The sequence below is a fragment of the Sphingomonas sp. genome, from assembly GCF_019746665.1.
GTDB lineage: Bacteria > Pseudomonadota > Alphaproteobacteria > Sphingomonadales > Sphingomonadaceae > Sphingomonas.
Genome location: NZ_JAIERS010000010.1, coordinates 1 through 50,954, shown reverse-complemented (window position 1 = coordinate 50,954; position 50,954 = coordinate 1). Strand labels below are relative to the sequence as shown.

Genomic DNA, 50,954 nt, shown 5'->3' with positions numbered 1-50,954 from the left:
ACGGGGAGGATTTTGTCACATCCCCCATGCGACCTGGGGGTCGTTCGCGCGCTTCAGATTGCGGTAGCGCGCCACCGCCCATAGCGGGAAATATTTCGGATAGCCGTGGTAGCGGAGATAAAACACGCGCGGGAAGCCGCCGCCGGTATAGTGCTCCTGGCCCCACAGCCCGTCTTCGTCCTGGTTGGCGATCAGCCACGCCACCCCGCGCTCGACGGCGGCTGACTCGACCCGCCCCGCCGCCATCAGCGCGAGCAAGGCCCAGCCGGTTTGCGAGGCGGTGGAGGGGGCGGGCTCATAACCCGCATAATCAAGCTTGTAGCTGTCGCAATCCTCGCCCCATCCGCCATCGGGGTTCTGGATTTCCTCCAGCCAGTCCGCCGCGCGGGCGATGCTCGGATGGTCGCCACCCAACCCCGCCGCGTTGAGCGCGCACAGCACCGACCAGGTGCCGTAGATGTAATTCACCCCCCAGCGGCCGAACCAGCTGCCGTCCGCCATCTGCTCCTTGGCGAGATACTGGATCGCCGCCTGCATCCGCGGGCTTTGCAGCGGTTCGCCGCGCTGGGCTAGCATCGAGACGCAGCGCGCCGTCACATCGGCGGTCGGCGGATCGAGCAAGGCGCCGTGATCGGCGAAGGGAATGTTGTTCAGATAATCATAGGTGTTGTCGGCATCGAACGCGCCCCAGCCGCCATTTTTCGATTGCAGCCCCACGGTCCATTCGATGCCGCGATCGATCGCCTGATCATATCCGCCGGCGAGCGCCAGCTTATCCTTGGCCCGGTCCATCGCCATCACCACAACGGCGGTATCGTCGAGATCGGGATAATGATCGTTGCGATATTGGAAGGCCCAGCCGCCGGGGCGCACCCCCGGCTTTTCCTCGGCCCAATCGCCCGCCACATCGAGCACCTGCAGCGGCTTCAGCCATTCGAGGCCGGCCTTGGCGCGCGCCTCATTCTCCTCGCCGCCCGCCTCCAGCATCGCGTGCGCGGCGAGCGCGGTATCCCACACGGGGGAGACGCAGGGCTGGCAATAGGCCTCATCGTCCTTCACCACGAGCAGCTTTTCGACCGACTTGCGCGCGATCGCGCGGTGCGGGTGATCCTCGGGATAGCCCAGGCAATCGAACATCATCACGCTGTTCGCCATCGCGGGATAAATTGCGCCCAGGCCGTCCTCGCCGTTCAGCCGCTCGACGACGAAATCGATGCATTTCTGGATCGCGCGCTCGCGGCTGCGCTTGGGCCACACCGGCTCGGCGGCCTTCAGCACCTTGTCAATCGCGCCGAAGAACAGCTGCCAGTGGCGCTTGGCGCCCGCGACATTGCTTTTGAGCGGTGCGTCCTTGACGGTGTAAAGCTCGTCCACCCGCACCCCGCGCGGGTTCTTCGCGATGGGCTTCTTCACCCCGAGCACCAGCAGCGGCACGATCACCGTGCGCGCCCAATAGCTCATCTTGGAGAGGTGGACCGGGAACCAGCGCGGCAGCAGGATCAGCTCGGCGGGCATCGTCGGCACCACGTCCCAGCCGCCGGCGCCGTAGAGCGCGAGCTGGATGCGCGTGAAAACATTTACCGCCGCCGCCCCGCCCGCCCGGTGGATCGCCGCGCGCGCGCGCGCCATGTGCGGCGCGTCCGGATCATCGCCGATCATCTTCAGCGCGAAATAGGCCTTCACGCTCGCCGAAATGTCAAAGGCGCCGGCGTGGAACAGGCCCCAGCCGTCATGCTCGGCGGATTGGATGCGGCGCAGATAACGCCCGATCTTGGCCTCCAGCGCCAGGTCATCGGGCTCGCCCAGATAATGGCGCAGCAGGATATATTCGGCCGGGATGGTGCAATCGGCTTCGAGTTCAAACACCCAGTGCCCATCGTCGCGCTGCAGTTCGCGTAAGGCGGTCGCGGCGCGTTCGGTCGCGCGGTCGGCCTGGGAAACAAGGTCATGAGTCAAAATATCGGCGGACATGGCCGCGCTCCTTAGCCGATTGCGGCGTTCTGTGCCAATCGCGCGGCGGTAACGCCGGAACGAAGCGCGCCTTCGATCGTTGCCGGCAGCTTCGTCTGAGTCCAGTCGCCCGCCAGGAACAGATTGCGCCATTTTGTGGCGGCAGCGGGGCGGCGGGCATTTTGTTCGGGCGTCGCGGCGAAGGTCGCCCGCTTTTCCTTGACGATCTGCCAGCGCGGCATCGCGGCGGTGATGCCAAGCGCGGCGCGAATATCGCCCCAGATGCGCGTGGCGAGCGCTTCGCGGTCCTGATCGATCACATCGTCGGCGCCGCTGATCGTGATCGAGATGCGATCGTCATGGCAGACGATCCACTGCGCGGTCGCGCCGATCAGCGCGGTGATCGGCGGTGCACCCGGGGGCGGGGCCATCAGATAATGGGCGTTCAGGATCGAGCAGAACTCGGTCGGCACCGTCAGCCCTGGCACCAGATCGGCGGCGACCCAGGGCGGAACCGCGAGCACCACCGCGGCATCGCCTACCGGCTCTACCCGCTCGCCGAAGTCGAGGCCGGTCACGCGGTCCCCCTCGAACCTTAGCCCGCGCAGCCGGGCGCTGAATCGCGGTTCGGCGCCGTGGGCGCCCAGAAAAGCGAGCGCGGGTTCGACGAACACCGCGTCGAGCGTCGGCACCGCGACCATCGTTCGGCACGCCCGCCCGCCGCGCGCGAAGGATTCGATCAGGAAGCGTCCCGCGAGCCAGGCAGAGCCCTTGGCCGGCGGGCAGTTGAGCACCGCGAGCATCATCGGGTCGACCACCCGGTCCCAGAACAGTCCGGCGGGCGTGATCATGTCGCCGATCGTCGTCGTCCCTGGCCGCGTCGCGGCGAGGCGGAGCAACGAGAGATGGTCACTGAGCTTCGTGCCCGGCGCACGGCGGTCCTTGTCGAACATCCAGAAGGGCAAGCGCCCGTCATTGACCTTGAGCGTCCAGCGCGTGCCGCAACGCATGTCGATCATCGCGAAATCGGCGTGATCGGGGCCTTCGATCCGGTCGGCCGTGCCGATCAGCCCGAGGAAATGATTGACCGCCTGATTGCCGGAGAAAACAAAGTGATTGCCGTTGTCGATCACACGATCGAGCGCCTTGTCGTGATAGCTGCGGCAGCGTCCACCCGCGCGTGGCGCGCTGTCGCTGAGCGACACCGCCCAGCCGTGCCGCGCGAGTTCGGTCGCGGCGGAAAGCCCCGCCATTCCCGCCCCGACGACAAAGGCTTTGCGACCGCTGCTCAACGCACCGCCATCAGGCGCAGCACGGTGAAGATCAGCGCCACCTTGTTGACCTTGATCCGCTTGCGCGGTGGCTGCCAGCCCTGCGCCTCCATCCGGCTGAGGATCTTCTCATAGACCGCGCCCATTAGCCGGGGGGCGATCAGGTGCCCCTTGGGGCGAGCTTGAAGGATCGCATGGGCGGCGGCGAAATGCTCATGCGCCTTCACCGCCAAAGCGCGCGCGGCGTGATCGACGCGCGGGTCACGCGCGAGTTCGGCCGGGGTAGTGGGATCAACCCCCGCCGCCGCGAGATGCTCTCGCGCGAGATAGACGCGGCCGATCGCCGCATCCTCGTCGATGTCGCGCAGGATGTTGGTGAATTGCAGTGCGCGGCCGAGATGGTGGGCGAGATCGAGCCCGTGCTGCGGCTCCATCCCGAAGATTTTCACCGAAAGCCGCCCGACAGCGCTCGCCACGCAGTCGCAATAATAATCGAGCGTCTGGAAATCGGGCCAGCGAATGTCGCGCTCGACATCCATCAGCATCCCGTTGATCACGGCGTGAAAATCGGTGCGGTTGAGCTGGAAGTGCTGGACGGCATCGGCCACCAGCGCCGCCCGCCCGGCATCGCCGCCGGCATAAAGCGAATCGATATCGGCGCGCCACGCCTCCAGCTCGGCGCGGCGGCCTTCGGCGTCGCCCTGCTGGTCGTCGGCGATATCGTCCACCGCGCGGCAAAAGGCGTAGACGGCGTACATCGCCTCGCGCTCGGCCTTGGGCAGCACGCGCATTCCGGCGTAGAAGCTGCTGCCCGAAACCTGCGCCTGGAGCGCGCCGGGGGTGGTCTTGGGGTTCATCGCAGCGCCCGGGCGAGTGCGGCGCGGCCGGCGATCCACGCCATCTGCGCCTTCGAATGATGCACCTTCTCCCTCAGCGGATCAGCGGTGCGCAGCCGCGCCGTTAGCCGCTCGGCAAGTGCCTGAATCGCGGCGACTTCCATCGCCAATCTTGTGTCACGAATGTCACGGGCGAAGCGCGCCGATTGTTGGAGCAGCCCCTGGGTCAACCGCGCGCATTCCGCGATCGCCACCTTCAGTCCAGGGGTAGCCCGTTCGCCGCCCAGATCCTCTACCCGGGCGCCGGCGCGGGCGAGGAGGTCGAGGGGGATGTAGACGCGGTCGAGCTTCCGGTAATCCTTGCCGCAATCCTGGAGGTGGTTGATCACCTGAAGGGCCGCGCACAAGGCATCGTTCGCGGCCCAGGTCGCGCGATCTTCGCCATGAACATCAAGTACATAGCGCCCAACGGGCATCGCCGAGACGCGGCAATAGTCGATCAGATCGGCCCAGGTCGCGCAGCGGTTGACGGTGCAATCGCGCTCGAACGCGGTGAGCAGATCGAGGCCGTGCTGCGGCGAAAGCCGGTATTCGGCGAGCACTTCGCGCAACGCCAGCCCCTCCGGGGCAGCGTCAGACCCGCCTGAGAGCGTCGCGCGCATCGCCCCGAGCAACGCCAGCCGCTCCGGGGCAGTCGCGTGCTCGTTATCGGCGACATCGTCGGCGGCGCGGGCGAAGCGGTAGAAGGCCATGATCGGCGCGCGGTGCCGCGGCTTCAGCAGCCAAGAGGCGACCGGGAAATTTTCGTCCTTGTGCCCCTTGCCCGAGGCGAGCGTGGCGGCGCTCAGCGTCTGGCTGGTCATGCGCGTGCCCCGAGCGCGGCCTGCGCGCGCCCTTTCCACATCCCGCCGCGCCCGCGCCAGAACGCGAGCGCCGAGGCGAAGGTCGCGCCGGCATAGAAGGCCGCGATCGCCGGCAGCGCCAGCCCCCACAATGGCGAGCGGCGATAGAAATGCAGCATCGGTTGAAAGGCGATCGCCATCAGCCCCCAGGCCCCCAGTCCAAGCCCGCGCGCATAGCCTTCCCCGAACAGCGCGAGCAAGGGCGGGGCGAGATAGAGGAGCGCCAGCCCCAGCAGCGTCCCCGCCAGCAGCAGCGCCGAATAGCCGAGCTGCGCATAGGCCGAACGCGCGATCATCGCGCCGACCGAGCCCCATGTGTCGTAGCGGCGGATCGAGACCGAACGGTTGGTGAGGCCCAGCCAGACCCGGCCCTGCTTCGCCATCAGCGCCCCGAACGCGCAATCGTCGATCAGCGCGGTGCGTACCGCGGCGATGCCGCCCGCCGCCTCCAGCGCCTCGCGCCGCGCGAGCATACAGCCGCCCGCCGCCGCGCCCACCCGGCCCCGGTTCACCGCGCCGAACGGATAGAGCATCGCGAAGAACCACACGAACGCCGGGATCAGCGCGCGTTCGGTCAGGCTCTCGCAGCGCAGCCGCGCCATCAGCGAGACGAGCACCCGGTCGTCACGCACCGCCCGCGTCACCAGCGAGCGGAGCGTATCGGGGGCATGGGCGATGTCGGCGTCGGTCAGCCACAGAAAGTCGGGCGTGCCCGCCGCCGCGATTCCCTGATTCACCGCCCACAGCTTGCCCGTCCAGCCGGCGGCGAGCGGAGCACCGTTCAGCACCGTCAGCCGGTCCGATCCGGCGGCGGCCGCGCGGGCGATCTCGCCGGTGCCGTCGCTGCTATTGTCGTCGACCAGGATGATGCGGAAGTCGCCGGGATATTTCTGCGCGATGAGGCTGCCGATCGACTCGCCGATCACCTCCGCCTCGTCGCGCGCGGGGACGACGGCGGTGACGCTTGGCCAGCGGATCGGTTCGCTCGGAATATCGAAATGGTCGCGCTCGCGGGTCCACCAGAAGCGGTCGCGCAGGAACACGATCACGATCCAGGCGGTGAGCGCCGCCGCGCCGATGCCGAACGCGATCATGCGATCTTCCCCGCCGCGCGAAACCAGGCGATCGCGTCCCCCAGCGCCTCGATCGAGGGCCGCGCGCGATAGCCCAGCTCGCGCGCCGCCTTGGCGGACGAGAAGAACATGTTGTGCGCCGCCATCTTGAGCGAATCGACGGTCAGGAAGGGATCGGGCTTGCCGCTCAACCGGCACCACGCCTCGTTGGCGTAGGCCAGCGGGAACAGAGGCGCGCGCGGGATGCGCACGGTCGGCGGCTTGCGCCCCACCAAGCCGGCGATGGCGCCCAGCATGTCGCCCAGCCGCACATCCTCGCCCCCCAGGATATAACGCTCGCCGATCCGCCCCTTTTCCAGCGCGAGCAGGTGCCCGGCGGCGACATCGTCGACATGGGCGAGGTTGAGCCCGCTGTCGACATAGGCCGGCATCTTGCCGTTCGCCGCCTCGATCACGATGCGCCCGGTGGGGGTGGGCTTCACGTCGCGCGGGCCGATCGGGGTGGAGGGGTTGACGATCACCACCGGCAGACCGTCCGCCGCCATCGCTTCCACCAGCCGTTCGGCGACCACCTTGGAACGCTTATAGGCGCCGACCGCCTGTTCGGGCGTCGCGGCGCGCGCTTCGTCGGCGACGCCGCCGTCGAGCGGCTTCAGCGTCGCGACGCTGGAGGTATAGACGATCCGCTCCACCCCCGCGTCGCGCGCGGCGCGCATCACATGCTCGGTCGAGGCGCGGTTGTTGCGGACGATCTCCTCCGGGTCGGGTGCCCAGATCCGGTAATCGGCGGCGACGTGGAACAGGTAGCGCACCCCGCGCATCGCCCGCGCGACCGACTCGGCGTCGCGCAGATCGCCCTCGGCGAGTTCGGCGTCGAGCCCCGCCAGATTGGTCCGGTCGCTGCTCGGCCGCACCAGCAGCCGCAGCCTGGCGCCCCGGGCGGCGAGCGCGCGCGCGACCGCCGCGCCCACGAACCCGCTCGCCCCGGTCACCAAAATCGGTTCATGGCCCAGCTCCATGGCGCCGCTCTAGCCGCGCCACCGGGGCAGGGGAAGATGCGGGAAGGCCCGAACAGGTTGCACCGCGTCGCGCCGGCATCGCCATTTTGCCCTATGGTTGCCACAGTCGGCGTGACAGGAAATCTTGCGGATTGGCGCCGGGCAAAAGCTGCGCTAACGCTCCGCGCTAATTTTCGGTTCAAGGATGTTGCCGCTGATGATGCGCTCGCTTTTCCTCCAGGCGCCCTCGTTCGATGGCTATGATGGCGGCGCTGGCTCGCGCTATCAGGCCAAGCGCGAGATCCGCTCCTTCTGGTATCCTACCTGGCTCGCCCAGCCGGCGGCGCTGATTCCCGACAGCAAGCTGATCGACGCGCCGCCGCACGATCTGACCTTCGACGACATCAAGCATCACGCGGTCGAGCGCGATCTGATCGTGCTCCACACCTCCACCCCCGGCTTCCGTTCGGACGTGAAGGTGGCGGAGATGCTGAAGGCGCTGAACCCCAAGCTGAAGATCGGCTTCATCGGCGCGACCGTGGCGGTAGACGCCGCCTGGGCGATGGAAAACGCCCCCAGCGTCGATTTCGTCGCGCGCAACGAATTCGATTTCACCATCCTCGACGTGGCGAAGGACATTCCCTTCGCCGACATCAAGGGCATCAGCTATCGCAACAGCGAAGGCGTCGTGATCCATAACGAGGATCGCGACACGCTGATGGACATGGATCAGCTGCCCTTCGTCACGCCGGTGTACAAGCGTGACCTGGAGATGGAGAAATACTTCATCGGCTATCTGAAGCACCCCTATGTCAGCTTCTACACCGGCCGGGGCTGCAAGAGCCGCTGCACCTTCTGCCTGTGGCCGCAGACGGTGGGCGGGCACAACTACCGCGTCCGCTCGGTCGGCCATGTGATCGACGAGGTGAAATACGTCCTGAAGGCGTTCCCGCAGATGAAGGAACTCTTCTTCGACGACGATACCCTGACCGACAATATCCCGCGCGTCGAAGCGCTGGCGCGGGAGCTGGGCAAGCTGGGCGTCACCTGGTCGTGCAACGCCAAGGCGAACGTGCCGCGCGAAACGCTGAAGGTGATGCGCGACAATGGCTGCCGCCTGCTGCTGGTGGGCTATGAAAGCGGCAACCAGCAGATCCTGCACAACATCAAGAAGGGCCTGCGGATCGAAGTCGCCAAGAAGTTCAGCAAGGATTGCCGCGAGCTGGGGATCACCATCCACGGCACCTTCATCCTGGGCCTGCCGGGCGAAACGCACGAGACGATCCAGGAGACGATCGCCTACGCCAAGGAAGTGAACCCGCACACCATCCAGGTGTCGCTGGCGGCGCCCTATCCGGGCACGTTCCTCTACAAGCAGGCGATCGAGAATGGCTGGTTCGACGGCACCGACCATCTGGTGACCGAGGGCGGCACCCAGATCGCGCAGCTCAGCTATCCGCACCTGCCGGCGGAGCAGATTTTCGAATCGGTCGCGGATTTCTACAAGAAGTTCTACTTCCGCCCCTCGAAGATCGGCTCGATCGTCGGCGAGATGGTGACGAGCCCGACGATGATGAAGCGCCGCCTGCGCGAAGGTGTCGAGTTCTTCGACTTCCTGCGCAACCGCCATCAGGACAAGGCGGCGTAGGGACGCGAGCCGCTGCTCCTCCCCTGGAAGGGGAGGTGGCAGCGCGAAGCGCTGACGGAGGGGTGTCCCCGGCAATTAGAGGGGGATACCCGTCCACCACGCTACGCGTGGTCCCCCTCCCCTTGCAGGGGAGGAGTTTGGCGCTCCCGGCTTTTGCGCGTTTCTCGCCGTCTCCCAAGCCGGCTCCCACTAGAAGCACCCCATGCTCCGCTATCTCGCCCTGATCCTCACCATCGCCGGCCTCGCGCTCGCGCTGTGGCTGATCGGCGCCAATGGCTGGGCGGAGGTGCTGCACGCGGTGGGCGTCGCCGGGGTCGGCGGGCTGGCGGCGTTGGTCGCCTGGCAGTTCCTGGTGTTCGGCCTGCTCGGCTTTTGCTGGTGGCTGGTGACGCCGGGCGTGCCGCGCCGCGCGATCGCTTCGCTGATCTGGGCGCGCACGGTGCGCGATGCGTCGAGCGAAGTGCTGCCTTTCTCGCAAGTCGGCGGCATCGTGATCGGCGCGCGCGCGGCGGTGACGGCGGGGGTGCCGCCCGCGCCGCTCTATGCCGGGATGATCGCCGATCAGACGACCGAGCTCGCCGGGCAGTTGCTGTTCACGCTGTTCGGGGTCGTGGTGCTGCTGACGCGGCTGGAGGGGCATGGCGCGGTGCTGCCGCCGGTGCTCGCCGGCGCGGCGGCGATGGCGGGGCTGATGGCCGCCTTCGCCTTCGCCCAGCGGCCGATGCTGCGCATCGCCAAGGGGCTCGCCGGGCATGTGCTGCCGGCCTCGCTCGCGACGTTCGACCAGGTGCAGGACCAGCTCGTCGCGGTCTATCGCCGGCGCGAGCGCGTGGTGAGCGCGTTCCTGCTCCACTTCATCGGCTGGATCGGATCGGGGATGGCGGGGTGGATCGCGCTCCACGCGATGGGCCGCCCGCTGCCGCTGATCGACGTGCTGACGATCGAGGCGCTGATCTTCGCGCTGCGCACCGTCGCTTTCCTGGTGCCGGGTGGAATCGGGGTGCAGGAGGCGGCCTATGCGCTGCTCGGCCCGATCTTCGGGCTCGCGGCGGGGCCGGCGCTGGCGCTGTCGATCGTCAAGCGCGCGCGCGACGTGAGCTTCGGCGTGCCGGTGGTGGTGCTGTGGCAGCTGTTCGAGGCGCGCGCGCTGCGCCGCCGCGCCGTGCCGGGCGGGGGCGCCTGATCACGCGCGCGGATGCGCGTGGCGGTAGATGTCAAGCAGCTGCGCGGCATCGACCTGGGTGTAGATCTGTGTCGAGCTGAGGCTTGCATGGCCGAGCAGCTCCTGCAGCGCGCGCAGATCGGCGCCGCGCCCGAGCAGATGCGTCGCGAAGCTGTGGCGCAGCGCATGCGGCGTGGTGCGCTCGCCGAGCCCGAGCGTGCGCCGCGCCTGCCGCACCGCGCGCCGCACCACGCCGGGATTGAGCGCGCCGCCCTTCGCGCCCCGGAACAGCGGCGCGTCGGGCTTGAGCGGATAGGGCAGCCGCCAGGCATAATCCTCGATCGCCGCGCGCACCTGGGGCAGCAGCGGCACGATCCGCGTCTTGGCGCGCTTGCCGGTGACAGCGAGCGTCTCTCCCAAGGGCAGCGCCGCGCCGGGGAGCGCCAGTGCCTCGCCGATGCGCAGGCCCGCGCCATAGAGGAGCAGCAGCAGCGCGAGGTCGCGCGCGGCGATCCAGGGTTCGGCGGCATCCTCGGCGACCGTGTCGGCGAGCGCCACCGCCTCGTGCGGCGCGATCGGGCGCGGCACGCTCTTCTTGACGGCTGGCCCCTTGAGCGGCGGGCAGGGCGCGCCGGCGAACTTCAGGAACGCGCGGATCGCGGCCAGCTCACGCGCGGCGGAAGCATTGCCGAGCCCCTCCGCGCGCCGGGCGGCCAGGAAAGCGCGCAGATCGGCGGCGGAGAGCTGGCCGAACGCCGCCGCGTCGATCGCGCGACCCCAATGGTCCTGGAGGAAAGCGACCAACCGCTCGGCGCTCGCCAGATAGGCGCGCACCGTGTGCGGCGAGCGGCGCTTGTCGCGCGCCAGATGCGCGGCGAAGGCGGGGGGGAGGGGGTGCATCGTTATCGGCCATCCGCTTGGAGAAGCGCGAATATCGAACGCAAAAACTGGTCGGCGCCCTTCGAGGTGAAGTAGTGCGCCGCGCAGGTTCGATTCAACCTACCTTTCAGCTCCGACGGGGTAAGCCTGTTCAGCGCGTCGGCAAGATAGGCGCAAAGCTTCGCTCGCTCCTCGACGGATAAAAAATCCAGCACGTACCGAGCCAGATCATCAACGTCATTCGCGCAACATCCGATGTCTTGGTGCAGATTTTTCCCGATCAGCTCCAGTGCCATGGTGGTAACGTCGTAGCGCGTGGGGGTCGCAGCGTCCAATCGAACGTGGAACCTTGAGAGGCCAGCTCCGCACGCGCTACCGGGATAACAGGTAAGCGAACCGTGCACGCAGGTTCGGCCTATCCTGGCCCCTAATCGCTTAGTCCGGCTAGTACCGCGTCCGCGAAGCCATTCGGGTCTTCCAGCATCAGCAAATGGCCGCAGCCCGGTAGATCGCAATCGCGCGCCGCCGCCGCCATTACCCAGTTGGGCACGTGCCATTCGGCGCGGCTGCGCTCGCCCGCGATCAGGTTTAAGCGCAGGCCGCTGTCGAGCAGGTGGCGCACATCGGCCAGATACTCCGGCTGCCCGGTCGCGGCGACGACCGCCTGCGCCTGATTGCGCAGCGTCGCGGCGGGCTGACGCGCCAGCCAATCCGTCGCGATTTCGAGTGTCGCGGGCGTCGGTTCGACCCCAGCGCCGGCGAGCCATCCGGTGACATCGGCGCGAAACCCGGCCAGCGTTGCCCCAACCTCGGCCAGCGGTTGGCGGGCGATCTGCTGCGACCAGAAGGCGTCGCCCAGCGTGAAATTGCCCTCGACGCTGGTGAGCGACGCTGTCCGGCCTGGATAACGACGCGCGAACAGCACCGCGACCGCGCCGCCCACCGAATGACCGACAAGATGGACGGGCTCCGCTATCCCCGCCCGATCGAGCCACCCGGCGAGATGATCGGCCTGATCCGCGAGTGTCCAGTCGACCGGGGCAGCCGCATGGGCCGTGCCATAACCGAGCAGATCGGGTGCCAGCACCTCGGCCTCACCAAAGGCGCGCAAGATCGCGGGCGCGGAGAGCGAGCCGATCAGGCCGTGAATGAGCAGGATCGGCGGCATCAAGCGAATCTCCGAAAGCAGTCAGCGGTGCTGGCGCGCGGCGATTGGTTCAGCGGCACGCGCGCCGGAGGTCGGGCTTGTTACCCGATGCTCTGCCCGGTCTTCGCCCAGTCCGCGAGAAACCCCTCGATCCCCTTATCGGTCAGCGGGTGCTTCACCAGCTGGCGGATCACCGCCGGCGGCGCGGTCATCACGTCGGCGCCGATCCGGGCGCTTTCCAGAATGTGCACCGGATGGCGCACGCTCGCGACCAGGATTTCGGTGTCGAAGGCGTAATTGTCATAGATCAGGCGGATGTCGCGGATCAGCTCCATCCCGTCGAAGCCCACATCGTCGTGCCGGCCGACGAAGGGCGAGATGAAGGTCGCCCCCGCCTTGGCCGCGAGCAGCGCCTGGTTCGCCGAGAAGCACAGCGTCACGTTCACCATCGTGCCGTCATCGGTCAGCGCTTTGCAGGTCTTGAGCCCCTCGATGGTGAGCGGCACCTTGATCGTGACGTTGTCGGCGATCCTGCGCAGGATTTCGGCCTCGCGCATCATTTCGGCATGATCGAGCGCGACCACTTCGGCCGACACCGGCCCATCGGTGATGCCGCAGATTTCCTCGACCACTTCCAGGAATTGCCGGCCCGATTTGGCGATGAGCGAGGGGTTGGTCGTCACCCCGTCGACCAGCCCCGAGGCGGCGAGATCGCGGATTTCGGACGTATCGGCGGTATCGACGAAGAATTTCATGGGAGGCCCCTCGCAAAGCGGTGTCGCGCGCCGCCTAACCCAAAGCGCGGCGCGGCGAAAGCTTGCCTTTGCCGCGGCGCGCGTCGATCTAGCGCGCATGGCCCGGGCGCGTGTGATCCTGATGAACAATGCGCTGGGGCCGCTCGATTACCGGGTGCCGCAGGGGATGGCGGTGGTGCCCGGCAGCATTGTCACCGCACCGCTCGGACCGCGCCAGCTGCTCGGCGTGGTGTGGGAAGAGGACCGCCTGCCCGCCGAGCCGGTGGGCGACAACCGGCTCCGCAATCTGCTCGCCGTCGCCGACGCGCCGCCGATCGGGGCGCCCCTGCGGCGGCTGATCGAATGGACGGCCGATTATTATCTCGCCCCGCTCGCGGCGGTGCTGCGGATGGCGATGCCCTCTTCCTCCGCGCTCGAGGGCGGACGCACCTTGCTCGAATATCGCGCGACGGGGGAGGTGCCCGATCGGCTCACCCCGCAACGCGCGCAGGCATTGGAGCGGATCGCCAGCCGGCAGGGGCTGGTGCGCGAGCTGGCTCTGGCGGCGGGGGTGAGCGACGCGGTGATCCGGGGGCTGGTGAAGGCGGGCGCGGTCGAGGCGGTGGAAGTGGCGCTCGACGCGCCGTTCGACGCGCCCGACCCCGATCACGCGGCGCCCACCCTATCCCCCGCACAAGCCGAGGCGGCGGACCGGCTGATCGGGGCGGTGACGGCCGCCGAGTTCGCGCCGATCCTGCTCGATGGCGTCACCGGATCGGGCAAGACCGAGGTGTATTTCGAGGCCATCGCGGCGGCGATCCGCGCGGGCAAGCAAAGCCTCGTCCTGCTCCCCGAGATCGCGCTTACCGAGCCGTTCCTGAAGCGCTTCGCCCAGCGCTTCGGCGTGGCGCCGGTCGCCTGGCATTCGGACCTGCGCCAATCGCAGCGCCGCCGTGCCTGGCGCGCGATCGCGAGCGGCGAGGCGCTGGTGACGGTGGGCGCGCGATCGGCCTTGTTCCTGCCCTATGCCCGGCTCGGGCTGATCGTGGTCGACGAAGCGCATGAGACGAGCTTCAAGCAGGAAGAAGGCGTCCATTACCACGCGCGCGACGTAGCGGTGATGCGCGGCAAGTTCGAAGGCTGCGCGGTGGTGCTGGCCTCGGCGACGCCCGCGATCGAGACGCGGCATCAGGTGGCGCTCGGCCGCTATGCCGAGGTGACGCTCCCCGGCCGCTACGGCCCCGCACAACTGCCGAGCATCGAGGCGATCGACCTGATCGCCGAGCCGCCCGAGCGCGGGCGCTGGCTCTCGCCCAAACTCGTCGCCGCGATCGACGAGACGCTGGCGCGGCACGAGCAGGTGCTGCTGTTCCTCAACCGGCGCGGCTATGCGCCGCTGACGCTCTGCCGCACCTGCGGGCACCGTTTCCAGTGCCCCAATTGCACCGCCTGGATGGTCGAGCACCGGCTCGTCGCGCGGCTCGCCTGCCATCATTGCGGCCATATCGAGCGCGTGCCGGAAGTGTGCCCCGAATGCGCCAACCCCGATACGCTCGTCGCGTGCGGCCCGGGGGTCGAGCGCATCGCTGATGAAGCGGCGTTGCTCTGGCCGGAGGCGAAGCGCGCGATCGTCACCTCCGACACGATCTGGTCCCCCGCCAAGGCCGCCGAGTTCGTCCACCGGATGGAGGCGCGCGATATTGATCTGGTGATCGGCACCCAGCTGGTGACGAAGGGCTATCACTTCCCCGAGCTGACTTTGGTCGGCGTGGTCGATGCCGATTTGACGCTGAAGGGGGGTGATCTGCGCGCGGCGGAGCGCACTTTCCAGCAGATCGCCCAGGTCGCGGGGCGCGCGGGGCGCGGGGCGAAGCCGGGGCGGGTTTTCCTGCAAAGCTATGATCCGCGCGCGCCGGTGCTGCAGGCGCTGGTGGCGGGCGACCGCGAGGCTTTTTATGCCGCGGAGACCGAGGCGCGGCGCGAGGCGGGGGCGCCGCCGTTCGGGCGCTTCGCGGCGATCATCGTGTCGAGCGAGGACAAGGTCGCCGCCGAGCTCAGCGCCAAGCTGATCCGCGAGCGCGCCCCCGCGCCCGAGGGGATGGAAGTGTTCGGCCCCGCCCCCGCCCCGCTCGCGATGCTGCGCGGGCGGCACCGCTTCCGCCTGCTCGTCCATGCGCGGCGCGCGCTGGATGTGCAGGGCGTGATCCGGGAATGGCTCGGCGGCCTCGCCTGGCCCGCCAAAGTGCGCGTGACGGTGGATGTGGACCCTTATAATTTCTTGTGAGTCCATGGCAAACCAAGTGCCGATCGCGTATGATGTGAAACGATCATGTCGTTCACGCCCTGAATAAGGGAGGCGTTTCGATGACGATGCGAAGCCGAGCGCCGGCTATGCATGGCTGCTTTATTGCATTGTTCATGCTATCAGCTTGCGCGTCTTTCGATGCACGGCCCCAGCCCACTATTTCCGAAAAACCCGTGCTCAAGCAGGCCAAGGACTATGACTATCTGAAGGCGCAGGGCGATGTTTCCGCCGCGATTAGAAGTGGTATCCCCACGGCAACGCAGCTGGCCCAGGCCAAGCTCGCGCGCGATAAATTCATCGGGTTGCAGATTCAGGCGATTGATTACCGCTACCAGCAGTTCTTGCGGCATTTGTCGCGACAATTTCGGGGTAGCGGGCTCGCGCTCGATATTCTTGGTTTCGGTCTGAGCGGTGCCGCCTCGGTCGCCGGCGCGGGGGCGGCGCGTGGCCTGGCGGCGAGCGCGACCGCCGTTACCGGCAGCCGCGCCGCGATCAGCCGGGACGTGTTTTATGAGCGCACGCTGTCCGCCTTGATCGACGAGATGAACGCCGCACGCGATCAGGCCAAGGTCGCGCTGCTCACCGGCATGAAGCAGCCCATCAGCGACTATCCGCTGGAAATCGCGCTGATCGACCTGCGCGCTTATGAAGGTGCCCCCAGCCTCGACACCGCGCTCCAGAAGCTCAGCCGATCGGCCTCGGACGATGCGCGCCAGGCCGCGTTCAACGTCGCCGCGACTCGCGCCTGTGTCCCCGCGCCCGACAGCTTCGTGCTGCGCGGGCAGCTCGCCAGCCATTTGCGCGGGCTGACCGGCGCCGCCAACCTGCCCAAGTTGCAGGCGATCGCGGCGCAGGCGGGGGTGCCGGTGAAGGATGCGGCGGGTGTGGCGCTCAGCGAGGACGAGGTGCGCGACGCCTTGCTGGAGCAGATCACCAAATCCTTGTGCAGCAAGGCGGATCTTCAAGCGGCGATAACCGCCTGGGGCATCCCCGCGCCTGCCGCGCCCGCCGTGCCGCCCGCCGCTCCCGTGCCCTGAACAGACGGAAGGAACAGCCATGAGCATCAAGGCGATCTCAGCGGACAAATCCTCATCGTTGGACGACTTGTCCCTGATCATCTGGGGAAACGAGATCGTCTGGGGACAGTGCAGCAGGATAGGCAATGATGGCGAGGCGACCGTGATCCTGCTCGATCGCGAGCATATCCCGATCGCGACCGACGACGTGTTGCACGCGCGTGTCGTCGCCGGCGTCGCGACCCCGCCGGGCGCGCTTGCCTTGCTGTGTTCGGGCAAGGCGTTCGTCGGCGGGGTCGTTACCGAGGTGAGCGTCTATCGCGTCTGATCCGATGGCGGGGCGGCGGCGGGCACGCTAAGAGGGCGCGATGATCGCGCGCCTGCTCCTCGCTCTGCTGCTCCTGCTCGGCCTCGCCGCTCCGGCGCGGGCGGATGATATTTCGACCGCGGGCCGGGGCGTGGTGCGCGTCGTCACCATCGCCTCCACCGATGGCGAGATTGTCGGCTTCGGCCATGGCAGCGGCTTCGCGATCGCGCCCAACCGCATCGTCACCAACGCGCATGTCGTGGAGCTAGCCGCGCGCTATCCCGACAATGTGGTGATCGGGGTGGTGCCGAGCGAGGGCGACAAGAGCTTTCGCGGGCGGCTGATCGCCTATGATCCCAAGCGCGACCTGGCGCTGATCGAATTCAGCGGCGCGACGCTGCCGCCGCTCACGCTTTATCCCGGGCCGGTGAACGATGGTGAGACGGTGGTTGCGCTCGGCTATCCGGGCAATGTCGATCTCGCGACCGCGCAGAGCGCCGTCGATTTCATCAAGCCGCTGAGCCCGGTGCGCAGCCAGGGCGGCTATGCCGGGCGCCGGCGGCTGACGAGCGTCGAGGTGCTGCTTCACACCGCCGGCATCGCGCGCGGCAATTCGGGCGGGCCGCTGCTCGATCAATGCGGGCGAGTGATCGGGGTCAATTCGGCGATCACCCGCGCCGAGGAGGGCGATTCGACCTTCGGCTTCGCGATCGCCGACACCGAATTCGCCGCCTTCCTGCGCGAGGCGGGGCAGGCTTACGCTTCCACGGGCGCCGATTGCGTGAGCGTCGAGGATCGGCTGAAGCAGGACGAGGCCGCCGCCGCCGCGCGCGCGGAACAGCTCGCCGACGCGGATGCCAAGGCGGCGAGCGCGGCCGCCGCCAAGCGCGACGCGGCGATCGAAACGATGCGCGAGCGCCAGCTGTGGCTGCGCGAGAACTTTATCGGCGCGGCGACGCTGCTGCTGGTGCTCGGCGCGACCCTCGCTGGATGGGGCGCGCTGCGGGGGTCACAGGGGCGGCCGGCGCGGAGCTGGGTGATCGGCGGCGGCGTGCTCGCGATCGCGGCGCTGCTCACCTTCTTCCTGCGGCCGACGGGCACCGTCACCTTGCCAAGCATCGCGGCGGCGACCGTCGCGGGACAGCGGACGATGGCGGGCAAGCTCCTTTGCCGCCCGGTGCCGGCGCGCAGCCGCATCAACCTCACCGTACCGCGCGACATGCCGCTCGACTGGCGCGGCGATGGCTGTGTCAACGGCCGCACCCAATATGTCGAGAATGGCCGCCAATGGGAGCGGCTGCTGGTGCCGCAGGGCGAGCAGACCGTGTCGCTGCTCGATTATCGGCCCGAACTCGGCATCTATACCGAGAATCGCTACTATCTCGGCGCCCGCGAAATGGCGCGCGCGCGCAAGCTGCGCGAGGCGATGACGCTGAAGGCCTGCACCCGCGACCCCGCGCAATTGAGCGAGTTCGCCCAGGCGCAGGACGCGATCCGGGCGATCCTGCCGGCGCGCCCCGATGAGTGGGTGAGCTATGATTGCACACCGGCGGGGTGAGGGGGTTTCCAGGCTGGCAGGCGTCCGGCCATACCCACCCCAACCCCTCCCTAGGAGGGAGGGGCTTTAGGCTGGCTTTGGCGGTAGCATCGCCCCTCCCTACAAGGGAGGGGTTGGGGTGGGTGGAACTCAGGCGCAGCGGCCGCCGGGCCGGCCATGCCGCGCGCCCAATTGCCCCCACGCCGCGCGCATGGCACAGCCGCGCGCGATGGAGGCCGTTCCCGATATCGAACTGCAGGGGCTGTGGCGGCATTTGCCGGCGCGGGCGCGCCCCTTCGCCGCGCTCGCCCGCTTCGATCGGCCGATCGGCTGGTGGCTGCTGTTCTGGCCCGGCGCATGGAGCGTCGCGCTCGCCGGCGCGGCCGTCGCGCGCTGGGATTTGATCCTGTGGCTGCTGCTCGGCGCGGTGGCGATGCGCGGGGCGGGATGCGTCTATAACGACATCGTCGATCGCGACCTCGACGCGCAGGTCGCGCGCACCGCCAAGCGGCCGCTCGCCTCGGGCGCGGTGTCGCTCAAGGCTGCCTGGGCGTGGCTGGTGCTGCTGTGCCTGGTGGGGCTGGTGGTGCTGTTCCAGCTCCACCTCCCCGCGCAATTGGTGTCGCTCGCGAGCCTGGCGCTGGTCGCCGCCTATCCGTTCATGAAGCGCATCACCTGGTGGCCGCAGGCCTGGCTCGGCATGGTCTTCTCCTGGGCGGCGCTGGTCGGCTGGGTCGAGGCGAGCGGCGGGTTCGTCTGGCCGGGCCTGGCGCTCTATGCCGGCAGCGTGGCCTGGGTGGTCGGCTATGACACCATCTATGCCCTGCAAGACCGTGATGACGACGCGCTGATCGGCGTGCGTTCCTCCGCGCGGGCGCTGGGGGCGCGGGTGCGGCCGGGGGTGGCGGGCTTTTACCTGCTCGCGATCGGCCTGTGGGCGCTGGCGGTGTGGGGCGCGCGACCCGATCCGCTGGCGCTGCTCGCGCTGCTGCCGGTCGCGGGGCATCTCGCCTGGCAAGTGGCGACGCTCGATCCCGATGACGGCGCCGGCGCGCTCGCCCGCTTCCGCGCCAATCGCGGCGCGGGGGCGCTGATGTTCCTCGGCTGTCTGGTGGTGGGCAGCGCCTGAGGGTTCACAAGCCCGGAATCGCCCCCTAAGTCGGGCGGGATGCTAACCGTCGAACAAGCCCGCGACCGGGCCGCCGCGATTGTCGAGGCCGCGCGCCGGGCCGGGGCCGATGCCGCCGATGCCCTGGTCGCCGCCGATCAATCGCTCGATGTCTCGGTGCGGCTCGGCGCGCTCGAGGATGTCGGGCGCAGCGAAAGCGCCGAGCTGTCGCTGCGCGTGTTCTGCGGCAAGCGCGGCGCGAGTGTCTCGACCGCCGATTTCGCGCCGCAAACGCTGCAAGACTTGGTCGAGCGCGCGATCGCGATGGCCCGCGCCGCGCCCGAGGATGACTGGGCGGGGCTCGCGCCCGCCGAGCGGCTGCTCCACGGACTGCCGCCGCAGCTCGATCTCGACGATCCCACCGAGCCCGAGCCCGCCGAACTCAAGGCCCGCGCGCTCGCGGCCGAAGATGCCGCGCGCGCCGTCGCCGGGGTCACCAACAGCGAAGGCGCGGGGGCGAGCGCGCATCGCGGCATCGTCGCGCTCGCCACCAGCCACGGCTTCGCCGGGGGCTATGCGAGCACCACCCACAGCCTCTCCGCCTCGGTGCTGGCGGGCGATCAGGGCGCGATGGAGCGCGATTACGCTTATTCCACCGCCCGCCACGCCCGGCTGGTCGAGGCGCCCGAAGTGGTGGGTCGGCAGGCGGGCGAGCGCGCGGTGGCGCGGGTCGGCGCGGGTCGGGTCGAGAGCGGCGCGCTGCCGATCGTGTTCGATCCGCGCGTCGGCGGTTCGCTGCTCGGCCATTTGCTCGGTGCGATCTCGGGCCAGGCGATCGCGCGCAAGACGAGCTTCCTGCTCGACGCGCTCGGCACCCAGATTTTCGCGGCCGGGGTGACGATCCATGACGATCCGCATCGCCCCCACGGCCTGCGCTCGCGCCCGTTCGATGGCGAGGGGCTGGCGGTGAGCCCGGGCGACATCGTGCGCGACGGGGTGCTCGCCACCTGGCTGCTCGACAGTGCCTCGGCCCGGCAGCTGGGGCTGGAGCCGACCGGCCATGCCGCGCGCGGCGGCGCCGGCGTGGGGGTCGCGCCGAGCAACCTCTACATGGCCGCGGGCCACCTGCCGCGCGAAACGCTGATCGGCGAGATCGAGCGCGGCATCTATGTCACCGAACTGATCGGCATGGGGGTGAACGGCGTCACCGGCGATTATTCGCGCGGCGCCGCCGGCTTCCTGATCGAGCGCGGCGAGATCACCCGGCCGGTGAGCGAGTTCACCATCGCCGGCAATCTGAAGGACATGTTCCGCGCGCTCACTCCCGCGAGCGACCTTGCGTTCCGCTATGGCATCAACGTGCCGACGCTGCGGATCGACGGGCTGACGGTGGCGAGTGGCTGAGCTGGTCGACGCGGTCCGCGCGATCGCGGCGGAGGCCGGCGCGCTGGCGCTGCGCCGCGCGGGCGAGGGTTTCAAAAGGTGGGACAAGACACCGGGCAACCCGGTGAGCGAGGTCGATCTGGAGCTCGACGCGCTGCTGCGCGCGCGGCTCTCGGCGCTGCTTCCCGACGCCGGCTGGCTTTCCGAGGAGACCGCCGACAATGCCGATCGCCTGGCGTGCGAGCGCGTCTGGGTGGTCGATCCGATCGACGGCACGCGCGATTTCGTGCGCGGGCGCAGCGGCTGGGCGGTGTCGATCGGGCTCGCCGAGCGCGGCCAGGTGGTGCTGGGCGTGCTCGATGCGCCGGCGATCGGGCATCGCTGGTGGGCGGCGGCGGGGGCGGGCGCGTGGCGCGGCGATACCCGGCTGCGCTGCGCCACCCGGACCGACTTCAGCGGCGCGCGCGTCCCGACCGACAGCCTGCCGCGCGAGGACAGCGATCTGGTCGCGGTTCCGAAGCCGAATTCGATTGCGCTGCGTATCGCCATGGTGGCGGGCGGCGAGGCCGATCTGGTCGCGACCCTGCGCTGGGGCTATGAATGGGACGTTGCCGCCGCCGCGCTGATCGCAACCGAGGCAGGCGCGGCGGTGAGCGACGCGTTCGGGGTGCCGCTGGCCTTCAACACCGCGCGCGCGCAGGCGTTCGGCGTGCTGGCCTCGGCCCCGGGTATCCATAGCGCCGCGGTCGAACGGCTTGCCGATCGCGCCCGGTTGTTGGGTGTGACGCCTTGACCCGCAAGCAGCCAAATGGTGACGGTGATACGATGACACTCGATCTTTCCTGGGAGGATGTGCTCGAGGTTGGGCAGGGCGGGCCTGGCTGCGGGTTGCTTCACATCAACGGCCGCCAGCCGAAGGGTGCGTTCCGCTATCTGCCGCCAGCGATCGAGCATGAGGGGCACGTCTATGCCTCCACTTTCGTGCCCGGCGGGTTCGAGCTGTGCGTGATCGACCCCGTCACCCTGGTCCGCCGCCCGATCTCGCGCCGGCTGCCCTATGCGCGACTGGTGCGGGTGGAGGAGGGCGGGCTGGTCTATGTCGACGCCCTTGTCCAGGGGCAGGAATGCCGGTGGGAACTGGCGCCGCCCAAGCGCGGCGGGCTGCTCGGGCGGTTGCTCAAGCGTTAGCAGAGCGAGCGCGCCGCGTCGCTCTTGGCGGCTGAACCAGCCAGCAGCACGATCACCGACTCCAGCGTCGCGAGCAATTCCTCGCGGCCCGCGCCGGCGCGGGCGTGGAGCGCGGCCGCGTAAATGGCGTCGCGCATGATCGCCCCCATCAGCGCGGGCGACAGGGGCGCCGCGAAGCCTTCGGCCACCGCCCGGGCGAAGCGCGCCTCGAACAGCGCGCCGCTCGCCAGCATGTCGTTGCGCAGTTCGGTCTGCACGGCGCGCTCGGTCGCCGCTTCGACGACCGCGGTGCCGACGAGCAGGCAGCCGCGTCCGCGAAATTCCCCGGCCAGGAAGTTCGACACCGCGCCCGCCGCCGCCTGGCGCAGCGCGGTCGCGAGATCGGGATGCGCCAGCCGCTCCGCCATCGCGGCGCGGCCTTCGGCCTCATACTGGCGCAGCACCGCCAGATAGAGTTCCAGCTTGTTGCCAAAGCCCGCATAGAGCGTGGGCTTGCTGATCGACATCACATCGCACAGCTCGTCGATCGACGAGGCAGAGAAGCCCTTCTCCCAGAAAAGCCTCCGCGCGGCGAGCAGCGCCGTTTCCCGATCATATTGGCGCGGCCGACCCCGCTGCCGTTTTTGTAGCGACAACTACATATTCCTCTTGTGCCCGGTGAATTTTATTCGTATCGGTACAAAATAGCAAGTCAAGATCGAGTCGGCGCTTCAAGCGCACGGGAGATACGATATGTGCCGCAGCGACCTGGTGCCACGCGAAGCCGGTGTTGAACTGGCCAGCCGGCTCGACTCGGTGATCCGTTTCTACGTTGACCCGCAAGAGCGCGACCGGGCGACCCTTGAGCTGATTGGGCCGCTGACCAATTTCATCTCGCCCGCCGGCCAGCTTGAAACCTGCGAAGACGTGCAGTTGCGGATCGAGTTTCTATGCTGCGTCTTCGACGAAATGCGCGACATGGGCTGTTTTCAGCCCTGAGCACGAAGTCCCCCAGGCGGCCAGCGGCGGGCGTGGCACTCCGGCCACGCCCGCCCGGTCCCGCGCCGCAAGCAGGACTTAGGCCTAGGCGCGTCGGGATTGCGACATGGACCACATCAGCCGATCGAAGCCCCGGTCGCCCAGCACCACGCGCGCGATCTTCAGCGGCTTCGCGCCCATGCCGAGCAGGTAGCGCGTGCGCGGGCGCCGGGCGAGCGCGGCGCGTTCGATCGCCTGGGCGATGCGATCAGGCTCGGTCAGGTAGCGGGACTGGTCGGCGGCGCGGAGCAGCCCGGCATGGCGCCGGGCATAGGGCGCGTAAGGCCCCGCGCCCGAAGTCGCGATCAGGCTGTCACACGCGATCCCGCCCCATTCGGTCCGCACCCCGCCCGGCGCGATGACGACGACCTGGATGCCGAACGGTTTCAGCTCCAGCCGCAGGCAATCGCTCAACCCCTCCAGCGCGAATTTGGTCGCGTGATACCAGGCGCCGAACGGCTCGTGGGTGCTGCCGCCGATCGAGCTGATGTTGATGATCCGCCCGCTCCGCTGGGCGCGCATCAGCGGCAGGACGTGCTGGGTGAGCGCGGCGAGGCCGAACAGATTGACCTCGAACTGGCGCCGCGCCTCGTCGATCGGCACCTCCTCCAGCGCGCCATAGGCGCCATAGCCGGCATTGTTGACCAGCACGTCCAGCCGTCCCGCCTCGTCCGCGATGCGCGCCGCCGCCGTGGCGATCGAATCGGCCCGCGTCAGATCGAGCGGCAATGGCAGGATGTGCGGGCTCGCGATTGCGGCGAGCCGATCCTGGCGGCGGGCGGCGGCGTACACCGTGAAGCCACGCGCGGCGAGGCGACGACAGGCGGCGGCGCCAATTCCCGAAGAAGCGCCGGTAACCAAAGCGATTTTCGACATCACAAGCTCCTCAAATGGAGCTCGCGCTGATAAGAGTGGACCATGGTCCAAGGTCAAGCCCTAATGATCTCCGCCTTCGCTCGGGCAGCGGGCATGAGCAACGACACGGTGCGCTTCTATGTGCGCCGGGGGCTGCTTCACCCCGCGCACGGCAGCAAGGGCGGCGCCAACCCCTATCAGCTGTTCGGGCCGGATCAGCTGGCGCGCGCGCGGATGATCCGCACGGCGCAGGCGCTCGGCTTTTCGCTGCGCGAAGTCGCCGCGCTGATCGCGGAATATGAAGGCGGCATGTCTCCCGAGCGGACGCGCGAGGTGACCGCGTCGCAGCTCGACCGGCTCGATCGCCAGGCGGAAGCGCTCGACCGGATGCGCCGTCATCTGCGCGCGAAGCTCGCCTGGCTCGACGCGGGCGCCACGGGATCGCCGCCGACGCTCGACGATAGCGCCACCCCGCTCACCGAATTCGGCCCGGCGCTCACCAGCGCCACCTCGACCATGTCGCCGATCGCGTGATCGCCCTCGACGATCACCGATTGCAGCCATGGTGACTTGCCGAGCTTCTGCCCGGGCTTCTTGCCCTCGCGCTCGATCAGCACCGCGCAGCGCCGCCCCACGCTCGCCGCGTTGAACGCCGCCTGATCGCGGTTGAGCGCCGCCTGCAGACGCTGGAGGCGATCGTCCATGATCTCGGGCGCGATCTGCTCGGCCATCTCGGCGGCAGGAGTGCCGGGGCGCGGCGAATATTTGAAACTGAACGCCTGAGCGTAGCCCGCGGCGTCGACCAGCGCCAAGGTCTCGGCGAACTCCGCCTCGGTCTCGCCGGGGAAGCCGACGATGAAATCGCCCGACAGCGCGATATCGGGGCGCGCGGCGCGGATGCGATCGAGCAGGCGCAGATAGCCGCCGGCCGTGTGGCTGCGGTTCATGGCCTTCAGCACCCGGTCGCTTCCCGCCTGCACCGGCAGATGGAGGAAGGGCATCAGCTTTTCGACATCGCGGTGCGCGGCGATCAGCCCCTCGCTCATGTCGTTGGGGTGGCTGGTCGTGTAGCGGATGCGCGCGAGGCCGGGCAGCTTGTCGAGCGCGGCGATCAGATCATGCAGGCCGCGCCCGTCATCTTCCCAGGCGTTCACATTCTGGCCGAGCAGGGTGATCTCGCGCGCGCCCGCGTCGATCAGTGCCTTGGCCTCGTCGATGATCGCGGCGAAGGGCCGGCTCACCTCGGCGCCGCGGGTATAGGGCACGACGCAATAGGTGCAGAATTTGTCGCAGCCTTCCTGCACCGTCAGGAACGCCGAGGGCGGCACGCGGCGGCGCTTGGGAAGCGCGCCGAATTTGCTCTCGGCCGGCATGTCGGTATCGACCGCCGCGTTCCCTTGCGCCGCCCGCGCGACGAGTTCGGGCAGGCGGTGATAGGCCTGCGGGCCGACCACCACGTCCACCTTCGCCCGCGCGACGATCTCCGCGCCCTCGGCCTGCGCGACGCAGCCGGCGATCGCGATCAGCGGGTCTTGCCCATGTTTGCGCAGCCGGCCGATGTCCGAATAGACCTTCTCGGTCGCTTTCTCGCGAATGTGGCAGGTGTTCAGGATCACCAGATCGGCGGCGTAAGCGTCGTCGGTGGCGCTGAGGCCCTGTTCGGTCATCAGCTCGGCCATGCGGTCGCCATCATAGACGTTCATTTGGCAGCCGAAGCTTTTTACGTGGAAAGTGCGGGGGGTCATCCGCGCGCCTATACGCGCAATGCCGCGGCAGGAAAATGGCGGCGCCCGAGCCCGTCGCCGCGAAAAATTTCTGTCGGCTTTGTCGTTTCGCGCGCGGCTCGCCCGTCTATCCTGTGGAACGCCGCACGGGGCGCGCGATCCAGACGGGAGATCGACGATGAAATACATGCTCGCCATTTTCGAGGACGAAGCCAATTATCCGGGCGGCGAGGACGGCGAGGCGTGGCGCGCGGTGCTCGGCAAGCACATGGCGTTCGGCGGCGCGCTCGCCCAGGCAGGGGTCGAGTTCAGCGGCGCGGGGCTCCACCTCAGCCATAGCGCGACCACCGTGCGCACCGCCGCCGATGGCTCCCAGGCGGTGCATGACGGGCCTTATGCCGAAACCAAGGAGCTGCTGGGCGGCTTCTATGTGATCGAGGTCGCGAGCCTGGATGAGGCCATCGCCTGGGCCAAGCAGGTGCCGCACGGCGCGCATGGCGCGGTCGAGGTGCGGCCGGTGCTGGGGATGCCGGGCTGAGCCCGCTCGAACAGGCGTTCCGGCAGGCCGGCGGGCGCGTGCTATCCGCGCTCGCCGCCCGGCTGCGCGACCTGAGCCTGGCCGAGGAATGTTTCGGCCATGCTTGCCTCGCCGCCGCCGCCAGTTGGGGCGCCGATCCGCCGCGCGACCCGGCCGCCTGGCTCTATGCGGTCGCGCTGCGCCGCGCCTGGGACATGGCCCGCCATGCCAAGGTGCGCGACGCGGCGCCGGCCGACGCCCCCGCGCCGGTCGCCACGCCCGAGGAGATCGCGATGGCCGCCGCCGAGCCGATACCCGATGAACGGCTGCGGCTGATCTTCACCTGCTGCCACCCGGCGATCGAGCCCCCCGCGCGGGTGGCGCTGACCTTGCGCACCGTCTGCGGCCTGCCGCCCGACGCGATCGCGCGCGCCTATCTGCTGCCCGAGGCCACGCTCGCCCAGCGGCTGACGCGGGCGCGGCGCAAGATCAGGGATGCGGGCATCGGCTATGAGGTGCCGGGGCCAGCATATTGGCCGGATCGGCTGGCGAGCGTGCTCGCGACGCTCGAAATCGCCTATGCCGAGGCGCATGGCGACGCGGCGCTCGACGGACCGAGCGCGGCGATCGGGCTGGAGATGGTCGCGCTGTCGGGCGTGCTCGCCGAGATGATTCCGGGGGAAGCCGAAGTGCTGGCGCTCGCGGCGATGCTGCGGCTGGCGGAGGCGCGGCGCGGGGCGCGGGTGGATGCGGCGGGGATGATGGTGCCGCTCGATCGGCAAGACCCCGCGCGGTGGGACCGCGCGATGATCGCGGCGGGCGAAACATTGCTCCACCGCGCCGCCCGGCTACCGGGGGCGACGGGGCCGTATCAGCTGCTCGCCGCGATCCATGCGGCGCATGCGGGGCGCCGCCCGGGCGAGCCGCCGCCCTGGGCTGTCATCGTCGCGCTGTACGACGCCCTGCTGCGGGTGCGGCCAGGGCCGGTGGTGGCGGTGAACCGCGCGGTGGCGCTGGCGGGCGCGCGAGGCCCGGCGGCGGGGCTCGCCGCGCTCGACGATCTTCGCGGCGCGCGCGGGGTGGAAGGGTGGCTGCCCTGGCACGCCGCCCGCGCGGAACTGCTCGCGCGGGCGGGGGACATGGATGCCGCCGCCCAAGCCTATCGCGCCGCCCTCGCGCTCAGCCCGCCAAGCGCCGAGCGCCTGTTCCTGCAGGCGCGTTTGGCGGGGCTGGGGTAGGGTTGAAACGACCGCGCCGGGGTTTGGGCTTGTCCTCCGATGGTGCCCGCAAAAAGGGGGCATAGCGCACCCGTCGCCGGAGAGGGACGAAAGGCGGTCAGGCGTCGCGCCGGGAAGCAGCCAAAACCCCCGCCGGTGCCTCCGGCACCGGCGTGCCCGCGCCGAGCGCGTCGTGCCCGATGAAGGGCCGTACCGGCCCGCCCAGACGCTTCGCCAGCGCCTCCTCGATCCGCCGCCGGCTTTCCGCCGCGATCGCCTTGCGCCCCGGAAAATCGCGCGGGTGGAATGGTTCGAGAAACTCGACCTCGACCCGGAAACTGCCCGGCCGCGACAGCAGGCGTACGGCGTTGTCCTTGCCGTTCTCGGTGCCGATCCAGCCGATCTCGCGCCCCCAGCGCCCGTACCAGAGCAGCACCGGCTGCACCATCACCCCCGGCGGCGGCGGCTCGAGCACTTTGAGCATCGGCGTCTTGAAGGGGAGCAGCGAATAGCCGTCGGTGGTCGTCCCTTCGGGAAACACCGTTACCGACCAATTCTCGGCGAGCGCGTCGCGCAGGCGATTGATCTGGTCGGCCACGCCCAGCCGATCCTCGCGCGCGACGAACACGGTTCGGTTCTGCTTGGCCATCCAGCCGACGACGGGCGCGGTGCCGATCTCCGCCTTGGCGACGAAGGCGGTGCCGCTCGCGCCGGCGATCGCCATGATGTCGATCCAGCTGACATGGTTACTGATGAAGAACACGTCGCGCTTCAGCGGTGTGCCGCGCACCCGCACCCGCGCCCCGCAGATGCGCGCGCCGATACCAAGGTAAAGGCGCGGGAAAGGCGAGCCATAGCCGAACAGCTTCACCAGCAAATGGAAGGGCAGCACCACCAGCAACAGCAGCGCGAGGCCGGCCGCGCGCAGCCACAGCCGCGCCCAGCCGATCGCGCTCACCGCCGGGGGATCGCCCGCGGCGGCACGGTCACGCGGTGAGACCGCTTCAGGACTTGCGATCAAGCGAAACCCCGTAGAGTTCCATGCGGTGGTCGACGAGCCGGAAGCCCAGCCGCTCGGCGATCTGCTTCTGCAGCAGTTCCAGTTCGGGATCGACGAATTCGATCACCCGGCCGCTTTCGACATCGATCAGATGATCGTGATGCGCCTCGGGCGCGGGTTCATAGCGCGCGCGACCATCGCCGAAATCGTGGCGATCGAGAATCCCCGCCTCCTCGAACAGGCGCACTGTGCGATAGACGGTCGCGATCGAAATGCCCGGGTCGATCGCCGAGGCGCGTTCATAGACGCGCTCGACATCGGGATGATCGTCCGCGTCGGAGAGCACGCGCGCAATGATCCGGCGCTGTTCGGTGATGCGCAGCCCCTTTTGGGCACAAAGCGCTTCCAGATCGATCTTGCGCGGCACCGGCGTTCTTTCTGTATTGGCCTATCATCATCGGAGATAGCCCGATGCGCCCGACGCGAAAAGGGCCGGCCGATCGCAATGATCGGCCGGCCCCCAGTTTATGCGATCGGGCAGGGTTCAGCGCGAGCGGCGACGCTTGGTGCCCAGGCCGATCTTCTTCGCCAGGCTGCGGCGCTGTTCGGCATAATTCGGCGCGACCATCGGGTAATCGGCAGGCAGATTCCACTTGGCGCGATATTGCTCCGGGGTCATCTGATAATGCGTCATCAGATGGCGCTTGAGCATCTTCAGCTTTTTGCCGTCTTCAAGGCAAACGATATAGTCGGGCTTCACCGAAGCACGGATCGAAACCGCCGGTTCCTGCTTCACCTCGGGCTCGGGCGCGGGACCGCCAAGACCCTGCAGCGCGTTGTGAACATTCGCGATCAGCACCGGCAGATCGGACACGGCGACGCTGTTGTTGCTCACATGCGCAGCGACAATATCCGCGGTCAAGGTGATGAGCGTTTCCTGCAACTCGTTCGAGGTTTCCATCGTTATCCTTTCTGTCCCTGAAGCCTTGGCCCACATAGGGGCACTGACAGCGCTATCTGTTTTTGGCGCGCGCAATGCAAGCAATAATTTTGGTAAACGGCAAAGGTTTCAGTCGACGTCGCGCGCCAAGGTAAAGGCGTCGAACAATTGACCGCCCGGTCCGCGGTAATAGCCACGACGTTGACCTACCTTGTGAAATCCCAATCGTACGTAAAAACCGATGGCATCGTTGTTGGAGCGCACCTCTAGATACAGGCGCTTGGCGCCCCTGGAGCGCGCTTCCTCCATCGCCGAGCGCAATAAGGCACCGCCTACACCCAGTCGCCGCACCTCGGGCAAAGTCGCGAGCAGCAGAAGTTCGGCTTCGTCACCGATTACTCGGGCAAGCGCGAAGCCAGCGGCTGAGCCGTTCAGCCGCGCGATCGTCAGCCAAACGCCCGGCAAGCTTAGCATTCCCAAACATTGGGGCCGCGTCCACGCCTCCCCAAAACGGGGATCAAAGGCGCGCTTCATCAGCTGATCGACCAGGCCCAGCTCGGCGGTGCCCCCGCCGCTGAGCTCGATCACTTGCGTGCTCACCGCGCCGCCGGCTTGGCGTCCGGCGGCCGGCCATAGACCGGGCGCGCGGGAAGTTGCGCATAGGCGGCTGGCAGCAACCCGATATCGGCGGCGACGGGGAGCATCATCGCGGCCGCCGTCTCGGCGCGTTCGGGGTGAAGCAAGCGCACGCCGCTGCCGATCAACGCCATGTCTCCCGCCGCCGCGCGCGCGTCTTCGGGCAGCCGCGAGGCGAGCGGCGCGAGCGCGGCGAAGGGCGAGGCGGCGAAGGCTTGCATGAACACCTCTCCATGCCCCCCTTCCAGCACCACGGCAACCGTGGCGAGCGCGGGCGCGTCGGCGAACGCACGCGCGGCGATCAGCGCCAGCGCGCTATAGCCCGCTACCGTCGCGCCCCAGCCGAGCCCCAGCGCGCGGGCGGCGGCAAGCCCGACCCGAATGCCGGTGAAGCTACCGGGGCCGCAATCGACCAGAATGCGAGCGGCGCGGCCACCATCCGGCAGCGCGGCGATCATCGGCAGTAATTGTTCGGCATGGCCGCGCCCGACCCGGCGATGCTCCGCCGCGATCACCCGCCCATCCGCGATCAGCGCCACCGAGCAGGCCGCCGTGGCGGTGTCGATGACGAGCGTGCGCTCGCTCAGTTCTTCGCTCCGGGCAAGGTCACCGCCGGGCCGAGCGCGGAATTGGCGGCGGGCGCGGGCGCCTCGGCCTTGTAGGGCGGCGGATTGTCGGCGGCGATATAGGCGTGAAGGATGCGGCTCGGGTTCGCCGGCGGCTCGCCGCGCTGGATGGCGTCGACATATTGCATCCCGTCGACGACCCGGCCGAACACCGTGTATTTGAAGTCGAGCTTCAGTGTTGGTTCGAAGACGATGAAGAACTGGCTGTTGGCACTGTCTTCGGCCTTCTTCTTGTCCTCTGGGCTGGCGTCCGGCGCGGCGCCCTGGCGCGCGGCAGACACGGCGCCGCGGGTGTGCGGCAGATAGTTGAACTCGGACGGCAGGTCCGGCAGGTCGGAGCCGCCGGTGCCGTCGCCCTTGGGATCGCCGGTCTGCGCCATGAAGCCGTCGATCACGCGGTGGAAGGTAAGGCCATCATAGAAATGCTGGCGGGTGAGCGTCTTGATCCGATCGACCGCCTTGGGCGCGACATCGGGGCGCAGCCAGATCGTCACCCGCCCGCCGGTCGACAGATCGAGATAGAGCAGGTTTTCCTTGTCGTTCTGGTCGGCGGGCGCGGGGCGCAGCGAGGGAACGATCTGCGCGGTGGCGGGCGCCACCATGGCAACGCTGGTGGCAAGGGCGAACGCCCCGAAAATCAAACGCATTGCAACCCCATGGCAATCTGGCTTCGGCTTGGCGCCCATAAAGCAGTTTATTTGCGGCGCCAATTGGGCGCGGGCGCCGATCAGCTGCCCTTGCGGCCGAGTTGATTGACCCGTGCGACGACCTCCGCGTTGACCGCCGGCGAGACGAACTTGCGAATGTCGCCCCCGTAGAAGGCGATTTCCTTAACCCAGCGGCTGGCGATCGGCTGCAGCGCGACATCGGCCATCAGGAAGATGGTTTCGATGCGGTTGTTGAGCTGCTGGTTCATGCCCGTCATCTGAAACTCATATTCGAAATCGGTCACCGCGCGCAGGCCGCGCACGATCACGCTCGCGCCCTCGCGCTCGGCGAAGTCCATCAGCAGCGAGTCGAAACTGACGACGTGGATCTCGCCTTCCAGTCCCGCGACCTCGCGCTGAACCATCGCCATCCGCTCGGCGAGGGTGAACATCGGCGTCTTGCTGGGGTTGGTGGTGACGCCGATCACCAGCCGATCGACCAGCTTGGCGCCGCGCCGGATGATGTCGAGATGGCCGAGCGTCAGCGGATCGAACGTGCCCGGATAGACGCCGGTGCGGTTATGCATGGCTTGCCGCCTTCATTGTTGCGGCGTCGGTGGTGGAAGCGGTGGGGCGCCGCTGTCAAGCGCGGCCGAGTCGGGCGTCGAGCAAGGCGATCAACGCCGGCAGATCGGGCAGGGGATCGAGTTCAGCGGCGGCGACCAGCAGCGCGGGGCCAGCGCCCCGGTCGATCAGGATCGCGGGCAAGGCGAGATCGCCGATCGCTGGATAGGCACGCGCGAAATCCTCGCGGTGATAGAAGGCTTTGCTCTGCGGCAGGGATGCCAGAAATGCTTTCCACGCACGCTTCATCGCGACCGGCCCGTACGTGAGCGCGCACAGCGAGCAGGGGTAGCTCGCCGGCGCGACCATCTTGTGCACCGCATCGAGCAACGCGTGACCCAGCCCTTCATGGGCGTTGTAAACGAACAGCAGGCGGTCGGCGCTCACGCGCCGGCGAGTTCCATGATCACCGCCCATTCGGCGTCGGTGACGGGCGAGACCGAGAGCCGCGACTGCTTGATCATGCGCATTTCCGCCAGGCGCGGCTCGGCCTTCATCGTCGCGAGCGGCACCGGCTTGGGGAGGGGGGCCACGCATTCGAACTCGACCGAAACCCATTTCGGATCGGTGGGATCGGGCTGGAAGGCGCGGGTCACGCGAGCGATGCCCACCGCTTCCTTGCCCTCGTTGGAATGATAGAAGATCGCCTCGTCGCCCGGCGCCATCGCGCGCAGGTGTATGGCGGCGGTCGCGTTCTTAACCCCGGTCCATTCGGTGCGCCCTTCGGCGACGAATTCGTCCCAGCTATAGGCGGAGGGTTCGGAGCGGATCAGCCAATATGCCATGGCGCTGCTCTAGCCCCAGCTGGCACGGCGCCGCAACCACGCGGCGCGTTGCGCTTGACCTTGCCAAGCTAAACCCCAGATGAACGGTATATTCCCACCGCGTTCAGCCGGCGCGCGGTAGCACAATCTCATGCCGTGAAGGCGAATCGGCACATGCTGGAGTTGGGCCAAATGAAGAGCTGGATGAAGAAGGGCTTGGTCGCGCTGACCCTGGGGGCGACGCTGGCGACGGCGGCGACCCCCGCTGACGCGCAGCGCTGGTATGGTGGGCGCGGCCGCACCGTGATCGTGCGCGATCGCGGCATCGGCGCGGGCGGGGCGCTCGCGGTCGGCATCGCCGGACTGGCGGTGGGCGCGGCGCTCGCCTCCAACCGGGACCGCTACTATTACGGGCCGTCGCGCGGCTATGGTTATTACGGCCCCCGCTACAACTATTACGATCGTGGCTATTATGATCGGGGCTATTATGGCCCGCGTGCTTATTACGGGCCACGGGGTTACTATGACGGTTATGCCCCGCATTGCTGGATCGAGCGTCGCTACGATCCCTATTCGGGCTATCCGCTCCGCGTCGAGGTTTGCCGTTGAGGCCGTAGGGCCGGCGTAGGGCGTTGCGCCCGCGCCGGCTTTGCGCCAAGAGCCCGGCATGACCGAAACCGTTCCCGACCGGATCAGCTGCGATCCGCGCAGCCCCTTTTTCGATCAAGCCGCGCTCGAACGTGGCGTCGGCATCCGCTTCAAGGGCGCCCAGCGGCGCGATGTCGAGGAATATTGCCTGTCGGAAGGGTGGATTCGCGTCGCGCTCGGTAAGAAGACCGACCGTCATGGCCGCCCCTTGACGATCAAGCTCTCCGGCCCGGTTGAGGCCTGGTTCGAGCGGCCGGCGGCAGGCGCGGGCGAGGAAGCCGCCGAGGCATAGAATCGCGCGGATGCCGGCCGATAAAGTGCCGGTTGAGGCTTCCCCCGCTTCGGCTGCTCTGCCACATTCGTCGCCACCGGGCGCCACCGCCCGGCGACCGCAGGAGCCGCATGAGCCGCAAGCCCACGCCCAAAGCCCCGAGTGAGCGCAGCCGCGCCGAACTCAGCTTCGATCGCCCGCAATTGATGGCCGAGCTGTTCGGCCAGTTCGACCAAAACCTGTTGCTGATCGAGAACCGCCTTGGGGTGTACATCACCGCGCGCGGCAATCGGGTGGGGCTCGAAGGCTCGGCCGAGGCGGTGGCGGCCGCGCGGGATGTGCTCTCGGGCCTCTACCGCCGGATCATGCGCGGCGAGGCGGTCGATGCCGGGCTGATCGACGCGGAGATCGCGATGGCCGCCGAACCCACGCTCGACGGGATCATCTCGGCAGAGGCGGAAAGCCCGCCGACGGTGATGATCCGCACCCGCAAGAAGACGATCGTCCCGCGCACGCCAGCGCAGGCGCATTATATGCGCGAGCTGACGCGCCACGACATCATCTTCGCGCTCGGCCCCGCTGGCACGGGCAAGACCTATATCGCGGTGGCGCAGGCGGTGGCGCAGCTGATCACTGGCAGCGTGCAGCGCCTGATCCTCTCCCGCCCGGCGGTCGAGGCGGGCGAGCGACTGGGCTTCCTGCCCGGCGACATGAAGGAGAAGGTCGATCCCTATCTGCGCCCGCTCTACGACGCGCTGAACGACTGTCTGCCCGCCGAGCAGGTCGAGCGGCGGATCGCGTCGGGCGAGATCGAGATCGCGCCGATCGCTTTCATGCGCGGGCGCACGCTGGCCGATGCCTTCGTGATCCTTGACGAGGCGCAGAACACCACGCCCGCGCAGATGAAGATGTTCTTGACGCGCTTCGGCCAGAACAGCCGGATGGTGGTGTGCGGCGACCCGAACCAGACCGACCTGCCGGGCGGCACCCGCGCCTCGGGCCTGAACGACGCGGTCGAGCGGCTGGAGGGGATCGAGGGGCTGAGCGTCTGCCGCTTCACCGCCGGCGACGTGGTCCGCCATCCGATTGTCGGACGGATCGTGGATGCTTATGAGGGCGGCGAATAGCTGCTATGGTGCGGAGATGATGGTGGTCGGCGGGGCGGCATTGGACGTGTCGATCCGTGGTGGGTCTTGCCAAAGCGAACGCTCCGGTCATTCCTCACAGCGGAAGTTCAGCGTTTGTTTCGATGATGCTTGCCAGCGCGGAAATGTCGCCCAGATGCTCTATACGGGCAGTGACTTCGCTCATACGGATCTTAAGTGACCCTCGCCATAGATGTCCTGCCAGAAGCGCCCTGGCCAGAAGCTCAGCCTTGGGAAGCGCTTGCTGCGCGCGCGGCGCGAGCGGCGTTCGCGGCGTCGCAGCAAGCCACGCGGCTAGACGCGCCGACATTCCCAGTCGAACTCTCCATCCGCCTCACCAGCGATGCGGAGGTGCGGGCGCTCAACCGCGACTATCGGGGAAAGGACAAGCCGACCAACGTGCTCTCCTTCCCGATGCTCGACGTCGACGAGCTTGCCCAACTTGATGAAATGCAAGGTGAAATCCTGCTCGGCGACATCGTCCTCGCGCATGAAACCTGCGCGCGCGAAGCGGCCGAGCGCGGCATTTCGCTCGCGGATCATGCGACGCATCTGATCGTTCACGGCACGCTCCATCTGCTGGGCCATGATCATCTCGAGGATGAGGAAGCCGAAGCCATGGAGCGGATCGAGCGTGATGTGCTACAAGGGCTTGGCTTGCATAACCCTTATGAGGACTGACACCCGCTAATGCCCGACGGCCAAAGTACCGACGCCGCCTCTCCCGACGGCGGCTTGTGGCGCAGTTTCCGCGCCTGGATCTTCGGCGAACCGCATGACGATTCGCTGCGCGCGCAGATCGAGGAAGTGATCGACGCGCATGAGGACGATCCCGCGCCCGATGCCAAGGGCGATCTTTCGCCGCTGGAACGCCAGATGGTGCGCAACCTGCTCCATTTCGGCGAGCGCGACGCGGGCGACATCGGCGTGCCGCGCGCCGATATCATCGCGGTGGAGGAGGGCACCAGCTTCGCCGAGCTGGTGAAGCTGTTCGCGGAAGCCGGGCACAGCCGGCTGCCGGTGTACCGCGAAAAGCTCGATACGATCATCGGCATGGTTCATATCAAGGACGTGTTCGCGATCCTGGCGACCGGCGCCGAGCATCCGGCGAGCATCGCCGGGCTGATCCGCGAGCCGCTGTTCGTGCCGATGTCGCGCGGGGCGCTCGATCTGCTGGCGGACATGCGGCAGAAGCGCGTGCATCTGGCGATCGTGCTCGACGAGTATTTCGGCACCGAGGGCCTCGTCACCATCGAGGATCTGATCGAGGAAATCGTCGGCCATATCGAGGACGAGCATGACGAGGCGCCCCAGGCGCTGCTCGTACCGATCGACGATGGTGGGTGGGAGGCCGACGCCCGCGCCGAACTGGAGGAAGTCGCCGCCGTGGTCGATCCGCGGCTGGGCGTCGCCGAGGAGGATATCGACACGATCGGTGGTCTCGCGGCCTTGCTCGCGGGCCAAGTGCCGGCGGCGGGCGCGGTACTCGGTCATCCGAGTGGCTGGCGGATCGAGATCGTCGCGGCCGATGGCAAGCGCGTGCAACGCCTGCGCCTGCACCCGCCCTTGCCGGCTTTGGTCGACGCGGGCGGCAAGTAGGCTTCTTGTAAATTCTTGGCAACTTCCCATTTCTTGCGGGTGCGCCAAGGTTGGGCGTGCTTTTTTTACCTTGAGCAGTTGCGGTTGTGGTATCGGATCATGTCATCCGTGCCGCCAGCTTGGCTGACTTTATGGCCGCCGGTGTCCCTCCCTTTCGCCGGCGGCCACCCGCTTCTCGGCAACGCTTAGCCGAATTGCCTAGCCGAATTTGTCGGCCCGCCGCTGCCCGACCAGCAGCCCCGCCTCCAGCCGCGCGCATAGCGCCGCATAATAGTCGCGCAGGAAGCCCTCGTCGTCGCCGTCATCGGGGAGCGCCGCCTTGGCGCGGATGGTCGCCGCGACCACGGTGATGGCGTCGCGCCGCCCGGCCCGGAGCACTTCCTCCAGCGTCTGCAGCTCATATTCGCCGTAAAGCGCGAGCGCGCTCTCGGAAAAGCGCCGCGCCGGCTGCTGCACCGCCAGATCGGTGGCGAGCGCGCGCCGCTCCGCTTCCACCACCCAGGTGCCCGCGAGCAGATCGCCGACGCGCAGCCGGTCGCGATTGAACAGCGGGAAGAACAAGAAGATGCCGCTCCACAGCAGGGCGGCGATCGCGAAGCCGGCATCGCCGTTGCTATCGAAACTCTGCCCGACCGCGAAGGACAGTGGCAGGAACAGCTCGATCTCGCGCATCGCGTTGCGCGCGATCACCGCGCCGCCGGTAAGCCGCGCCCCGTCGCGCGCGACGACGCGCAGGCCGAGCGCGCGCTTGCCGGGGGTGGCGCCACGCCCGCCCATTTCGAACAGCACGAACCAGCCGTTGCGCAGCACGAACGATACGACCAGCCACAAAATCTCGAAGATCGCGCCGATCTGCGCCCGTGCCCCATCCAGGATGAACGCGATCAGCAGGGTGAACAGGATCAGCGTCGCGAGGATCAGCGCGGCGTCGATCATGAAGGCGCCGGCGCGCGCGCTCGCGCTCGCCAGCCGCAGTTGCAGGTCGACACCCTCGGGGGTGACGAAGCTGCGCCGGGGATCGGGCGCGGCGCGTTTAGGCGGCGCCATCGCGGCCCCCGCGTGGCCAATAGAAATAGCCCAGCCACAGCACCAGCATGGCCAGCCCGATCAGCGCGCGGGCGCCGTCGCCCTGCACGCTTTGCCGCCCGATGCCCTCCAGCACCCCAGCGACCGCGAGCATCACCACCGTGCCGCCCATCACCGTCGCGGCGAGCCGTCCCTGGGTCACCGCCGCCTCCAGCCGACCCTGCCGCCCGGGAAAAGCGAGCGCGGTGCCGATGCGCAAGCCCGCGGCGGAGCTTAGCAGGATCGCGAAAATCTCGGTCGTGCCGTGGATCGACAGCCACGCGGCGAGATTGGGGCCGAGCCCCGCCGGTACGAACACCGCGAACAGCGCCCCCATCATCAGCCCGTTGAAGATCAGCAGCATCACCGTCGGCACCCCGAACGCGAAGCCGAGCGCGAAGCACAGGATCGAAACCTGGGCGTTGTGCGTGAAAAGGAAAGTGGCGAAGGTGGCGAGCAGGCCTTCGCGATCGCCCTTTGGCACATCGTAGAGCGTCTCGCGCAGCGTCGCGGCGCTCGCGCCGGGGACGCGCCCGCCCGCCATCTGCGGATCGATGATCGCGCCGTACAGGCTCGGGTCCTGGCGGATCAGCACATAGCCGAGCACCGCGCTCACCGCGAACAGCACGAACGCGATCAGAGTTTCGCGCCACACGCTCTGCACTGCTCGGGGCCAGGCGCGCGCGAAAAAGTCGCGCAGCTGGGCGGTGAACGACACCGGCACGCCGTAGAGCTGGAAATAGGCGCGGCGCGACAATTGCTCCAGATAAGCGACTAGCGCGCGATCGAGCGAGGTTTCGCGCGCGACCGACAGCGACGACAGCGTCGCGCGGTAAAGCTGGGGCAGCGCGAGCAGATCTTCCGCCGAGAGCGCGGTCACCTTGCCGCGCTCGAGCTGGGCGAGCAGCGCGTCGAGCCGCTCCCAATCGGCCTGATGCGCCGCGCGGAAACGGGTCGCGTTGACGAGAACCGGGCCGGCGCCCGCCGCGTGCGTGCTCATAGCAGATTCCGTCGCTTCAGATCGGCATAGCCGGCAACCAGCCGCTCGCCCACCCGATCATGCTCGCTTTCGATCACGCGCACCCCCAGACGCTGCAACCGGGTGATGACGAGCTGGCGATCGCGCAATAGCGCGCCGGCGGTCACCGCCCGGGTCACATCCTCGGCGGTTTCGGGAGCGCGCGCGGCGATCGACTCCAGTTCCTCCTCGCGCAGCACCACCACCAGCAGCAGATGGGCCTCGGCGAGGCGCGCGACGGCGCGGACCAGGAAATCAGCAGCGGCAGGATCGGTGAATTCGGTGAACAGCACGATCATCGAACGCCGGGTAAGCCGCTTGGCCAAGGCGGTGAGCGCGAAGGTGTAGTTGCTTTCGGCGGCGCTGTAATCGATCTCGGCGGCGACGTGCTGCAATTCGGCGAAGGCACCGGCGCCGGACACGAAGCCGCTCGCCAGCCGCGGCCGCGCGTCGAACGCCTCGATCGCGACGCGGTCGCCCAGCTTGAGCGCGACCCAGGCGGTGAGCAGGCTGGCCTGCACCGCGCGGTCGATCCGCGGCAGGCCGGCGACCGGCTCGCTCATCTGCCGGCCGCAATCGACGACGAACAGGATCTGGCTGTTGCGCTCGGCGCGATATTCCTTGGCGTGGAGCTTCACGTGGCGCGCCGAATGTTTCCAGTCGATCCGCCGGCGGTCCATGCCGGGATGGAAATCGACCAGCGTGTCGAACTCCTGCCCGTCGCCCCGGTCGATCTGGGCGAGCAGGCCCTGGAAGGCGTGGCGCTGGAAAATCTGCGCCGCCTGGGTCCGCACCCCGCCCAGATCCGGCAGCACGCGCGCGGTGGCGCCCGGTTTAACGACACGCTGATGCCAGGCGAGGCCGAGCGGCCCGGTCCAGCGCGCCCATAATCGCTCGGCGATCAGCAGCCCGCGCCGGCGCGGCACCACCGGCAGCGCGACCCGCACCGCGCCACCATCGAGCGCCACGCGCACCCGGTTGTCCTCGGGAAAGTCAGGCGCGCCGCTCACCCCCAGCGCCAGTTCGGCGCGTCGCGCCAGCCCGCCCTGCAGGCGCAACGTCAGCCAGGCATCGGTCGCGACGCCGATTGGCAGTGTGCTCGGCCAGTCGAGCGCCAACCGCGCGCGCGCCGCGCCCAGCAGCGCGTCGGCGGCGACGAGCAGCAATACCGCGAGCGGCCAGAACAGCGCCAATTGCCAGCGCGTCGGCGCGATCACCGCGAGCAGCAGCGCGGCGGGCGCGCCAAGGCTCGCCGCCAGAATCGCCGCGCGCGCGGGATAGATCAACGCGGCACCTCGATCTGGGCGATGATCGCCGCGACCGCTTCCTCGATCGAACGCCCGCTGATCTCGGCCGCCGGCGACAGGATCAGCCGGTGGCGCAGCAGGGCGGGGGCGAGTGCCTTTACATCGTCGGGGATCACGAAATCGCGCCCGTCGAGCGCGGCGCGGGCGCGGGCCGCGCCGGCCAGCATCGCGCCCGCGCGGGGGCTCGCGCCGCTTTCGATCTCGCCGGAAGTGCGCGTCGCCCGCACCAGCGCGACGATATAGTCGATCACCTCGTCAACCAGCCGCACCGCGCTGACGGTGGCCAGCGCCGCTTCGATCGCGCCCGCGTCGGCGCAGCGTTCGACGCCCCACTCGGCGGGGTCCATCGCCGCCGTGCGCGCGCCATGCGCGGCGATGATCCGGCGCTCCTCATCGGCCGAGGGGTAATCGACGCGCTGCTTGAACAGGAAACGATCGAGCTGCGCCTCGGGCAGCGGATAGACGCCCTGCTGCTCGATCGGATTCTGCGTCGCGACCACCATGAAGCGCGGGCTGAGCGCCAGGCTTTCGCCGTCGATCGTCACCTGGCGTTCCTGCATCGCCTCGAGCAACGCCGCCTGGGTTTTGGGCGGGGTGCGGTTGATCTCGTCAGCGAGCAGCAATTCAGTGAAGATCGGCCCGCGCGTCAGGGTGAAGCTGCTCGTCTGGAAGTTGAACAGATTGGCGCCGATGATGTCGCCGGGCATCAGATCGGGGGTGAACTGGATGCGCCCGTAATCGAGCCCCACCGCGCGCGCGAAGCTTTGGGCGAGCAACGTCTTGGCGGTGCCCGGCGGGCCTTCGAGCAGGATATGGCCGCCGGCGAACAGCGCGACGAGCATCAGTGCGAGCGTTTCGTCCTGCCCCACCACCGCCTTCGCCACTTCGCGCCGGATCGTCTCCGCGAGCGTGCTGACTTCGTCCACCGTCACCCGATTTTCTCCTCGAACCAATTGTGCAGCGCTCGTGCCCGGATGCTGAGTGTATCGCGGTCGTTCGCTTCCGAAAGCGCGGCGGCGAGCGGGCTGAACTTGGCGCCGCCCTGCGCGTCGAGATAGGCGTCGAGCGCCGCGCCGCGCAGCCGCGCGGGCGCCGCCAGCCGCCGTGCGGCAAGCTCGCGCAGCAACGTCGCATAGCGCGCGCCGAGCCGACGTTCGGCGCGGGCGCGGCGGACGAGCGCGGCGGCATTGTCCACCAAAGCCGCCTTGCCGAACGCGATCGCGCGCGCGCGGGGAACGGCCGGCCCGAACCGCGCGAACGCCTGCCAGCCGGCAAGCAGCAGCGCCGCGAGTACCGCCGCCGTTACCGCCAGGAAAGGCGGCTCGAAGGCGAGGCGCAGCACATTGGGTTTCGCGCCAAAGCCGTTCATCACGAGATCGAACCCAAGGCCGCGATCTTCCGGCGTCAGCGCCGCGAGCAGACCGAGCGCGGCCTTCGCATCCTCCAGCCGGCGCAGCCCGCGATTGTCGAGCAGATCGGGGTCGGCGAGCAGATATTGCTCCGTGCCCTTCACCCGGGCGAGGACGATGCCGCCCTTGCCGTCGCTCAGCAGCGGTTCGAGCAGCGGCCCTGCCATCACCTGCAGCGGCCGTGGCGCGGTGAATTTCAGCCCTTCGAGCAGCGCGCCATGCGCGACCAGCGGGGCGCCGCCGCTGCGATAGCGGCCGACCCGGATCTTCACCGCCGGCGCGAGCGTCCTCTCAGGATCGCCGCGGTGGATAAATCCGGCCTGGCGGACCCAGCCGGGATGATCTCGATCAGGTCCGACCTGCCATTTGGTCATCACGAACAGCGTCGGCTGCCGGGGGCGCTCGCCGAGAATCTCGCTGAAATCCTCCAATCCGCTGTCGGGGGTGACGACCAGCAGCCCGGGATTGCCCCAGAAGCGCTTGTCACGGATCATCATTGGCGCTCCGCCGGTCGCGCGGGCGAGGCGGACGATGCCGCTGAACCCGGTCGCGGCGTTGGACAGGGCGTGGCGATCGCCCACGCCGAAGCGCGGTGTTTCGGGCAGATAGGCGCCGAGCCCCAGCGTCGCCGCGAAGCCGATCAGGCCGATCATCAGCAGCAGCACGACCACCGCCGGGCGAAACACCTGCGTCTCGCGCGCACGACCGACCGCGACGTCGCTCATCCCTGCCAGGCCTGACCCAAAGTGAAGCGCGCATAGGCGTCGCGCGCCTGCCGCCAATCCTCGGCGCTCACCGCGCGGCCGCCGAACAGGCTGCGCTCGACAAGGCCGGCGATCCCGGCGAACAGGCCGCGCGCCGGCGCCGGCACCGCCTCGGCGCGGGCCAGCTCGCGCGAGGTAAGCGCGGGCTGCACCAGCTGCGGGCGGCGCGCGGCGATGTCGTCGATCGAGCGGCGCAGCAGATGGTGCGCCGCCTCGGCATAGCGCCCGGCGGCGGCCAGCGCCTCCGCCTCCTCGAGCCAGCGGCGGACCGGCATCGCCTCGGGTTGCCAGCCATCCTCCTCGATCACCGGCGCGGTGCGTGGCGCGCGGCGTGGCAATCGCCACTGCCCGGTTCGCAACCGCTGGACGATCAACATCACCGCCAAGCCCACGACCAGCGCGATCAGCCCCCAGAACAGCAAGCGGGCGATGATCCCCGCCGGCAGCAGCGAGTCGAGCCACTGGAACAGCCGCACCAGCGGTTTGACGAGCCAGCGGAGCCACTCGCCTACCGCTTTCGCCCAGGCGGGCGGCGGGGGCGGCGGGGTTATCGGAGGCAGCTGGAACTGAACATTGGGGTCGCTCACCAGCGCCTGATGCGCGGCGGCCAGTTCCGTGCCACTTTGCTCGCTCGCCCGCGCCACGCTCACTCCCTCGCTGTGTGCCATGCTTAGCGCGCGTATATCGCTACGCAACCAACAGTTTTGGCTGGACAGCCAAATCACGGCGCGGCAGCCTTCAAATCGAACCAAAGCGCTGACTCGCAGGGGGCAAGTAATGGCGACGCGGATTTATGAAACGGATCGTCAGGTTCCGATCGGCGAGGTGATCGGCCGCAGCGCCGGCTTGTTCCGAACGAACCCGGCGGTGATGCTTGGCGCACCCCTAGCGGTGACCCTGCTGCAAGGGGTGCTGGTAACGGGCGCGGGCGTCTCAGGAATTTATGGACGGCGCCAAATTCTCGATTTCTTCAGCGGGCTCAGTGATCCGGCGACGTTCCTGGGGGTGATCGGCGCCGGCGTGGTGCTGTTCCTGATCGGGCTGGTGGCGCAACTGATCCTGCAGGGCATCGGTGTCGTCACCGCCGCGGCGGCCGCCGATGGCGAGCAATTGTCGTTCGGCACCGCGCTCGGACGCGGTCTCGCCGCTGTCCCTCGGCTGTTGCTGTTGTCGATCCTGCTGTTCGGAATCGTGATGCTGTTGTTTTTCGTGCCCCCTGTTGTGCTGGGTGCTGGGGTGGCCGCGACCGCGGGCGGCGGTGCTCCGGTCGTGCTGCTGGTGGCGCTGATCTGGCTGGCGATGGTCGTCGCGGTGATCTGGCTGGTCGCGATGTGGGCGGCGACCCCGGGCGCGAGCGCGGTCGAACGGCGCTGGGCGATCGGGGCGATCCGGCGCAGCGCGGCGCTTACCCGGGGGCTGCGCTGGCGGATGGTCGGGCTCTATCTGGTGATCTTCGCGCTTTATATCGGCGTCGGCGCGGTGCTCGCGATGGTGCAGGGGCTGTTGCTCGGCATCGACTCCTTCTCGGTCGCGCGCGGCAGTTTCAGCTCGGCGGGCGGCGGCGCGGCGGCGCAGGTGGTCAACAGCGTCATCTCGATCACGGTGCAGACCTTCATCGGCGCCTATGTCGCGGCGATCCACGGTACGTTGTTCGGCCTGCTCCGTCAGCGGCACGAAGGAATGCCGAGCGCGCGGTTGAGCGAGGTGTTCGCCTGAGCGGGCGTTGACGGCGCCGCCTGTGCTCGCCTAAGCCCTTGCGTGCGCTTGGTCCCCGTGTTCGCGCGGGGTGAAAAGGGAATGGGGTGCAAATCCCCGGCTGGACCCGCAACTGTAAGCGGCGAGCCATGCCGTCATCATGCCACTGGGCCCCGGCCCGGGAAGGCGACGGCATCGGCGCTGACCCGCGAAGCCAGGAGACCTGCCCGGCGCCGATCGTCCATCAGCCCGCCGGGAAGCGCGGGCCGATACGGGACATATCCCGCGTGACGATGCCCCGCCGGAATCGGCCGGCGGGCGAGCGATGGCGGGTTATGGGCAACGGAGCGACCGGGCCGAGCCGAAGGACAATCGCGGGCGCGGCCATGCTATGGCTCGCGGCGCCGGCGCTCGCCGCGCGCGTGGCGCCACGCCGGATCGTCTCGCTCAGCCCCTGCACCGACGCGATCCTGATCGAACTGGTCACCCCAGATCGCATCGCCGCCTTGAGCCATTTCTCGCATGATCCGATCGGCTCGACGATCGCCGAGCGCGCGGCGCGGCTGCCGATCACGCATGAAACCGCCGAGGAGGTGGTGCTGCTGCGGCCCGATCTGGTGCTCGCCAGCCGCCACACCGATCGCGCGACACGGGCGGCGCTGGCGCGGGCCGGGCTTACGGTCGAGCTGTTCGACGTGTGCGACACGATCGAGGCGGCGCTCGCCGAGATCGCGCGGGTCGCGGCGCTGGTCGGGGAGCCCGGAGCGGGGGCAAAGCTCCGGCGCCGGATCGAGATCGCGCTCGCCTGCGCTTCGGCGCCGCTCGGCTGGCGGCCACGCCCGGCGCTCATCTTCCAGCCCAATGGCTTCGTCGCGGGCGGCGGCACGTTGCCCGATGCGCTGCTCCAACGCGCCGGCTTCACCAACGCCGCCGCGCATTACGGCGTGCGCAAATGGGGCACGGTGCGGCTGGAAGACTTGCTCCAGGCGCCGCCCGCTATCCTGTTCCTGGGCGAACATGGCCGCGCGCCCTGGGCGGACCGGGTGCTCACCCATCCCGCGCTCGCCAAGCTCGCCGGGCACACGCCGCGCGTCACCTTTCCCGAACGGCTGCTCTATTGCGCGGGGCCGGCGATGGTTCGCGCGGTCGCCACTTTCGCGCGCGGGCGCGAGGTGCTGGCATGAGCCGCACCGCCGCCACCATTGTCGCGCTCGGCACCGGCGTGCTTCTGCTCGGTCTGCTGTCGCTTTCGGTCGGGCGAGTGTGGATTCCGCTCAGCCTATGGGGCACGCCGGGTACGCTCGGGGTGCTGCTGTTCGAGCTCCGGCTGCCCCGGACGCTGCTCGCGGTGATCGTCGGCGCGACCTTGGGGCTGGGGGGGGCGGCGCTGCAGGGCTATACGCGCAACCCGCTCGCCGATCCGGGGTTGCTCGGCGTGTCGGCGATGGCGTCCTTGGGGGCGGTGCTGTCGCTTTACTTCAGCCTCACCAGCTTCTGGCTGCTGCCGACGATGGCGATCGGGGGGGCGGGCGTGGGCGTGCTGCTGCTGCTCGCGCTGGCGGGGCTTACCGGCGGGACGGTGACCTTCGTGCTCGCGGGCGTGGTGCTACAAACGGTCGCGGGTGCGGGAATCGCGCTCGCGCTCAGCCTCGCGCCCAATCCCTGGGCATCGGGGGAGATCATCAAATGGCTGATGGGCTCGCTGCAGGACCGCAGCGTGGATGATCTGCGTTACACACTGCCGCTGGCGCTGGCGGGCGGGGCGTTGGTGCTCGCGACCGCCCCGGCGCTCGATGCGTTGACGCTGGGCGAGGCCGGCGCGCGGTCGCTTGGCGCGCGGCTCGGGCGGGCACGGCTGATGCTGGTGGTGGGCGTCGGCCTCGCGACCGGGGTGTGCGTTGCGGCGACCGGCGTGATCGGTTTTGTCGGGTTGATCGTGCCGCATCTGCTGCGCCCGCTGGTCGGGGCGCGCCCGAGCGCGCTGCTGGTGCCGAGCGCCTTGGGCGGCGCGGCGCTGATGCTCGCCGCCGACATGGCGGTGCGGCTGCTGCCGACCGCCGAGGAAGTGCGGCTGGGGGTCGCGCTGTCGGCGCTCGGCGCGCCGTTCTTCCTGGCGCTGGTGCTGACGCTCCGGCGGCGGCTGCGATGATGCCGCTGCCGGAGGGCGACGTGCTGGCGGCGGACGATGTACGGGTCGCGCTTGGCGGCCGCCCGGTGCTTGCCGGGGTCAGCGCGCGGTTCGCGCCCGGCGCGGTGAGCGTCGTGCTCGGCCCCAACGGCGCGGGCAAATCGACCTTGCTCGCCTGCCTCGCCGGGCTGCGCCCGCCTGACGGAGGTAAGGTGACGCTCGGCGACCGGCCGATTACCGGCTGGCGGCCCCCGGAACGTGCCCGCGCTTTGGGCTTCCTGCCGCAAATCCCCGAAATCGCCTGGCCGGTAAGCGTCGAGACGCTGGTCGGGCTCGGGCGACTCCCCTGGCGTGGGGCGAGCAGCGCCGCCGAGGACAAGGCCGCCATCGCCGCCGCGCTCGACACCGTGGGCATGAGCGCGTTCGCCCGCCGTGACGCGACCAGCCTGTCGGGCGGCGAGCGGGCGCGGGTGCTGCTCGCCCGCGCGCTCGCCGGAGCGCCGCGCTTTCTGCTCGCCGACGAGCCGCTCGCCGGGCTCGATCCCGGGCGCCAGCTCGACGCGATCGCGCTGTTTCGCGCGCAGGCGGCGGCGGGGCTGGGGGTGCTGCTAACGCTCCACGACTTGCCCCTCGCCGCGCGCGTCGCCGATCGGCTGTTGCTGCTCCATGAGGGGCGGCTGGTGGCCGAAGGGACACCCGCCGAGGTGCTGACGCCCGAACGGCTGGCGCAAGTTTATGGCATCCGCGCGCGTGTCTCCGCCGGGGAGACCGGGCTGGCGATCGACTTGGTGGAACGGTTGTGACGCCGTTCGACCCCAGCCTCGTTACCGCTCTGCGCGCGAAGCTCCACGCGCAGGCCAAGCCGCCCGGCGCGCTCGGCGCGCTCGAGGCGCTCGCGGTGAAGCTTGGCGCGATCCAGGGTACGCTCACCCCAAGCGTCGAGCGGATCGAGGCACTGGTGTTCGCCGGCGATCACGGGCTGACCGAGGAGGGCGTCGCCGCCTATCCTGCCAGCGTCACCCTGGCGATGGTGCGCCTGATCCTGAGCGGCCGCGCGAGCGTGAACGCGCTTGCCCGCGCGGCGGACGTGGCGGTGACTGTGGTGGATGCCGGGGTCGCCGCCGATCTGCCGCCGCACCCCGACCTGATCGACGCCAAGCTCCGCCCTGGCACTCGCAACGCCGCGCGCGAGGACGCGCTCAGCCCCGCCGAGGTCGATGCCGCGCTCGCCCGGGGCGCCGAAATCGCCGCCGGGCGCGCCGCGGACGTGCTCGCGCTCGGCGAAATGGGCATCGGCAATTCGTCGAGCGCGGCGCTGGTGATGCACCGCCTGCTCCCCGCGCCGCTCGACGATTGCATCGGCCTCGGCGCCGGCCATGACTCGGAAGGCCTGGCCCGCAAGACCGCCGCGCTCGAACGCGCCGCCGCGCGCAGCGACGCCGGCGACCCCCGCGCGGTGCTCGCCGCGTTCGGCGGGTGCGAGATCGCGATGATGGCGGGCGCGTTCATCGGCGGCGCGCGCGCGGGCAAGGTGATGTTGGTCGATGGCTTCATCGCCTCGGCCGCCGCGCTTGCCGCGATCCGGCTCGAACCCATGCTCGCCGAGCGGCTGATCTTCGCGCACCGATCGGCCGAGCGCGGGCACACGCTGCTGCTCGCGCAGCTGGGCGCGGCGCCGCTGCTCGATCTCGGGCTACGGCTAGGCGAGGGGACTGGCGCCGTGCTCGCCGCGCCGCTGCTGCGCGCCGCCGCGCGGTTGCTGGCCGAAGTCGCGCCGCTCGCGGAGGTGCTGTGAGGGGCCTCGTCGTCGCGCTGCAATTCCTGACGCGGCTGCCGACCCCCGCGCTGCCCGATTTCCAGCCGCAATGGATCGCCCGTGCGGTGCCCTTCTTCCCGGTGATTGGCTGGCTGGTCGGCGCGCTCGCGGGGTCGGTGTTCTGGGGGGTGAGCCTGGTGCTTCCCGGCTGGCCGGCGGCGATCGCGGCGCTGGCGGCGGGGCTGCTGGTGACGGGCGGCTTTCACGAGGACGGGCTGGCCGATACCGCCGACGGGCTTGGCGGCGGCCTCAGCCCCGAGCGGCGGCTGGCGATCATGAAGGATAGCCGGCTCGGCAGCTATGGCGCACTCGCGCTGTGGGCGGTGCTGAGCTTCAAGGCGGCGGTGCTGGCACGGATGGCGCCCGTGGAAGGCGCGCTCGCGTTGGTGCTGGCGGGGGGCGCCGCGCGCGCGCTGGTCGCGCCGGTGATGGCGGGGATGGCTTACGCACGCGATCCCGCCGAGGCCAAGCTGAAGCCCGCGCCCGAGGGCGTACGCTGGAGGGAGGCGGCGCTGGCGCTGGTGATCGGGCTCGCGCCCTTGCTGCTGCTGCGTCCCGTGGCGGGTGGGGCGGGCGCGGTGCTCGCGGCGCTTGTGGTGCTATGGCTCGCGCGGACCGCCCGCCGGCTGATCGGCGGCTGGACCGGCGACGTGCTCGGCGGTTGCGAGGCGCTCGCTGAGGCGGCGCTGCTCGCCGGGCTCGCCACCGCGTGATCGTCTTCGGGCCGGAAAGTGCGGCGGGCGCCGCGCCCAGCACCGCCTGCTGGCTGCGCGCGCGCTCGCCGGGTGGCCCGGTGCCTGCCCAGGGCGTGGATTTGGTGTTCAACGACATCGCTGAATCCCGCCCCGGGCTGGTCGCCCCCGATGCGGCGCTGATCGCGCGCGCGCTCGCCGCGCCGCTTCCCGCGCTGGTGACGTGCTTCGCCGGCGTCAGCCGCTCGACCGCGCTCGCTTATGCGCTCGCCTGCCGCGCCCGGCCCGGCGCGGGGCAGGCGCTGGCCGAGGAGCTGCGCGCGCTCGCGCCCTGGGCGACGCCCAACCCGTTGGTCGTCGCGCTCGCCGACGCGGCGCTGGGGGCAGGCGGGGCGATGATCGCGGCGATCGCGAGCATCGGGCGCGGCGCGGAGATCGCGCGCGGCGGGCTCGTCCTGTGGCGCCCCGGCAAGGGCGGTGACGTGCTGGTCGAGGCGCTGGGGCCGCTTCCCCAAGTTTGAACGCAACGCCCGGGACGCGAGTGCTGGGGCACCGGCGGTAGGTGGTGCGCACCCATCAGGAGAAGCACCATGTCCTTCCGTGTCACCGGGCTCGATCCCGCGCCCTTCGTCCCGCTCTATGGCCTCAGCGACGCCGAGCTCGCCGCGCGCGGGGTGCGGCGCTATCAGGTCGATGCCCATCCCGGCTTCCCCGACCGCGTCGAGCTGCGCGATCTGATGCCCGGCGAAACCGCGCTGCTGCTCAATTACGAGCATCAAAGCGCCGACACGCCCTATCGCTCGCGCCACGCGATCTTCGTGCGCGAGGGCGCGACCGAGGCGTTCACCGCGGTGGATACGCTTCCCGAGGTGATCCGCGTCCGCCCGATCTCGCTGCGCGCGTTTGACGCGGCGGGCGAGATGGTCGACGCCGATCTCGCCGATGGCGCGGCGCTGGTGCCGGTGATCGAGCGCTTCCTCGCTCGCGATGACGTCGCCTACTGCCACGCCCATTATGCCAAGCGCGGCTGCTACGCGGCGCGGATCGAGCGGGCGTGACCTAGGCGGTACGTTCCGGGACGGCGGCGGCGTCCTCCAGCACGATTTCGGTCGGCGCCATCGCTTCCCACGGGAAGACGAACCAGTCCTTCACCACCGACCGATCGAGCTGGCGCGCGGCATACTCCACGCGCGCCGAGGAACGGACATTGTCGAGCAAGGTCGCGAAGCGGATCGCACCATTGGGCGCCCCCGCCGCCGCCAGCTCGCCGCGCAGCCGGGTGATCGTGCCGCCGCTGTCGTTGATGTCGTCGACGAACAGCAGCCGCTCGCCCGCCGCCGCGCGCTCGGCGAGCCGGACCAGCGGCGCGCCCGAGAAATCATGCACGTTCGACGAATAATCGACCGAGAGCATCGGCCAGCCGGTCGCGTGGCTGAGATAGACCGCGGGGGCAAGCCCGCCGCGGCCGATGCCGATCAGGAAATCGGGCGTCCAGCCGCTCGCCGGAATCGCGCGCGCAAGTTCGCGGACATCGGCCACGAACGCCTCATAGGGAACGGGCGTGAGCTTAGGCATAGGCGTCGAGCTTCGCGAGCAGCGGCGCCTGCTCGGCATCGCTCAGGAACGATCCGGTGATGCTGTTGCGCGCGAGCTGCTTCAGCGCCGCGCGATCCAGCCCCCGGCCCGTGGCGACCGCGCGGTAATTGTCCGCGACATAGCCGCCGAAATAGGCGGGATCGTCCGAATTGATCGTCGCCTTCAGCCCCGCCGCCAGCATCGCGTCGATCGGGTGATCGGCGATGTCGCCCACCACGCAGAGCTTCACGTTGGAGAGCGGGCACACCGTCAGCACCATCTGCTCGGCGGCGAGCCGGGCGACGAGTTCGGGATCATCGAGGCTGCGGTTGCCGTGATCGAGCCGGTCGATATGCAGCAGGTCGAGCGCCTCGCGCACATAGTCCGCCGGGCCTTCCTCGCCGGCATGGGCGACGCGCATCAGCCCCATCTCGCCCGCGCGGGCGAAGACGCGGGCGAATTTGCTCGGCGGGTGCCCCAGTTCGGACGAATCGAGCCCGACGCCGGCGATGCGATCGAGCCAGGGCTCGGCGGCCTTCAGCGTCGCGAAGGCCGCATCCTCGTCCAGATGGCGCAGGAAGCAGAGGATCAGCTTACTGGTAAGGCCATGCTGCGCTTCGGCCTCGGCCATGCCGGCGAACAGGCCCTCGACCACCTCCGCCATCGGGATGCCGCGATCGGTATGGGTCTGCGGATCGAAGAAGATTTCGGCGTGAACCACGCCGTCCGCCGCCGCGCGATCGAAATAGGCGGTGGCGAGGTCGCGAAAATCCTCGGCGGTGCGTAGCACGTCGGCGCCGGCATAATAAATGTCCAGGAAATCCTGCAGCTTGGAGAAGTTATACGCGGCGCGCACCTCCTCCACGCTCGCGAACGGCAGGGTGAGCCGGTTGCGTCGGGCGAGCGCCACCATCAGCTCTGGCTCCAGGCTACCCTCGATATGCAGGTGAAGCTCGGCCTTGGGCAGGCCGGTGATGAAGGCGTCGAGTTCGGTCATGGCTTTGGCTTTTAACGTGGCGGGGCCAAAACGAAAGCAGCCTCCCGCGCCAGCGGGCGCGACCACTTGCATAAAATGCGCGCGGCGCCACATCGCGGGCCATGAGTGATCCGATCAAGTGGCACGGCACGACCATCCTTTCCGTGCGCAAGAATGGCAAAGTGGTGATCGCGGGCGACGGCCAGGTCTCGATGGGCCAGACGGTGATGAAGCCCAATGCGAAGAAAGTCCGCCGGCTGGGCGACGGCGCGGTGATCGGCGGCTTCGCCGGCGCGACCGCCGACGCCTTCACCCTGTTCGAACGGCTGGAGCGCAAGCTGGAGCAGCATCACGGGCAGCTGCTTCGTGCGGCGGTGGAGCTCGCCAAGGATTGGCGGACCGACAAATATCTCCGCAATCTGGAGGCGATGCTGATCGTCGCCGACAAGGATGTGACCTTGGTCGTAACGGGCAATGGCGACGTGCTGGAGCCCGAGGCGGGTATCACCGCGATCGGCTCAGGCGGCAATTTCGCGCTCGCCGCCGCCCGCGCGCTCGCCGATTACGAGGCCGATGCCGAGACGCTCGCGCGCAAGGCGATGCAGGTCGCGGCGGATATCTGCGTTTACACCAACGGCAATTTGACGATCGAAAGCCTGCCTACTTCCTAGCCCTCTCCCCCTTGGGGGAGAGGGTTGGGTGAGGGGCTGCGCCTGGTGCGCCGCTTGAGCTTCTTATGGCCCCCCCCCCCCCCCCCCCCCCCCCCCGGGGGGGGGGGGGGAGAAAAAAACACCCCCCCAAAAAAAACCCCCAAAACCCCCCCCCCAACAACCCC

Annotated in this window: 57 protein-coding genes, 1 pseudogene and 1 riboswitch; of the genes and pseudogenes, 28 read left to right on the top strand and 30 right to left on the bottom strand. The window is 69.1% G+C overall.

Translation table 11 applies throughout. The features are described from left to right. Nucleotides 1–15: 15 nt before the first annotated feature. Genes shc through hpnA form a run of 6 tightly spaced genes read right to left on the bottom strand, consistent with a single transcriptional unit; the run spans nt 16 to nt 7,051 of the window. Nucleotides 16–1,971, bottom strand: a complete 1,956-nt coding sequence (shc, locus tag K2X73_RS08145; protein WP_294109815.1) for a squalene--hopene cyclase — start codon at nt 1,969–1,971, stop codon at nt 16–18. A gap of 11 nt (nt 1,972–1,982) precedes the next feature. Further along, nucleotides 1,983–3,242: a hydroxysqualene dehydroxylase HpnE gene (gene hpnE / locus K2X73_RS08140; RefSeq protein WP_294109813.1), complete on the bottom strand. Its 1,260-nt coding sequence runs from the start codon at nt 3,240–3,242 to the stop codon at nt 1,983–1,985. Then, a complete protein-coding gene (hpnD, locus tag K2X73_RS08135) occupies nt 3,239–4,078 on the bottom strand; it encodes a presqualene diphosphate synthase HpnD (protein ID WP_294109811.1) in 840 nt (279 codons plus the stop codon). Before hpnD ends, hpnE begins: the two co-directional genes overlap by 4 nt. After that, a complete protein-coding gene (gene hpnC, locus K2X73_RS08130) occupies nt 4,075–4,920 on the bottom strand; it encodes a squalene synthase HpnC (protein ID WP_294109809.1) in 846 nt (281 codons plus the stop codon). The genes hpnD and hpnC overlap by 4 nt, the downstream gene beginning before the upstream one ends. Continuing rightward, complete coding sequence (locus K2X73_RS08125; RefSeq protein WP_294109807.1) at nt 4,917–6,053, bottom strand: glycosyltransferase; 1,137 nt, start codon at nt 6,051–6,053, stop codon at nt 4,917–4,919. The genes hpnC and K2X73_RS08125 overlap by 4 nt, the downstream gene beginning before the upstream one ends. Continuing rightward, complete coding sequence (gene hpnA / locus K2X73_RS08120) at nt 6,050–7,051, bottom strand: hopanoid-associated sugar epimerase (protein ID WP_294109805.1); 1,002 nt, start codon at nt 7,049–7,051, stop codon at nt 6,050–6,052. Before hpnA ends, K2X73_RS08125 begins: the two co-directional genes overlap by 4 nt. A gap of 196 nt (nt 7,052–7,247) precedes the next feature. On the opposite strand from hpnA, the gene hpnJ reads away from it, so the two are divergent. Together hpnJ and K2X73_RS08110 are read left to right on the top strand one after the other, a co-directional pair. Next, nucleotides 7,248–8,678 (top strand): hopanoid biosynthesis associated radical SAM protein HpnJ, encoded by a 1,431-nt coding sequence (gene hpnJ / locus K2X73_RS08115; protein WP_294109804.1) that lies wholly within the window; start codon nt 7,248–7,250, stop codon nt 8,676–8,678. A 202-nt stretch (nt 8,679–8,880) separates the two neighbouring features. After that, the gene (locus K2X73_RS08110) at nt 8,881–9,861 is read left to right on the top strand and encodes a lysylphosphatidylglycerol synthase domain-containing protein (protein WP_294109802.1); all 981 of its coding nucleotides are present in this window, start codon (nt 8,881–8,883) and stop codon (nt 9,859–9,861) included. On the opposite strand, the gene K2X73_RS08105 is transcribed toward K2X73_RS08110, so the two are convergent. The 4 genes from K2X73_RS08105 to fsa form a co-directional block, all read right to left on the bottom strand. Next, nucleotides 9,862–10,740, bottom strand: coding sequence for a tyrosine-type recombinase/integrase (locus K2X73_RS08105; protein WP_294109800.1), 879 nt, complete (start codon nt 10,738–10,740; stop codon nt 9,862–9,864). A gap of 2 nt (nt 10,741–10,742) precedes the next feature. After that, the gene (locus K2X73_RS08100; protein ID WP_294109798.1) at nt 10,743–11,015 is read right to left on the bottom strand and encodes a hypothetical protein; all 273 of its coding nucleotides are present in this window, start codon (nt 11,013–11,015) and stop codon (nt 10,743–10,745) included. 131 nt (nt 11,016–11,146) lie between these two features. Beyond that, entirely contained in the window at nt 11,147–11,887 is a 741-nt protein-coding gene (locus tag K2X73_RS08095) for an alpha/beta hydrolase (protein WP_294109824.1), read from the bottom strand. An 80-nt stretch (nt 11,888–11,967) separates the two neighbouring features. Further along, nucleotides 11,968–12,621, bottom strand: coding sequence for a fructose-6-phosphate aldolase (gene fsa, locus K2X73_RS08090; protein WP_294109796.1), 654 nt, complete (start codon nt 12,619–12,621; stop codon nt 11,968–11,970). A 97-nt stretch (nt 12,622–12,718) separates the two neighbouring features. Here fsa and K2X73_RS08085 point away from each other — a divergent pair, with 97 nt between their 5' ends. From K2X73_RS08085 to K2X73_RS08050, 8 genes are all read left to right on the top strand, one after another. Beyond that, nucleotides 12,719–14,884 carry a primosomal protein N' gene (locus K2X73_RS08085; protein ID WP_294109794.1) on the top strand — a complete coding sequence of 722 codons (2,166 nt, stop codon included), beginning with the start codon at nt 12,719–12,721 and terminating at the stop codon, nt 14,882–14,884. 194 nt (nt 14,885–15,078) lie between these two features. Continuing rightward, on the top strand, nt 15,079–15,942 hold the full coding sequence (locus K2X73_RS08080; RefSeq protein ID WP_294109792.1) for a hypothetical protein: 864 nt from the start codon (nt 15,079–15,081) through the stop codon (nt 15,940–15,942). A 19-nt stretch (nt 15,943–15,961) separates the two neighbouring features. Continuing rightward, nucleotides 15,962–16,249, top strand: a complete 288-nt coding sequence (locus K2X73_RS08075) for a hypothetical protein (protein WP_294109790.1) — start codon at nt 15,962–15,964, stop codon at nt 16,247–16,249. A gap of 40 nt (nt 16,250–16,289) precedes the next feature. After that, the gene (locus K2X73_RS08070; protein ID WP_294109788.1) at nt 16,290–17,786 is read left to right on the top strand and encodes a trypsin-like peptidase domain-containing protein; all 1,497 of its coding nucleotides are present in this window, start codon (nt 16,290–16,292) and stop codon (nt 17,784–17,786) included. Nucleotides 17,787–17,976: 190 nt separating this feature from the next. Continuing rightward, nucleotides 17,977–18,894 (top strand): 4-hydroxybenzoate octaprenyltransferase, encoded by a 918-nt coding sequence (ubiA, locus tag K2X73_RS08065; protein ID WP_294109786.1) that lies wholly within the window; start codon nt 17,977–17,979, stop codon nt 18,892–18,894. Nucleotides 18,895–18,933: 39 nt separating this feature from the next. Then, the gene (locus K2X73_RS08060) at nt 18,934–20,277 is read left to right on the top strand and encodes a metallopeptidase TldD-related protein (protein WP_294109785.1); all 1,344 of its coding nucleotides are present in this window, start codon (nt 18,934–18,936) and stop codon (nt 20,275–20,277) included. Continuing rightward, nucleotides 20,270–21,049, top strand: coding sequence for an inositol monophosphatase family protein (locus tag K2X73_RS08055; protein ID WP_294109783.1), 780 nt, complete (start codon nt 20,270–20,272; stop codon nt 21,047–21,049). Before K2X73_RS08060 ends, K2X73_RS08055 begins: the two co-directional genes overlap by 8 nt. 32 nt (nt 21,050–21,081) lie before the next feature. Beyond that, nucleotides 21,082–21,444, top strand: coding sequence for a hypothetical protein (locus tag K2X73_RS08050; protein ID WP_294109781.1), 363 nt, complete (start codon nt 21,082–21,084; stop codon nt 21,442–21,444). On the opposite strand, the gene K2X73_RS08045 is transcribed toward K2X73_RS08050, so the two are convergent. Further along, nucleotides 21,441–22,079, bottom strand: a complete 639-nt coding sequence (locus K2X73_RS08045; protein ID WP_294109779.1) for a TetR/AcrR family transcriptional regulator — start codon at nt 22,077–22,079, stop codon at nt 21,441–21,443. The two genes, K2X73_RS08050 and K2X73_RS08045, sit on opposite strands and share 4 nt — an antisense overlap. Nucleotides 22,080–22,176: 97 nt before the next feature. Here K2X73_RS08045 and K2X73_RS08040 point away from each other — a divergent pair, with 97 nt between their 5' ends. Then, entirely contained in the window at nt 22,177–22,422 is a 246-nt protein-coding gene (locus tag K2X73_RS08040; RefSeq protein WP_294109777.1) for a hypothetical protein, read from the top strand. An 84-nt stretch (nt 22,423–22,506) separates the two neighbouring features. Here the strand turns inward: K2X73_RS08040 and K2X73_RS08035 are convergent, their stop codons facing one another. Beyond that, nucleotides 22,507–23,337 carry an oxidoreductase gene (locus K2X73_RS08035; RefSeq protein WP_294109775.1) on the bottom strand — a complete coding sequence of 277 codons (831 nt, stop codon included), beginning with the start codon at nt 23,335–23,337 and terminating at the stop codon, nt 22,507–22,509. Nucleotides 23,338–23,379: 42 nt separating this feature from the next. Here K2X73_RS08035 and K2X73_RS08030 point away from each other — a divergent pair. Continuing rightward, a pseudogene (locus K2X73_RS08030) lies at nt 23,380–23,664 on the top strand (MerR family transcriptional regulator); the annotation flags it as partial. A 47-nt stretch (nt 23,665–23,711) separates the two neighbouring features. On the opposite strand, the gene miaB reads toward K2X73_RS08030, so the two are convergent. Further along, a complete protein-coding gene (gene miaB, locus K2X73_RS08025; RefSeq protein WP_294109823.1) occupies nt 23,712–25,082 on the bottom strand; it encodes a tRNA (N6-isopentenyl adenosine(37)-C2)-methylthiotransferase MiaB in 1,371 nt (456 codons plus the stop codon). A 136-nt stretch (nt 25,083–25,218) separates the two neighbouring features. On the opposite strand from miaB, the gene K2X73_RS08020 reads away from it, so the two are divergent. Both K2X73_RS08020 and K2X73_RS08015 read left to right on the top strand, forming a co-directional pair. Beyond that, on the top strand, nt 25,219–25,578 hold the full coding sequence (locus K2X73_RS08020) for a YciI family protein (protein ID WP_294109773.1): 360 nt from the start codon (nt 25,219–25,221) through the stop codon (nt 25,576–25,578). Nucleotides 25,579–25,616: 38 nt separating this feature from the next. Then, nucleotides 25,617–26,795, top strand: a complete 1,179-nt coding sequence (locus tag K2X73_RS08015; protein WP_294109772.1) for a DUF6596 domain-containing protein — start codon at nt 25,617–25,619, stop codon at nt 26,793–26,795. 97 nt (nt 26,796–26,892) lie between these two features. Here the strand turns inward: K2X73_RS08015 and K2X73_RS08010 are convergent, their stop codons facing one another. The 9 genes from K2X73_RS08010 to K2X73_RS07970 form a co-directional block, all read right to left on the bottom strand. Further along, a complete protein-coding gene (locus tag K2X73_RS08010; protein ID WP_294109821.1) occupies nt 26,893–27,792 on the bottom strand; it encodes a 1-acyl-sn-glycerol-3-phosphate acyltransferase in 900 nt (299 codons plus the stop codon). Beyond that, complete coding sequence (locus K2X73_RS08005) at nt 27,779–28,201, bottom strand: Fur family transcriptional regulator (protein ID WP_294109771.1); 423 nt, start codon at nt 28,199–28,201, stop codon at nt 27,779–27,781. Before K2X73_RS08005 ends, K2X73_RS08010 begins: the two co-directional genes overlap by 14 nt. Nucleotides 28,202–28,318: 117 nt before the next feature. Next, nucleotides 28,319–28,735: a MucR family transcriptional regulator gene (locus K2X73_RS08000; RefSeq protein WP_294109769.1), complete on the bottom strand. Its 417-nt coding sequence runs from the start codon at nt 28,733–28,735 to the stop codon at nt 28,319–28,321. Between the two features lie 108 nt (nt 28,736–28,843). Beyond that, nucleotides 28,844–29,302: a GNAT family N-acetyltransferase gene (locus K2X73_RS07995; RefSeq protein ID WP_365980474.1), complete on the bottom strand. Its 459-nt coding sequence runs from the start codon at nt 29,300–29,302 to the stop codon at nt 28,844–28,846. A gap of 8 nt (nt 29,303–29,310) precedes the next feature. Further along, nucleotides 29,311–29,937 (bottom strand): tRNA (adenosine(37)-N6)-threonylcarbamoyltransferase complex dimerization subunit type 1 TsaB, encoded by a 627-nt coding sequence (gene tsaB, locus K2X73_RS07990; protein WP_294109819.1) that lies wholly within the window; start codon nt 29,935–29,937, stop codon nt 29,311–29,313. After that, nucleotides 29,934–30,578, bottom strand: coding sequence for a peptidylprolyl isomerase (locus K2X73_RS07985; protein ID WP_294109817.1), 645 nt, complete (start codon nt 30,576–30,578; stop codon nt 29,934–29,936). Before K2X73_RS07985 ends, tsaB begins: the two co-directional genes overlap by 4 nt. 125 nt (nt 30,579–30,703) lie before the next feature. Next, nucleotides 30,704–31,210 (bottom strand): pantetheine-phosphate adenylyltransferase, encoded by a 507-nt coding sequence (gene coaD / locus K2X73_RS07980; protein ID WP_294109765.1) that lies wholly within the window; start codon nt 31,208–31,210, stop codon nt 30,704–30,706. Between the two features lie 55 nt (nt 31,211–31,265). Further along, complete coding sequence (locus K2X73_RS07975) at nt 31,266–31,634, bottom strand: hypothetical protein (RefSeq protein WP_294109763.1); 369 nt, start codon at nt 31,632–31,634, stop codon at nt 31,266–31,268. After that, nucleotides 31,631–32,032, bottom strand: coding sequence for an EVE domain-containing protein (locus K2X73_RS07970; protein ID WP_294109761.1), 402 nt, complete (start codon nt 32,030–32,032; stop codon nt 31,631–31,633). The genes K2X73_RS07975 and K2X73_RS07970 overlap by 4 nt, the downstream gene beginning before the upstream one ends. A 171-nt stretch (nt 32,033–32,203) precedes the next feature. Here K2X73_RS07970 and K2X73_RS07965 point away from each other — a divergent pair, with 171 nt between their 5' ends. The 5 genes from K2X73_RS07965 to K2X73_RS07945 all read left to right on the top strand — a co-directional run bounded on the left by K2X73_RS07965 (nt 32,204) and on the right by K2X73_RS07945 (nt 35,674). Next, nucleotides 32,204–32,620: a hypothetical protein gene (locus K2X73_RS07965; RefSeq protein WP_294109760.1), complete on the top strand. Its 417-nt coding sequence runs from the start codon at nt 32,204–32,206 to the stop codon at nt 32,618–32,620. Between the two features lie 58 nt (nt 32,621–32,678). Continuing rightward, nucleotides 32,679–32,951 (top strand): DUF3297 family protein, encoded by a 273-nt coding sequence (locus K2X73_RS07960; protein WP_294109759.1) that lies wholly within the window; start codon nt 32,679–32,681, stop codon nt 32,949–32,951. Nucleotides 32,952–33,061: 110 nt separating this feature from the next. Continuing rightward, on the top strand, nt 33,062–34,057 hold the full coding sequence (locus K2X73_RS07955) for a PhoH family protein (RefSeq protein ID WP_294109757.1): 996 nt from the start codon (nt 33,062–33,064) through the stop codon (nt 34,055–34,057). A 195-nt stretch (nt 34,058–34,252) separates the two neighbouring features. Next, entirely contained in the window at nt 34,253–34,756 is a 504-nt protein-coding gene (ybeY, locus tag K2X73_RS07950; protein WP_294109753.1) for an rRNA maturation RNase YbeY, read from the top strand. A 9-nt stretch (nt 34,757–34,765) separates the two neighbouring features. Next, complete coding sequence (locus K2X73_RS07945; protein WP_294109751.1) at nt 34,766–35,674, top strand: hemolysin family protein; 909 nt, start codon at nt 34,766–34,768, stop codon at nt 35,672–35,674. A gap of 198 nt (nt 35,675–35,872) precedes the next feature. Here K2X73_RS07945 and K2X73_RS07940 read toward each other — a convergent pair whose 3' ends face one another. Genes K2X73_RS07940 through K2X73_RS07915 form a run of 6 tightly spaced genes read right to left on the bottom strand, consistent with a single transcriptional unit; the run spans nt 35,873 to nt 41,905 of the window. Beyond that, nucleotides 35,873–36,721: an RDD family protein gene (locus tag K2X73_RS07940; protein WP_294109749.1), complete on the bottom strand. Its 849-nt coding sequence runs from the start codon at nt 36,719–36,721 to the stop codon at nt 35,873–35,875. After that, the gene (locus K2X73_RS07935) at nt 36,708–37,739 is read right to left on the bottom strand and encodes a stage II sporulation protein M (RefSeq protein ID WP_294109747.1); all 1,032 of its coding nucleotides are present in this window, start codon (nt 37,737–37,739) and stop codon (nt 36,708–36,710) included. Before K2X73_RS07935 ends, K2X73_RS07940 begins: the two co-directional genes overlap by 14 nt. Continuing rightward, the gene (locus tag K2X73_RS07930; RefSeq protein WP_294109745.1) at nt 37,736–39,043 is read right to left on the bottom strand and encodes a DUF58 domain-containing protein; all 1,308 of its coding nucleotides are present in this window, start codon (nt 39,041–39,043) and stop codon (nt 37,736–37,738) included. The genes K2X73_RS07935 and K2X73_RS07930 overlap by 4 nt, the downstream gene beginning before the upstream one ends. Next, on the bottom strand, nt 39,040–39,996 hold the full coding sequence (locus tag K2X73_RS07925; protein ID WP_294109743.1) for a MoxR family ATPase: 957 nt from the start codon (nt 39,994–39,996) through the stop codon (nt 39,040–39,042). Before K2X73_RS07925 ends, K2X73_RS07930 begins: the two co-directional genes overlap by 4 nt. Beyond that, entirely contained in the window at nt 39,993–41,198 is a 1,206-nt protein-coding gene (locus K2X73_RS07920) for a hypothetical protein (RefSeq protein ID WP_294109741.1), read from the bottom strand. The genes K2X73_RS07925 and K2X73_RS07920 overlap by 4 nt, the downstream gene beginning before the upstream one ends. Next, the gene (locus tag K2X73_RS07915) at nt 41,195–41,905 is read right to left on the bottom strand and encodes a DUF4129 domain-containing protein (protein WP_294109739.1); all 711 of its coding nucleotides are present in this window, start codon (nt 41,903–41,905) and stop codon (nt 41,195–41,197) included. Before K2X73_RS07915 ends, K2X73_RS07920 begins: the two co-directional genes overlap by 4 nt. Nucleotides 41,906–42,014: 109 nt before the next feature. On the opposite strand from K2X73_RS07915, the gene K2X73_RS07910 reads away from it, so the two are divergent. The 8 genes from K2X73_RS07910 (at nt 42,015) to K2X73_RS07875 (ending at nt 48,626) form a co-directional block, all read left to right on the top strand. Beyond that, complete coding sequence (locus K2X73_RS07910) at nt 42,015–42,953, top strand: hypothetical protein (protein WP_294109738.1); 939 nt, start codon at nt 42,015–42,017, stop codon at nt 42,951–42,953. A 32-nt stretch (nt 42,954–42,985) separates the two neighbouring features. Further along, nucleotides 42,986–43,178, top strand: a riboswitch (cobalamin riboswitch). A 140-nt stretch (nt 43,179–43,318) separates the two neighbouring features. Further along, entirely contained in the window at nt 43,319–44,116 is a 798-nt protein-coding gene (locus K2X73_RS07905) for an ABC transporter substrate-binding protein (RefSeq protein ID WP_294109736.1), read from the top strand. Next, the gene (locus tag K2X73_RS07900) at nt 44,113–45,081 is read left to right on the top strand and encodes an iron ABC transporter permease (protein WP_294109734.1); all 969 of its coding nucleotides are present in this window, start codon (nt 44,113–44,115) and stop codon (nt 45,079–45,081) included. The genes K2X73_RS07905 and K2X73_RS07900 overlap by 4 nt, the downstream gene beginning before the upstream one ends. After that, nucleotides 45,078–45,863, top strand: a complete 786-nt coding sequence (locus tag K2X73_RS07895) for an ABC transporter ATP-binding protein (protein ID WP_294109732.1) — start codon at nt 45,078–45,080, stop codon at nt 45,861–45,863. Before K2X73_RS07900 ends, K2X73_RS07895 begins: the two co-directional genes overlap by 4 nt. Beyond that, nucleotides 45,860–46,855 (top strand): nicotinate-nucleotide--dimethylbenzimidazole phosphoribosyltransferase, encoded by a 996-nt coding sequence (cobT, locus tag K2X73_RS07890; protein WP_294109730.1) that lies wholly within the window; start codon nt 45,860–45,862, stop codon nt 46,853–46,855. Before K2X73_RS07895 ends, cobT begins: the two co-directional genes overlap by 4 nt. Continuing rightward, the gene (gene cobS / locus K2X73_RS07885) at nt 46,852–47,589 is read left to right on the top strand and encodes an adenosylcobinamide-GDP ribazoletransferase (RefSeq protein WP_294109728.1); all 738 of its coding nucleotides are present in this window, start codon (nt 46,852–46,854) and stop codon (nt 47,587–47,589) included. The genes cobT and cobS overlap by 4 nt, the downstream gene beginning before the upstream one ends. Next, the gene (locus tag K2X73_RS07880) at nt 47,586–48,089 is read left to right on the top strand and encodes a hypothetical protein (RefSeq protein WP_294109726.1); all 504 of its coding nucleotides are present in this window, start codon (nt 47,586–47,588) and stop codon (nt 48,087–48,089) included. Before cobS ends, K2X73_RS07880 begins: the two co-directional genes overlap by 4 nt. A 69-nt stretch (nt 48,090–48,158) precedes the next feature. Then, the gene (locus tag K2X73_RS07875) at nt 48,159–48,626 is read left to right on the top strand and encodes a DUF1203 domain-containing protein (protein ID WP_294109724.1); all 468 of its coding nucleotides are present in this window, start codon (nt 48,159–48,161) and stop codon (nt 48,624–48,626) included. A 1-nt stretch (nt 48,627) separates the two neighbouring features. Here K2X73_RS07875 and K2X73_RS07870 read toward each other — a convergent pair whose 3' ends face one another. Together K2X73_RS07870 and K2X73_RS07865 are read right to left on the bottom strand one after the other, a co-directional pair. Further along, nucleotides 48,628–49,143 (bottom strand): phosphoribosyltransferase family protein, encoded by a 516-nt coding sequence (locus K2X73_RS07870; RefSeq protein WP_294109722.1) that lies wholly within the window; start codon nt 49,141–49,143, stop codon nt 48,628–48,630. Further along, entirely contained in the window at nt 49,136–50,140 is a 1,005-nt protein-coding gene (locus K2X73_RS07865) for an adenosine deaminase (RefSeq protein WP_294109720.1), read from the bottom strand. The genes K2X73_RS07870 and K2X73_RS07865 overlap by 8 nt, the downstream gene beginning before the upstream one ends. A 101-nt stretch (nt 50,141–50,241) precedes the next feature. On the opposite strand from K2X73_RS07865, the gene hslV reads away from it, so the two are divergent. Then, nucleotides 50,242–50,790, top strand: a complete 549-nt coding sequence (gene hslV, locus K2X73_RS07860) for an ATP-dependent protease subunit HslV (protein WP_294109718.1) — start codon at nt 50,242–50,244, stop codon at nt 50,788–50,790. The last annotated feature ends 164 nt before the right edge of the window (nt 50,791–50,954 follow it).

Bases quoted from the DNA above. Each gene is read 5' to 3' on its own strand.
- shc (WP_294109815.1), bottom strand. From the start codon at position 1,971: ATGTCCGCCGATATTTTGACTCATGACCTTGTTTCCCAGGCCGACCGC.
- hpnD (WP_294109811.1), bottom strand. From the start codon at position 4,078: ATGAACCCCAAGACCACCCCCGGCGCGCTCCAGGCGCAGGTTTCGGGC.
- hpnC (WP_294109809.1), bottom strand. From the start codon at position 4,920: ATGACCAGCCAGACGCTGAGCGCCGCCACGCTCGCCTCGGGCAAGGGG.
- K2X73_RS08125 (WP_294109807.1), bottom strand. From the start codon at position 6,053: ATGATCGCGTTCGGCATCGGCGCGGCGGCGCTCACCGCCTGGATCGTG.
- hpnA (WP_294109805.1), bottom strand. From the start codon at position 7,051: ATGGAGCTGGGCCATGAACCGATTTTGGTGACCGGGGCGAGCGGGTTC.
- hpnJ (WP_294109804.1), top strand. From the start codon at position 7,248: ATGATGCGCTCGCTTTTCCTCCAGGCGCCCTCGTTCGATGGCTATGAT.
- K2X73_RS08110 (WP_294109802.1), top strand. From the start codon at position 8,881: ATGCTCCGCTATCTCGCCCTGATCCTCACCATCGCCGGCCTCGCGCTC.
- K2X73_RS08105 (WP_294109800.1), bottom strand. From the start codon at position 10,740: ATGCACCCCCTCCCCCCCGCCTTCGCCGCGCATCTGGCGCGCGACAAG.
- K2X73_RS08100 (WP_294109798.1), bottom strand. From the start codon at position 11,015: ATGGCACTGGAGCTGATCGGGAAAAATCTGCACCAAGACATCGGATGT.
- K2X73_RS08095 (WP_294109824.1), bottom strand. From the start codon at position 11,887: ATGCCGCCGATCCTGCTCATTCACGGCCTGATCGGCTCGCTCTCCGCG.
- fsa (WP_294109796.1), bottom strand. From the start codon at position 12,621: ATGAAATTCTTCGTCGATACCGCCGATACGTCCGAAATCCGCGATCTC.
- K2X73_RS08085 (WP_294109794.1), top strand. From the start codon at position 12,719: ATGGCCCGGGCGCGTGTGATCCTGATGAACAATGCGCTGGGGCCGCTC.
- K2X73_RS08075 (WP_294109790.1), top strand. From the start codon at position 15,962: ATGAGCATCAAGGCGATCTCAGCGGACAAATCCTCATCGTTGGACGAC.
- K2X73_RS08070 (WP_294109788.1), top strand. From the start codon at position 16,290: ATGATCGCGCGCCTGCTCCTCGCTCTGCTGCTCCTGCTCGGCCTCGCC.
- ubiA (WP_294109786.1), top strand. From the start codon at position 17,977: ATGGCACAGCCGCGCGCGATGGAGGCCGTTCCCGATATCGAACTGCAG.
- K2X73_RS08060 (WP_294109785.1), top strand. From the start codon at position 18,934: ATGCTAACCGTCGAACAAGCCCGCGACCGGGCCGCCGCGATTGTCGAG.
- K2X73_RS08050 (WP_294109781.1), top strand. From the start codon at position 21,082: ATGACACTCGATCTTTCCTGGGAGGATGTGCTCGAGGTTGGGCAGGGC.
- K2X73_RS08040 (WP_294109777.1), top strand. From the start codon at position 22,177: ATGTGCCGCAGCGACCTGGTGCCACGCGAAGCCGGTGTTGAACTGGCC.
- K2X73_RS08035 (WP_294109775.1), bottom strand. From the start codon at position 23,337: ATGTCGAAAATCGCTTTGGTTACCGGCGCTTCTTCGGGAATTGGCGCC.
- K2X73_RS08020 (WP_294109773.1), top strand. From the start codon at position 25,219: ATGAAATACATGCTCGCCATTTTCGAGGACGAAGCCAATTATCCGGGC.
- K2X73_RS08000 (WP_294109769.1), bottom strand. From the start codon at position 28,735: ATGGAAACCTCGAACGAGTTGCAGGAAACGCTCATCACCTTGACCGCG.
- K2X73_RS07985 (WP_294109817.1), bottom strand. From the start codon at position 30,578: ATGGTGGCGCCCGCCACCGCGCAGATCGTTCCCTCGCTGCGCCCCGCG.
- coaD (WP_294109765.1), bottom strand. From the start codon at position 31,210: ATGCATAACCGCACCGGCGTCTATCCGGGCACGTTCGATCCGCTGACG.
- K2X73_RS07970 (WP_294109761.1), bottom strand. From the start codon at position 32,032: ATGGCATATTGGCTGATCCGCTCCGAACCCTCCGCCTATAGCTGGGAC.
- K2X73_RS07965 (WP_294109760.1), top strand. From the start codon at position 32,204: ATGAAGAGCTGGATGAAGAAGGGCTTGGTCGCGCTGACCCTGGGGGCG.
- K2X73_RS07960 (WP_294109759.1), top strand. From the start codon at position 32,679: ATGACCGAAACCGTTCCCGACCGGATCAGCTGCGATCCGCGCAGCCCC.
- K2X73_RS07955 (WP_294109757.1), top strand. From the start codon at position 33,062: ATGAGCCGCAAGCCCACGCCCAAAGCCCCGAGTGAGCGCAGCCGCGCC.
- K2X73_RS07945 (WP_294109751.1), top strand. From the start codon at position 34,766: ATGCCCGACGGCCAAAGTACCGACGCCGCCTCTCCCGACGGCGGCTTG.
- K2X73_RS07940 (WP_294109749.1), bottom strand. From the start codon at position 36,721: ATGGCGCCGCCTAAACGCGCCGCGCCCGATCCCCGGCGCAGCTTCGTC.
- K2X73_RS07935 (WP_294109747.1), bottom strand. From the start codon at position 37,739: ATGAGCACGCACGCGGCGGGCGCCGGCCCGGTTCTCGTCAACGCGACC.
- K2X73_RS07920 (WP_294109741.1), bottom strand. From the start codon at position 41,198: ATGAGCGACGTCGCGGTCGGTCGTGCGCGCGAGACGCAGGTGTTTCGC.
- K2X73_RS07915 (WP_294109739.1), bottom strand. From the start codon at position 41,905: ATGGCACACAGCGAGGGAGTGAGCGTGGCGCGGGCGAGCGAGCAAAGT.
- K2X73_RS07910 (WP_294109738.1), top strand. From the start codon at position 42,015: ATGGCGACGCGGATTTATGAAACGGATCGTCAGGTTCCGATCGGCGAG.
- K2X73_RS07905 (WP_294109736.1), top strand. From the start codon at position 43,319: ATGCTATGGCTCGCGGCGCCGGCGCTCGCCGCGCGCGTGGCGCCACGC.
- K2X73_RS07900 (WP_294109734.1), top strand. From the start codon at position 44,113: ATGAGCCGCACCGCCGCCACCATTGTCGCGCTCGGCACCGGCGTGCTT.
- K2X73_RS07895 (WP_294109732.1), top strand. From the start codon at position 45,078: ATGATGCCGCTGCCGGAGGGCGACGTGCTGGCGGCGGACGATGTACGG.
- K2X73_RS07875 (WP_294109724.1), top strand. From the start codon at position 48,159: ATGTCCTTCCGTGTCACCGGGCTCGATCCCGCGCCCTTCGTCCCGCTC.
- K2X73_RS07870 (WP_294109722.1), bottom strand. From the start codon at position 49,143: ATGCCTAAGCTCACGCCCGTTCCCTATGAGGCGTTCGTGGCCGATGTC.
- K2X73_RS07865 (WP_294109720.1), bottom strand. From the start codon at position 50,140: ATGACCGAACTCGACGCCTTCATCACCGGCCTGCCCAAGGCCGAGCTT.
- hslV (WP_294109718.1), top strand. From the start codon at position 50,242: ATGAGTGATCCGATCAAGTGGCACGGCACGACCATCCTTTCCGTGCGC.